Source organism: Cytobacillus horneckiae (assembly GCF_002835735.1).
Taxonomy (GTDB): domain Bacteria; phylum Bacillota; class Bacilli; order Bacillales; family Cytobacillaceae; genus Cytobacillus; species Cytobacillus horneckiae.
Genome location: NZ_PISD01000006.1, coordinates 1 through 57,671 on the forward strand (window position 1 = coordinate 1; position 57,671 = coordinate 57,671).

Sequence of the window (57,671 nt, forward strand, 5' to 3'; positions counted from 1 at the left end):
CGGAGAAATCAAAAAAACGGTCACAGAGTGTAAAACTGTGACCAAAAATGGCGGAGAAATCAAAAAAACGGTCACAGAGTGTAAAACTGTGACCAAAAATGGCGGGGAAATCAAAAAAACGGTCACAGAGTATGGAGCTGTGACAAAATGCCGGATATCGAAGAAACCGCTCATAGAGTATGGAACTGAAACAAAGTTTTTTATTTATAGAAAACTTCTTTTCACTTTTTCCCAGAAGGAATTGTCTTTTAGTTTAACAGTCTTAATAACTTTTTCACTTAATTTAATATCTATTCTTTCAACATGCTGGATGCTTAAAGCCTCATTATCCATACCCATTGTCGGATGGTCATTGCCCTCTTGGACAATTTTTAAAGTAAGCCTTCTATTTTCCCCAAGAATAAAGGAAGATCCTAATGTCCGGTATTTATTATTATTTAGGGATGCTAATTCACTCACCTGCATGCATGGCAAGGTAGGGTCGACAACTGCGCCATTTACTGATTTATTATAGGCTGTACTGCCTGTAGGGGTGGCGACAATCATTCCATCGCCGCGGAATGTTTCAAACAAAAGATCATCAATATAAACTTCCATTACGAGTGTTTTTATAATTGCGGAGCGGATGGAAAATTCATTTAAGCAGTAGAACGAAGTTTCTCCATCAACAGTTGCTTCAATTGTAGGGTATTTTCTTACTTCGATATTTTCATTAAGAGCTGCTTCCAGCATTTTAGCTTTATTATTTAGCTGGAAATCGCAATATAGGCTTAATGGGCCTGAGGTGGAGATGCCGGCATATAGGCAATCATCTCTGAAACCTGTTTTGCGGACAGCTTGCAAAAATGCCCCGTCTTCGCCGATGCTGACGATAATATTTGCAGCCTTCGCATCATTAATGACTTTAAATCCATGTTCCTCTGCTAAGGTCTTTAAAGTTTGGACAATATTTAATGTTTCAATATCTTGTTTATGGTGAAAATACAATTGACGGCGGGTAATCATAATTGTTTCCTCCTTTTGAACTTCTGGTGACAGTCATATTCATAAGTAAGTTTAATAAGATGAAATGTAAGGTTACGATTTCTAAATAATTCATATTTTGTTATCATAAGGATGATTGACCTTAGTCTACCTGTTTTTATTTAATTTTAAAAGCATAATCATTTACTTAAAAGGGAGGAATAATTGAATGACAGCAAAGCGTTGGGCTGCATTAGGGATAGCTGCATGTATTTTATTTGTATCAATTTTTATTAACGCACTATCATCTTTCGCATTTAGCAATTTTGAGGGGGCATTTTCTGATATTTTAGCCGCAGGTGATGCGAGCTTTTTAGAAGAAGTGGTCGAAGAAGGAGATCCATCAAACAAGATTGCGATATTAAATGTAAATGGTGCGATTCAGGATACTGGCGAAGCAAGCTCGTTATTTGCAACTACTACATATAATCATAGTAGTTTTATGAAAAATTTAAATCATGTGAAAGATGATCCAACAGTGAAAGGAATCATCCTCCGTGTCAATTCGCCTGGTGGCGGTGTAGTTGAAAGTGCGGAGATTCATGATAAAATTGTTCAAATTCAAGAGGAAACGGAGAAGCCTGTATACATATCTATGGGATCAATGGCTGCATCGGGAGGATATTATATCTCTGCGCCAGCTGATAAAATCTTTGCAAGTGCCGATACGATGACGGGTTCATTGGGTGTCATTATGCAAGGAATAAATATATCAGAGCTGGCTGAAAAATATGGTGTAGACTTTATGACAATAAAAAGTGGCGAATATAAGGATATTATGAGCCAAACGCGAGAAATGACCGAAGAAGAGCAGAAAATAATGCAAGATATGATTGATAATGCCTATGGTGGTTTTGTTGATGTCATCGCCCAAGGCAGGGAAATGTCAGAGGAACAAGTACACAAGATTGCGGACGGCAGAATATATGATGGACGTCAGGCGCTTGAGTTAGATTTAATTGATGGCTTTGGGTATTTAGAGGATGTTATCGCCCAATTAAAAGAAGACGAGAAGCTTGATGACGCTCAAGTTGTAAAATATACAGAAAATGCCGGATTTGGATCCTTAGTAGGTATGGGAGCAAGCAAGTTAATGGGCAATGATGTAGAGATGGCAGGTTTAATGAAATTATTAACTCAGCCAAATTCCCCTCGCCTAATGTACTTGTATGCTGAATAGGGGGCGCTGTGATGAGTGTGAATGATCAGGAAGAGATGAAGGAAAAAGACGCAGAGCTCCATTTGGAAAAAAATGTGGATGAAACCGAAGAACTGCCATCTGAACATATAATCTTGCAAAATCAAACGTCGACAATTAGGTTTGCTGGTTTTTGGATGAGATTTTGGGCGTATTTAATAGACATTATCGTGATTGGCAGTATTGATCGAATCATCATTAAGCCTATTTTCAGAGCATTGGATATTTCGCTTCATGAAATTGCGCCAATCGCACCGATTACGGTTGCAACGGCAATAACTTTTTATTTGTACTTCGTCTTAATGACAAAATACTTTGGCCAAACGATAGGAAAAATGGTATTTGGCTTAAGGGTCGTTGATGTAAATGGCGGCAAATTATCGTGGAGTACGGTTATTTTTAGAGAGTGGATTGGCCGGTTTATATCGGGTGCATTTTTTATGCTTGTTTATATTGTCGTTGCCTTTCATCCAAAAAAGCAAGGCGTTCATGATATTTTTGCAGATACAACAGTTGCACATGAAAAGTAAAAATAAACCTGTCAGCATAGGCTGGCAGGTTTATTTTTTTCTATTATGAGCATACTAACAGTTTGAAAGGCTGTGGGAAAAATGAAATGGCTGTTCATTATATTGATCTTATTATTACTTATATTATTGATATTACTCATTTTTATAGCGTTTTCTAAATTACATGTAACTCTTCATTATTTTCACCAAGCAAAACAGCATCATTTGCAACTTCAGTTTAAGCTGTGGAAATTTATAAAATATAAAGTAGATATCCCTTTGATTGAATTAAGTGAGGAGAAACCAGCAGTAAAGTTTACGGAGAAAAACTCCTCAATTGGAGGGATGTCTGATGAGAAGACTGAGGAATTTACAGCCGATGATTTACTGAATAGTATTAAAAACATGAATGAAGTGATCACACATGTTGCTTCTTTTTATCATATCGTTAGACATTTTTTGAGCAAAATTACGATTAAGCAATTAAGGTGGCACACGATTGTCGGTGTGGGGGATGCAGCGGTGACAGGAATGCTGACAGGTGCTTTTTGGGCGGTAAAAGGTAGCATTCTCGGAGTCATCAGTCATTATATGAAATTAAGGACACGCCCGGATATTGTAATAGCACCCCAGTTTCAATTTGCTGTTACACAAACATCTTTTATATGTATTTTTCATTTTCGTATCGGGCATGCTATGTTAGCAGGAATTAAACTGATTAAATTTTGGAAAGGCGGAAAAGCTCACTTTAAATCGATGCATCTTTCCGTTTTATCTAATGATAAGTCCAAAACATACTAGTTGAGGAGGAGCTAAAAATGTCTGATCATCCAATACAAGGTCTGATGACAACTGCAATGGAAAATTTGAAAGAAATGGTAGATGTAAATACTATCATAGGAGATCCGGTTGAAACACCAGATGGCAGTGTAATAATTACAGTTTCGAAAGTAGGCTTTGGGTTTGCAGCAGGCGGATCCGAGTTTATGATGGATAGTGGCAAGAATAACAGCAGTGTCGCAAGCAGTGGTGGAAGCGGAAGTGAATCTAAAGGCCATCCATTTGGCGGCGGTAGCGGTGGCGGAGTTTCTATCACGCCAATTGCTTTCTTAATAGTAAATTCCTTAGGAGTTAAGATGGTGCATTTAGATGAAAGCACCCACTTATATGAAAAAATTCTTGATCTTGCTCCTCAAGCTGTAGATAAAATTCAACATATGTTTAACAAAAAAGAAAATAGTAAAGATGGACACGATCATCACATGGATGATGAGGAAAATCGAAAACAAGATATCGAGTTGTAATATACTTAAAGTTAACTTCTCCTTTTTCGGAAGTTAACTTTTTTCCTTTAACACAATAAACATATCAATTGCAAAAAAGATTCTGAAAAGATATGATTTAAACTGTACATATATTGAAAAGGAGGAAGAATAAAATGGCATCAGTTACATTCAAAGGAAATCCTGTTACTTTATTAGGGCAAGAAGTAAAAGTTGGTGATTCTGCACCTAATTTCACCGTTTTAGCTAACGATATGTCAGAGGTAAATCTCTCTTCTTCAAAAGGAAAAGTCAGATTAATTAGCGTTATTCCATCGATTGATACTGGTGTTTGCGATGCACAAACTCGCAAATTTAATGAGGAAGCAGCAAAATTAGATAATGTAGAAGTGCTAACAGTAAGTGTTGATTTACCTTTTGCACAAAAACGCTGGTGTGCAGCAGCAGGCATCGAAAATGTCCAAACTGTTTCTGATCACCGTGACCTCTCTTTCGGAGAAGCTTATGGTGTTATCATGCAGGAGCTCCGTCTTCTAGCACGTTCTGTTTTTGTTGTGGATTCTAACGATAAAGTGACTTACGTTGAATACGTAAGTGAAGGTACAGACCACCCAAACTATGAAGCGGCAATTGCAGCAGTAAAAGCAGCAAACTAATTCACGATCAATTATCTATCTTATTAAACAAAAGCCCCGGCCAACCCCGGGGCTTTTGTTTGTCGAAAGATGTCGGTGAACGGCACCGACATCTTTCGACATTTATTTGAATATTACTAAATACTGCACAAAGCTTGTGAATGAAGATAAAGGCCGTTACAATAGGAAAATAGAATAAAGGACGGGGGAGATTGTTGATGAAAATAACTCCGGTTGAGGAATTATTTACGCTGCTGAATGAAACGGCAGATATTTTACGGGAAGAATTAGATTGCACCTATCTTGAAGCGCTTGCAGAAACGGGAGAAAACATCTTTCAGGAAAGTATTTTACAAGAGGAATTGAGTGAGCTGACAATAAAGCGGCTGAAGAAGAGCTATGAGTCACTTCATTTGGACAAGTTCACGAATGAGGATTTACGCAAATCATTCCAGCTTGCCATCTTAAAAGGAATGAAAGAAAGTGTGCAGCCTAACCATCAAATGACACCTGACTCCATTGGTATGCTCGTTGGCTATTTGGTTGATAAGTTTGTACAGAAGGATGCCTTTTCTTTACTAGATCCGGCTGTAGGAACTGGGAATTTACTTACTACTGTTATGAATCACCAAAACGGTAAGACTGTTGATGCAATTGGCAGTGAAGTGGATGATCTACTCATTAAGCTTGCTTATATTAATGCTAATATGCAAAAACACCCGATTCGCTTCTTTAATCAAGATAGTCTGGAACCCTTATTTATTAATGAAGTAGATGCGGTGATTAGCGATTTGCCAGTAGGCTATTATCCAAATGATATTCGAGCAGCGGATTATGAGCTGAAGGCTGATGAAGGCCACTCATATGCACATCACTTATTTATAGAGCAAAGTTTAAGGCATGTTAAGCCAAGCGGTTATTTATTTTTCATTGTTCCGAATGGTTTATTTGAAAGTGAGCAATCGCCAAAACTTCATGAATACCTTAAAAATCATGCAATCATTCAAGGGCTATTGCATTTACCGCTTTCTCTTTTCAAAAATGAGCAAGCTGCGAAAAGCATTTTTATCATTCAGAAAAAAGGCAAAGAGGTTAAGCCGCCAAAACAAGCATTGCTCGTTAATCTTCCAAGCTTATCAAAAGCAAATGAAGTTGATAAAATATTAAAGCAAGTAAGCGGATGGATTAAAGAAAATAAAGGGTAATAGTAGGTTGAGGAAACCTTTCCTCAACCTTTCTTGTGTCAGAAAATAATTACTTTATTAAGAAGTGAAGAATAGGTTGAAAAGTCAATAGGAGCATGGTTAAATGATAGACTAGGACGATATTACCGTTCTATTATCATAAAAAACACCACAAATGTTGACTATATAGAGTAGCGTGGATGATATAAAGGAGAGATTGCTATATGACAAAAATAATAGCAATAAACGCTGGTAGTTCATCTTTAAAGTTTCAGTTATTTGAAATGCCTGGCGAAGAGGTTATTACAAAAGGCATCATAGAGAGAATCGGGCTGCCTGATTCAATATTTAACATTTCCGTTGCAGGTGAAAAGATCATTGAAACATTGGAAATTGCGAATCATGAAGTTGCCGTCGAGCTGTTACTTGAAAAGCTAACAGCAAAAGGCATTATCGAAAGCTTAGATGAAATTGTTGGAGTGGGCCATCGTGTTGTACATGGCGGTGAGGACTTCTCAGAATCAGTGTTGATTACGGATGAAGTGCTGAAAAAAATCCATGCATTATCAGAGCTGGCACCATTGCATAATCCGGCAAATATTACCGGCATTGAGGCTTTCAAGAGAGTGTTGCCAAATGTTCCAGCCGTGGCTGTATTTGACACAGCCTTCCATCAATCAATGCCAGAGAGTTCATTTTTATATAGCTTACCATATCATTACTATACAGATTATGGCATTCGAAAATATGGCTTTCATGGTACATCACATAAGTATGTGTCAGAAAGAGCAGCAGAAATGCTAGGCAGACCATTGGAACAGTTGCGTTTAATCTCCTGCCACCTTGGCAATGGCGCAAGTATCGCTGCCATTGAGGGTGGTAAATCAATTGACACTTCAATGGGCTTTACACCTTTAGCAGGTGTAACAATGGGCACCCGTTCAGGTGATATTGATCCGGCGCTCATCCCTTTTATTATGGAAAAGACAGAGAAAACGGCTGACGAAGTATTGGATGTGCTTAATAAAAAGAGTGGGATGCTTGGCGTATCTGGTTTCTCAAGTGATTTAAGAGATATCGAAACCGAGGCAGATGATGGCAATGACAGAGCAGAACTTGCCTTAGAGGTTTTTGCTAATCATATTCATAAATACATCGGCTCTTATGCAGCAAGGATGTATGGTGTTGATGCGATTATCTTCACAGCCGGCATCGGTGAAAACAGTGATGTCATCCGCGAACGGGTATTAAGAGGATTAGAGTTTATGGGCGTTTATTGGGACCCTGCATTAAACAAAGTGCGCGGAAAAGAAGCCTTTATTAACTACCCTCATTCACCGGTAAAAGTAATGATTATCCCGACAAATGAGGAAGTAATGATTGCACGTGATGTTGTTAAAATGGTGTCAAATCAACGTTCTTAAACATACGTTCGTATAAATTTGACGACTTACTAACCATGACCTAAATTTTCAAGCAATCTTTTTCATGTTATTAATTTTAATGTGAAGGAGATTGTTTTTTTATGACTAAAAATCCTAAATATCGGAAAACAAAAAGGTACACAAATCAATTAGCAACAAAAATTTTCACAATTGATGATGCAAGGAATATTGTTATTAAAGTGAAAAAACTGGAAGGATTATCTACTAACACAATAGACAATTATGAAAAGTTATTTAATGACTTTGATCGTTTCTTTGGTGAAAAAAATGATGTTGCTTCATTAACAAGGGATGACGCAAGAGAATTTATTTATTGGCAACTGAATGATAAGATTCAATTCCTGAATCACAAGTACAGAAAAGTTAAGCCGAAGGGTGTTTCAGTTAGCACTGTAAATACCTATATCAATTATGCTAAAGCGACTTTTACTGTCTTGGTTAATGAGGAAATTGTAGAGGAAAATATATTTGAAAATGTAAATAACATTAAGGAGAAAGAAAAGAAAATTGAAACTCTTTCAGTAGAGGACATAAAGAAGTTTTTACGCTCACTCAATAAAGGTTGGTATTCAGAGTTTAGAATGTTTGTGTTAGTTCATACCCTTTTAGACAGTTTTGGAAGGATAAATGAGGTCTTATCTGTTCGTAAAGAAGATATTGACTTTGAGAAACATGCAATCACCTTTCATAATACTAAAAATGGCAAATTACGCATTGTTCCAATATCGAAGAAAACAATTAAGTTACTTGAAGAATTGATTGAGGAAACAGAGGACTTTGAAAGCGAGTATTTGTTTCTAACACATCATGGTAATCCTATGTCGCCTGACACAGCAAGAAAGCACCTTAGAGACTTATCTATACGCGTAGGGTTAGAACATATCAAAGGGTTTCACATATTCAGGCATACAGCCAGTGAAATGTTCCTTAGACAAAATGGTTCAATAAGAGTTTTACAAAAAATTCTCGGACATGCTGAAATTTCAACAACCTCTATTTACGCTCATGTATTAGATCAGACAATTAAACAGCAACATGAGCAGTTTTCACCTTTAAATTTGATCAATGATAAAGAACGGAGAAAAACGAGGACAGGGAGGATAAAGAAATGAAACTGAAATATGCCCGTATAGCTTAATTAATCGAATTGAACTACAGTAAACAAAGCAAGCAAATTGAAGTGTCAAACACGGGATAACTAGGCTGCCGGTATTACGAGTACCAGCAGCCTTTTTCTAGTCAAGGCAATTACATAACAGAATGACTTATAAAATGCCTTTACCAGAGGGAAGAGTTAGGATTAAGTCCTGTTTGATAAACTAGACAACGCTTATTTTATTTCAGTTTCTTCTAGCCGTTCGTATAAATCATCCACCTTTACTTTTAGTAAGTCAGCTAATACGTAAGCTTTATCAATCGGAATCAAGCTGTGACCACTTTCATAGTTTCTCAATTGTTTGACACTGACCCCTAGCTTTTCCGCAATAAAACTTTTCTTATATCCACTTTGATCTGTAAGTTTTCTTATATTACTCATTATTTTCATTATTATCACCTTGCTTATTTATTCTACAAAGATAAGTTTTACTCCTTTGAGAAAAATAATTGGCTTGTTTTTGTAAATTTAATTGGCATTATGGACAAACCAACTCTAATACCATTAATTATAGCCATTGGAATGACGAAGTTAGCCTTACCATTGGAACTCTTTCATAACAGTTGTATCAATGGAATCCGCACTAAATTCAACTTCCAATTTGGAGGGATACTTACTACGTAAGTTTAAAAGAGGTGGCGTTAGAGAGGAGGAGGTAAATAGTATGATTTTTGAAGTTGTATCGACAACAATATTTGGAGCAATTTCTTTGAAGGCTTATCTATCAAAAAATTGGGAAGGTAACGACTCTAAAAAAATCAATAAAATATTTGCTTTGTCGGGATTGAACGTTAAGGATGGAAAACAAACTTTAACTACTCAACAACTTAGAAAGAAAGATTATGATTGGGGAACAGAATATTGTTATCGAATTCCGTTAGGTAGGAGTTTTGAAGACTATTTAGAAAAGCAAAGTGCGCTCGAAGCTGGACTTAATACTCGTTCCATCAAACTTCAATTTAAAGACCTCAAATCATTGAAATTAGACCGAGACATCATTAGTAATATAAAAGGGTTAAGGTCAAAGAAGCTCACTGGTAATAAAGAAATAGAGATGTCATATGACGGCTTATTAAAGATAAAAGTATACAACGAACCGTTATCAAAAAAAATTCTTTGGAATAAGGAATTTTTAAAAGTTGATACATGGAAGGTACTTATAGGATTTAATCGGACTGAATGTATTTATCATGATTTTGATAAAAGAAAACATCTAATCATTGCTGGTGCAACAGGATATGGAAAATCAGTCATCATGAAGTGTATTATTATTTCTCTTATACTCTCCAAACCTGACGATGTAACCTTTTCTTTAATTGATTTGAAAGGCGGATCAGCATTTGCAAGGTTTAAGAATGCTAAACAAGTCATAAACTTTGGGATTGAAAATTATGAAGCTTTAGAAATTCTTAAAGATATCCAAAAGAAAATGAAAGAGGATTATAAAAAAATTGTGGATAATGGTTTTGAAGATGTTGTAGAAGCCGGAATAAGTAAACGTCACTTTGTTGTAATCGATGAAGCAGCAGACTTAGTTGACAGTAAAGAATGTATGGAAATATTAACTGATATTGTTCGTAAAGGTAGGGGGGCTGGCTATTATGTCATTTATGCGACTCAATATCCATCAGCAGAGGCAATAAGTATGCAAATAAAAAGAAATATACCTGCTCGCTTATGTTTTGTATTAGACAGTTCTACAGCATCTAAAACTGTGCTTGATCAAGGTGGAGCTGAAAAACTTCCAGAAATTGAAGGAAGAGGCATTTATAAAAATGTAAGCCAATCAATCATTCAAACTCCTTTAATAAAAAATGATGATATTGATTCTCTAATAAAGCCTTACATTGTTGACAAAAAGGAGGCTTTAAATAGTGAAACCGTTAAGCGACAGACAGGAAAAGATACTGTTATCTTTGAAAAAACAAGATTTTCTTAATCGTGATCAACTAACCAGTATACACCGTCTTGGCAGTGTAAGAAATGCAAATCGTATTTTAAAGGAATTGTCACCTTACTTAACAAGTTTCAGAGAAAATGATCAGCCTACTGTTTATTGTTTGAATAAAGAAGGTAGGGAGTATGTTAACTCAGATAAAGTAAGGAGAAAAAATAAATTTGTAAATCACTATTTGATAAGAAATGATTTCTACATTTTTATTGGCTTTCCTCATGAATGGGAAAATGAACTGAAAGTATCGGATGGTACTTATACAGTAATTTGTGATTCCTACTTTAAAAGGGATGGAAAGTATCAATTTCTTGAGGTGGATTCTACTCAAAAGATGAGCGTTAACAAAAAGAAAATTGAACAGTATAAAGGTCTAATGAGGAATGGGGAACTATTTAAACATTTAGGGTACTTCCCAAAACTAATATGGCTTACGACAACTGAATTGAGAAGGAAGCAATTAGCCCTATTGTGCAAAGGGTTGCCTTATAGTGTGTACACAGTTAATGACATCAAATAAGGAGTGATACATCATGAAGACGATTGCTTTTAATGATTTTGTGAGTGGGGATTACAAATTAAAAGATAAAGCAAAAAGGATGAAGGCTATTAGAAAAACTACTAAATTAGCCAGTGCAGCAGTTCTTCCGTTGGCTACTGGCGGGGCTGTAGGTACGTTAGGATTTACAATGCAAGCTTTTGCAGCAACTACTAATACCACAATGACTCCTATTGCTGTTGAAGTGACTGCTAAGGAATGGATGGGAGAGCAGACGTTATCTACATTAGCACATGTACTTGATCCTGTAGTCGATATACTTGTAGCGTTAAGTTTTCCTATTGCTTCAGTTGTAATCGTGGGAGCTTGCTTTCTATTTATGTTCGGTAATTCAGAAAAGGCTTGGACGGCAATACAAAACGCTGGATTAGGTTATGTGCTAATTCAGGTATCGCCATTAATATTAGATGTGTTAAAGCAAGTGGGGAATGCTGTATAAAATAAGTTGAACTTAAAATAGTCCTTTCTCAAATTAAGAAGGGACTATATAAACTTTATTAAATAATATTAATCTTGTATAGTAACAAGTATCCCATCTTCAAAGTAAAGGTACTTGTAATTTGGGTATACCCATTGCTCGCTAACTTGGGTTGCTGTCGTTGTTCTATTTATATCTATTGGCTTACCCCATTGTGAATATATAACTTCTTCTGCTGTCATGCCAATTGACGGTAAGGGAAGGTTGCTGATGTTTACATTAGTCTTGGTTGGCTCTTCTTCTAAAAGTAAAGTTGTATATTTCTGTTCAGTTAGTTTTTTTGTTCTATCGATTTCCTCTGCTATCTCTTCAGGAGGATTGGTAACTTTTTCAAAATTCGTTTTTATGGATTTAAAAGTACTAATATGCCAAGACGATAATTTGACACCTTCAACTTTTTCTAGTTCTTTATACGCTAAAACAATATTAAAGAAATTCTCTTGTAGTTCAGTTTCTTGTTTAACTACTTTGTCCATTATTTCATCGTATCTTTTCTCTTTAAATAGCTGAACTAATTCATTCTTTAGTTTTTCTTCTGTGTTTATCGACTCCGGATTTGAATTTAATTCATTAGATGAGCAAGCTATAAGGAAAAACGAACAAATAAATCCTAAAAGTAGAGACCTCAATGAATAACTTACCTCCCTATTATATTATGGTTAAATTTTACCATATAAACAGGTGTTAAGAACTAATAATATTTGAAATTTTTAAATCAAAAAAACCACCAGCAGATTATTGTTGGTGGTTTTGTTCTGTATCATCAATCAATACTAATAATTCATTAATATCTATCTTTAAAATTTCACATACTCTTCCAATCGTATCTCTTTGGTATTGTTTTGTGTCATCGTTATAAAGCCTTCTTAAGGTTTCGAATTTTAATCCTGTCATATCAGCGAATTGCCTTATTGATATCTTTCTATCATCTAAAATAGTCTTTAAATTTGATTTAACACGCATCTGTATCCCCCCTGTATCTATAATTATTATACGACGACTAAAGAAAGTAGTCAAAATATATTGACAACGAATTGTAGTTGGTTTAAAATTAACTCGCAGACAACGTATCGTAGTCATTGATAAATTATAGGGGGATGGATATGGAACAGTTGAAATTTGAATCCGATGTTGAATTAGCTGAAAGAATTACAGAAATGATCGAAGGTGAAACATCCGAGGTATTAGAAGAAATAATAACGCTTTTGAATTATCACACTGGATATAAAGCAGGACTATTTAATGGCAATGATTCTTTTGAAAAGATTATTTCTGAATGATATTGGTGAAATTAATATTATAACACGTTCATTAGTAACTTCTTATGCTTTCGTCTTTTTCTGGTAAAGGCTAACACAAAATTGATTTGGTTTAGTCATGCCCTTGCCAAAGAAAAATGTTTGAAATGATTTTGATAAGGGGGTTGTTCGTAATGAAAAGAAGAAAACATATCGACTATGTTGTAGAATTCATCAATGATGATCTGCCAAAAGAAAACCTAGAGGATATTCTACTTAGAGAATTCGTTAGATTCGCAAATGAAAAAAAGGGGTTTACATTCTTAACTCTTAATAAAAATGTAAAGTAAAAAAAGGGAAGAGGGAATCAGACCTCTTCCTTTTAATATAAGCTTTTTGTCTCACGACTCACCTCGCCCTTCCTCTTCTTCCATTAGACCTTTCAATAACATCGCAAACTCACGAAGTTCAGATTCCGAAGCAATCGCTACTCCGGTATTAATGACGTAAGTTACATTTCGCTCTGCTCCCCCAACTTGGTACGTCTTGGTGTCGTTGTTGTTCGTTGTCTCATTATTTTGGGTATATGTCGGGGTAGCATATTGCATTTTATCGAACATAGGAACTCGTTTATCAGCAGGAACAATCTGATTGACTGTAGCGACCAAACGATTCAATATTTCAATTACAGTATTGAATACTCCGACGGTTAAATTCTGCATTGCTGTTGAAACAAGACTTGGCAATTCTGACATAATCTTGCCGATTACTTCAGGGAACTTAAACATAAGATTTTCAAAAAGAGGAGCGAGTCCTTCCATTGAAATAGCCATGTTTTTAGTCCACTTCTTCATAGTATCCTGCCAGTTTGTGCCTGTGAACATATTAACCATTGAGCCAGACATATAAGATAATGCTTCATCCCAAGTCGGCTTGATAGTATCGATAGCTCCGTTGATCCCGTTAGCGATGCCAGAATAATCACTCTTTCCTCCGAACAACTCTGAAAGGTCAGGCAATTCGGCAGTGAGGATATTCGAAATCATTTCTTCAACCGTTTTATCGATGTTTTCGTAAATGTTTGATGTGATATCTTGGATAGCTTTCTGAACATCGAGTACAGAACGGATAGTACCTTCAATGTCGCGAACGACATTTCCAAATTCATCGGTTTTTTCAGTGAAAAGAGAATTCGAATTCCAGTTGAACAATGATGTAATTTTCTCTTTAATCATATCCAACATTTCTGTTTTCTTAGTTGTTTCCTCTAACTCCTTCTGCAACTTTTGATACTCTGAACCAAGCTTATTGATAGTGGTTTCGTTAGCTTTTAATATGTTGTTGTTCGTGGTAGTTGCATCAGCTAATTCCTTTTCGGCTGCATTTAATTCGGCTAACTTATCTTTCAACGGGCCAAGAACGTCAGAGTATTGAGCAGCAGTTAGTCCTCTTTTCTTAGCATCGGCAGTAACGGAATTAATTTTATCCTGAATCGTTTTTTGTTCTTTGTCTAATTGCGCTTTACGTTTTGCGAATTCGGCAGGGTTGTTTTGGTAATTAATTTCAGCATTGTCAGTTAGAAGAGATTCAGTTTGCTGCCTTATCTGATCCATTCTTTCTTGAATAGCTTCAGCACCGCTTTTCTTTTCGATCATACCGTACTTTTCCATTCCGGTATTTACGTAATTATCAACAAATGCCTCTTTCTTTAAAGCGGCCTGTTTATCACGCATTTGATCCGCAAGGGACAACCAATCTGTTACCTTTTGGTTAGCTTCGCTTAGTCCATCGTTGAAAGTGTTCAACCAAGCCGAAGTTGATTGACTTAGTTTTTCAACAGCGTTTGCTACTACGTCTTCCTGTATGCCTTTCCAGACAGAAGCCTTCTGGTCTTTACTTAGACCATACCAGCCCGCTTGATTAAATGCCGTTTTGGCTGAAGAAACAGAGTCGTACTCACTCAACGCTTGAGCATATTGCTTATTATAATCTTGCTTAGTGGCTGTGCTTGCGTAAGGCATATAATCTTTGATGCTTCTTAACTTCCAAGTCTTGTATGTTGCCGAATCATACCCATGAGCATTCATCCCTTGCATATAGCTGACATAATCATTTGTTGATTGAAACTTTGAGTCAGCTTGGGCCTTAGTGTAACTTTTCTTGGCCGGAGTTGGATTTGGTTTAGAAGTAGAGCTGCTTTGTTTAATTGTCAGGTATTGTCCGGCATAAATTTTGTTCGCGTTCTTAATCTGTTTGTTCATGTCCATTAGGTTTTTCACTGTTGTCTTGAAACGAACAGCAAGCTCGCTTAATGTATCGCCGTACTTGATTTTATACTTGCCGCCAACTATGCCGCCATTAGCGTAAGCTCGAACCCCCAAGGCTTTACCTGTTTGTTCGTATAAATCTAAAGCTCGTGAACGTCTATTCGCAGATAATGGAATGATCGCTTCAGGGCCAGCTTCACCCACAAGTCCCATATGAGGCTTGTTGATTATTCCGCCGTTTGCATATGGTTTATATCCTCCGCCATTTTTCATAGACTTGAATGCTGGATGGCCCCCAATTCCGCCGTATCTGCTAATCATATATCTAATTGCTGCAACAGCGTTATGAAGAGGATTCCAAATGTCATTCATTCCAGCCAACTTATGTGTATTAAACGTTGGATCAATAGTCTGGAACATCCCTTTAGACGGGATTCCTCTTTTTGCATTAATGTCCCATAAGTTTATCGCGCGAGGATTAAAGCCTGATTCTCTCTTTGCGACGGTCATTAAGAATGGCATCCAAGACATTGACTGACCAGTAATTTTCAATGCCGCTGCAATAGCTTTTTGAGCCATATCAGAGCCAGCTCCGGCGAAGTCGCCGAACGATCCGATGGCAGAGTCTAACATATCCTTTACCTTATTAACAGCAAGGCTTGTGATGTATTTCGTAGGACTTCCAGAATGATTCACAAACCACTTAGGTATTAATTTGTCAGACAATCCGAATTTACTGGTTGCAGATTCCCAAACAGCTTTTGGGCCTTTAGTGATGGCATCAAAGAAATTACCGACCCCTCCGGCATAAGCAGGGAATCCATAAGATTTCAGGACTCTTTCTGTATGCTTATTTGGAAGTACAGAAGTACCTTTCGGAAGATTAAGTAGTTCAGGGCCAGATTTACCAACAACTGTTGTTCCAAGATTAGGGATATGAGCTAATTCAGGGCCTTCTTCTCCGACGATAGCAGGGCCTCCACCGTGTCCTGATGCTGAAGTTCCTTTAGCATAGCGATCAATGCCATTACCTTTCAAGCTACCTGAAGTTTTTTTGCTGCTGGTTTTGATACCGAACAACCCTTTAATCCAGTCCATAATCTTCGAAACGGTCTTCCACATTGTATCCCATCCAGAAGACACACTTCCAGTCTCATCTTTGCTTAAACGCTTATGTTCCTTGTTTTGAGTACCGGCGTGTTTTATTACATTATCCTTCTTATTCTTCGCTGCATTACTGACTTTCGTAGCTGAATCTTGATGTCCTTTAGCGGTTGTACCAGCTTGTTTCCGCTCGCTTTCGAGGTTCTTTTTAATATTATCCCCTGATTTAAACTGATTTTTTTGACGCGTTTCGTTTGCTGTATTTTGCAATTGTTTTAGTTTGTCATAAGCTGTTTGAGTTGAAACGGTTTGCTTATTCTCACCCTTCATTGCAGCAATACTCTTATCAGCGGATTTTTTATTGAAATCTCCTCGAAGTGTTGCGTTTGAAACCTCTTCGGCTGTCATACCGAGGTTAAGGGCTTGGTTTAACGCCATGTTTCTACGGAATTCTTCAAACGCTTTACTTTTGCGTTTAACTTCATCTTCGGCAGCCTTGGCTTTTTCTTCAGCAGCTTTCTTTTCAGCAGCTATTTGTTCATCGGCAGCTTCCTTAGTTTTCTGCTTTGTTATATCTACTGCCAATTGCTTTTGTTCTTCATTATTGAGGATTTTTTGAGTTGCTTCTCCCCATTTATCCTTCATTTTAAGTTGCCAATCAATATTCTCTTTCATGGCATCAGGATTTTTCATGATTTCTTGGCGAGTTAATCCTAGTCGAGCTTCCCAAAGTTTGTAAGACTGTTCTAACATTTCAGTTTGATTTGCATCCTTGTTTTTGATCTTTGTTAAAACCATGATATGGTTATATGCCCCGATCATCTGTTGAACCATTTGATCGTTTACTCCGAAAAATGTCTGCATTAAGTCCATTGTTTCCTGAACTTCTTCACCAACTTCTTCGAACGCATCAGCATGGAATGCTAATTTCTTTTCTGCTTCTTCAAGAACGGCATTACCAGCGTTGACAGCATCAGAATATTCGCCTTGACGTTTCTTGACAGCAGCCATTAACTCTTCGATAGATTTATACTTATCGTATTTGATGCCGATATCAGCAAGTTCTTCTTTCGTATTCTTAGAAAGAGTATCTTGCCAATTAGTATGAGTTTGAATAGAACTAGAACTTATTGCGTAAGCGTGATTCAGGCTATCATAGGCACTTTTAGCGTCTTCTTGCGCTTTCTTCGCTTTGTTTTGGGCTTTTTCGAGACGTTCTAAAGCTTTACCGGCAACGTCAGTCTTAGATGCAAAAACATCGATGCTCGTTTGTGAAACATCGCCCGATTCAACTTCCTTCTTGAAATCCTTGAATGCCTTTGTATTATCTTCAGCTTTCTTATAAAGAGCTTCTTGTTCAGCTTTTAAACGCTTAAAATGACCTATTAACATTGGAATAGCAGTTAGAGCAACAGCAATCCAAGTTAAGGGGTTTGTTAATAAAGCAGTTGTCAAACCGATTGCAGCAGTCCTTAGAGTGGCGAAAGCACCGGATAGAATTGTTGATGTGGTTACGGTTGTCGACATCATAAGTGCTTGACGCGACATAGCTGTATTCATGCCGGCCATTGCCATCTGGAAGGTGAGCATTTCATTTCGAGTTCGTTGCATTTGAGCAATGAAAATTCCAACAGCCGCAGCAACAATAGGAATAGCAAAAGACCATTTACCCATAACTTCTATAATTTTTGTGAATCCTTGGGTAAGATTATTTAAAGATTCCAGAATAACCAGTATCGTCTTGCCTAATCCGGCTTCTCTCAGTGCGATTGAAAGTTGAGAGAATGATGACTTAAGAAGGTTAATTCTTGCTTGAATAGATTTCATGTATTTTTCATTTTCTTCTACAGCAGAATTATAAGAATTTTGAGCTGTCGCCGTTGCATCAAGGCCCATTTGATAATTATTCATCATTGCTAGGAATCGTGATAACTGATAAGTACCGGCCACATTTATTGCTGTATTTTGTTTTTGTGCATTGTTAAGTTCAGGCCACTTTTTAGCGATATCGTTCATAATATCTGCAACGTCTCTGTTATCTCCATTTGGTAACGTCATAGAAATACCTAATGCTTCGATAGCGTTGCGGGCTTTATCGAGAGTATTCACACGAGAATAAATTGTCTTCAAGGAATTCCCGATAATCTGCCCTGACTCCCGCGTCGCAACACCTATCGCTGTTGTATGTCCCAATAGCTCATTCAAACTCACTCCAAAACTTGCTGCTGTACCGCCGGCACGAGTTATGGATTTTGCGAGTTGTTGAGTAGAAATCGCGTAATCATTATCAACTTCGTTTAGTTTATTGACAACTTGGATTGCATCACGAGCCTCAACGTTGAACAAAGTAATGGCCGAAGTGATTGTCTCTGAAGCATCGAACATATCGATATCAGATACGTTAGCCATTAAGGTAGCTGCTTCGGATAAGAACCGAGTATCAACATTGTTGAAACCAGAACGGGCGAAAGTAATTAGTGCTTCATTAATATCAGTTAAAGTCCGGCCTAACTGTGTACTTAGTCGGATTGAATCTTTCATCATTTCATTGAAGTTGGTTTCTTCAGGTAATACTCTGAATAATTGAGTCATTTGTGTATCAATCTCGATTATTGTTGATATTAAATTCTGGAATCCTCGTTGAAGGCCAAATATTGCAGTTCCTGCAACGCTCCATTGCAACATTCGAGTTCCTGCTATTTCAATTGCATCGGCCCAAGTTAAGGTATATTTGTTTAACCCTTGCATCGAGCGTTCAAGATTTGATAAATGCCTTGATTGGTTTTGGATCGCTGATGATGCTCTTCTCGTTGCTGTTTCTGATCTGGAAACAGACTCACTATATTGGATTAACTTCTTATTTGTTCTGTCATAATATCCGGAAATAGTCCGTAATTCTCCATTTTGCATCCGAAGGGTTTGTGTCCATTTTCCGTTTCGATCCATAGATGCACGAACAATCTCTCCGTTAGCTTTCACAGCATGATTCATTACATTAAACGCAGCGCCATTCATTCTGACTACGCGTGAAATATCAGTGCCACGAGTTAATTCTTGATATCTCTTTTTTTGTTCGTCAAGCCCTTTGTTAACTTTTAATGCAGCCGCATGGAGACGATCCATTTCTTGAACAGCTTTTCTATCAGCTTCGGCTTTCTTCTTAACTTCCATAGAAGCTGTCGAAAGTTGAGTCTTCATGTTTTTAATGCTATTTGAAGACCTATCATAAGTACCTGTCATTGATACAAGATTACCTTCAGCGTTCTTAAAAGAAGCAGAAAGCTTTCCTGTCTCATCAACAGAAACTTTAACGTCACGACCATATTGTTTTAATTTTTGAGTTAATTTTGCTTGCGACGCTTCATAACTTTGCATCATACTTTGATTAGTCTTTAACCGAGAAGACCAAGCATTCATTGCACGATCCAAGTTTATGAATTCGTCCTTCTGGTTCTTTGCGCTTTTGGCATTGTTATTCATTGATCCAGTTAAAGCACCTAAAGAATTAACAACTTCAGAAGACTTTTTATTGAATCTATCGAGGATGTTTATAGCTTTTGTAAACTCTTGCAAATCTGAACTATCGACATCAAACGCAATTCCAATGCGATTGTTACTATCTGCCAACTTACTCACTTCCTTAAATTTTCATATAATAAAAGGAGTCTCATGGACTCCTTGAAGTGTTAACTATTTTTCCTTTTTGGATGTTCAAGATCAATAAGCGTCAAGAAACCATGCTTTAGTTCAGCGCGAACATTAAATTCATTGAAATAAGCCAAAAATCGTTCTGCGCGATCTTCAGTTTTAAAAATTTCATAAAAACGGCGGGGCTTAATTTCTGCTGTTTGAAAGAAATCCGACCGGGACAATTCTCTTCCATGAACATTAATTCCGTTCCATTTACCGTCATATTTGTAATACTGCCGCAAGTAACGGACCATTCCTTTTGCGATTATCTCATCCGTTAGTTCTCTATCATGAGTGCTTGCGGAAAAACCATACCGTGTATACTCAATTCCTAGAAATTTATTTAATGGCATTTGCAACTTCCTCCAATTCTTCGATTGATATATCTGGAAAAGTTTCTTTAAAAGCTTTAAGTATTTTCATTTCTGGTTGGGTTAATTGAATTTTATTTGCTTGTTTCTTTATAATTTCCATAATATTTTGTTGTTTAAAACTTTCGATAAATTGTTTTCGATGATTTACCATTGACACTTCTAACAGTTCAATTCCTTCAAGGAAGTTAGGTGTCTCCTCATTCTGGGCAGTTAACCAGCTCAAATCATCGCTTTCGTTGTTTTTACTTGCAAATTCATGTTCATTGTCTAATTCTAAAATCCCGTCGAGCCAGTGTTTTTCGTTGTTAGGCATGTACTTTTCCTCCTGTGCTTCCTATAATTTTTTTGCTTGATAAACAAATGACTTGAGATTATTGACATCTGTTAAGTGAATATCACTTTTATTTAAAGCCTCAATGATTTGTTTATCACGTGATCTAACATAGATATTAGTTTCAGTGCATCGCATCAATGAAGCGAGTTTTTTTAAAGATAAAGGGGATTGGTTTATATGCCATTCGCCGATAACATTTCGTCGCACACGATCTATAAAATCCTGTTTACCTAATCTTTCTGCCACGTTTTTCACCTTCAATCTATTAGTGCTTCTATAATCCATTAATACTGAAAGAGTGTACTTTTTCTCGCTAAAATGAGGAAAACTAGAATTAATTTATAAATAAGTAAATAGTAATAAACCCTTTAATATCAAGGGTAATGACCGTGTTTTTATTTAAGTTAGAGTTACAATTTAAATAAGATGAGTTAAATTAGAGAGGTAGGGTAAAGAATAAAACGAACGGTACATAAAGAAAGCCGGCCACAAGTTCATGGCCGACAGTTTTAGGACATTTATTATCTTTAACACGGATTAGCCCTAACCAGAGAGAAGGGAAGGGAAAGGGGTTAATAGGACTATTTCATCCACTAACACGTAACCCTTTGTTCCTTCTGGCTAAGGCACTCATTCATTCACAATAACTTGAACGTTATCTTCTTCGGTATCTAAGTAGAAATGATTCTTACCGTTAATTAGTTTCACCTTAATACCAGCATGTTCTAACGGCTTCATAACATTTTCATCTAGTTTTCTTAACCGTAAAGCATTCGTTGATATATTTAAATAAGCTGCAACTTCAGCAAAGGAAACTGGTAAACCATTATAAGCATACTTTCCAAGTGTTATTATTGTAACGTTACGGACGAAATCTTCCCGTGAATAGTAAGAGCCATTTTTAAGTTTCATTATTCTTAACCTCCAATATTATTAAAATTTCCTTTAAACTTATCGACGTAGGAGATGGGCCGACCGCCGAGGTCGTATAAATGTTTAATACGTATTACTCTGCGATGCTAGGTAAACCTTAAAGTTCAAAAGTTTCCCATTCATCAAAACCGTTATAATACTTAAGATCAATATATCTGAACCTTTTAACTTACCGGTACTAGTAGCAGCAGAAAGTTCAAGTACAAGATATAAGATTCAATATCTAAGGGAAGTGGTTCAATACCTTGTAACTCTAAGGATGAATCCACTTTTTAAGAGGTTACCTTTTTCCCAAGTATCTAGGCTGTTGGGGTTACGTTTCTCCCAAGTATTTTTTATGGATGATATGGGGAAGAAGCGAACATCGATTCAAGTGTTTTATCTGGATAGCCTTTTTTTCTGAAAAATAGATAAGGATTAACATAATATTTTCTTTCTCTTCGATCCATTGTCGAACCTTCGAATAAAATTCCATTTTTGTGGCATTTTCTAAGAAATTTATTAGCATCTGTATTATCTATTCCTAATATTTCAATTATAGCTTTCTGATTTAAATACTCTATTTTTTCCGTTTCTTCCTCGTGAGGATTGATGCAAATTAGATTCGTTTCATAATGAACAAACGGCAATAACTTGTATAGATACCCTAATTGAGCTGGCTGCAAATCATTCGAAAGTTTTTTGAGAGTTGTACTGAATAATTTAATTAATTCCTTACCGTTTACCGCACCTTTGATATGAAGATCAGGATTTAACTTGTATCCTTTTTCATCCAATTTTAGAGCTGAAACATTTGAAAGAGAATCGATAATTTGATTTCTAGAGCTAACCTTTTTTACTCCCAAACCTTTACCCAAGTCAGTTTTTGTAGCCATTACCTTCCCATCCTCCCTTAATAAATATCCAGTCCCGTATTCCATAAAAGGTATTAACTTTAAGATATAACCGCACTTCTTAGTATCTAATTTTAAAGATACATCTTTGATCCGTTCCATTTTACCGAAAGAAAAATGACGTTTATCTCTATTGTATAAAGTAAATCTTTTTCGTCTTTCTTTTTCTTCCTTCGAAATAATTGTATCTCCTTGTTTCAAGTCGCTTATTTCACCTGTGGTTTTGTTTAATAAAGCAAATTCGTCATCATGTTTATTAATCATTTAAATAAGCCCTTTCCAAGAAGGTCATGAAAAGCCTTTATCTTTTTGTCAGTGTAAATACTTAGTATTTTAAATTGATGGCGGTACTTGTCTTCGTCGATTATCAGAGTTTTGCGTTCATATTGCTTTATCATCTTATTTGCAAATGACTTTAATTCGCGTGGTAATTGCAAGTGATACGTTACAATAAGCTTTTCTTTATATAACTCGACGGATATTTTGGAAAATTCAATACCTTGTACGGTTGTTAATATAGCAGCTTTATTAATATCAGTTGTTGAGTAAGTTTTCATTGACTGATCCATTCCTTTCTTTGTGCAATTTGTATTTTTTAAGTTTCCTTTCGAAGTCCATTAATACGAAAACAATGTTCTTGCGTCTCTATAAAATGATAAAAGTGCAAGAATTTTATTTTTGTGGTACTTGTTACTCGGGAATAGTGCTTCGAGGTCTTTTTGAGTATCGACATCGATATTAATTTGATTGGTCTATACTGATATGGAGTGGTTGCTTAAAAAGAAGAGAAATAAATTCTTGCGGTAAAATAAAAAAGACAGGTTAAATTCTGAAGAGTGTTGTAGGAAGCCGTGTTATTGGCCCTTCAGAAAATAACCTGTATAAGAAAGGAAAAAAATCGGACATTTGAAGAAAACAATTAAGGTAGGTGTTGCTTTCTTCATATTTACATTAATACGAAAAAGTTAGGTGGAAAACGCGATATTCTTGCACTTTGTAAAAATAAATTTTGAAATAATGTTAGGGGAAGTTATCGAGAGAACACCCGACTAAGTGCCGTTCTGTTAAAGGTTAATTATCGAGCATGAATATATATAAGGGTTAAGGAAGGGGAAACGTTATAATTTACATGCCAGAACCAGTTATTCAAACATGTTTTTAATCAATCCTTACTCTTGTTTTAATAACAAAAACAAATAATTATTTACCTTCCTTAAAATCTCAAGCATTAATACGTCATCATCAACAATTACTTCAGTGCAATATTCCGGATCATAGCCTTCTCTATATAGTTGTGAAGCCATTTTACCTCTGATGATGTCCAATAGTTCAACTGCTTCGTCATTTAATAGGAATTCATGTTTACGTTTAACGTTGTGTTTCATCGCTTTGGCTCCTTCGTTCTTTTTTGCTTAGTTTTACACATGATAAGTGATTTAACTCAAATAAAAAAAGAACTACCATTAAGGCAGCTCTCATTAAATACTAAATGTATCAAGTATATTATCTTTCTCTTCTTTGTTTATTCCGATGTAAGTTAATGTAATCCGTGGTGTACTATGGTTCAATATGTCTTGTAGCATTGCAACGTCTTTAGTCTGTTTATAAAACCAATATCCAAACGTCTTACGCATGGTATGTGTACCAATTGAATCAATACCAGCAAAGTTGCCAGCCTTTTGTAGCTGCCGGTATGCCTGAATCTTACTTATTGGCTTATCACCTTTGCGGCTTGGAAACAACCAAATACTCTCAACAGTTTCAGCATAAGCAAGAATCTCGTTGTAAATAGATGTAATGTTTATCATTCGTTCCTTCTTAGTCTTTCCTTCACGCACAAGAAACTCTTTCCTTGTCTTCTTCTTTATCTTCTTAATGTGATCTGTTTCAAGCTTTAGCAGATCAGAAACTCGAAGGCCAGTATTAATGCCAATAAGAAATAGTATGTAGTCACGTTCGTTGCAATGTCTTTTCAAAGCCCATTTCATATCTGAAAGTTGTTGTTTGTTTCTGATCGGTTGAACGTCAATCAAATGTTCTTTGGGCATTCTTCTTCATCCTCCATCAATACGAATAAAATCAATCATTTGAATGTATACTTTTTTCGATTAAATCAATATTATCATTGGATAATACTTAAAGTCAATAATATAGGTGATATGAAAGTAAACTTTTGATTATTAGTTTACATTTGAACCCTTGCTTATTCCTTGGCCAAGGCATCATAGTGTTGATGAAAGTACAAGTCAATATGAATACGTTCTGAAGGCATTAGAGTGTTGCCTGATCCAGATAGAAAGGCAGAAGGAGGACGTTGAATAAGATTAGGAGAAGGTAAGGCTTCGGGCCGCGTTTACGTTTCTTTTTGCCGAAAATTGAAATTCGAAGCAGCACTCCCTACTAAACATTTTTGAGTATTTCCAAAGAACAGGGGGAGATGTAAAAGTGAACAAAACAAAAACCTCCTGTAATGAAGGCTTTTGAAAAAAAATTTTAAGATTCATCTTTATCGTTTGTTAGCTTGTACATCGCGAATCCTAAGTAAACGAATAATGCAACTAGTTGACTGAAGAATAACCCAAGAAGGAACCATTTAGTTAATACATCATCGTATGTATCTGTAGAATACGGCAGCAAAGTTGAAGGGTAAACAATCCCGACACCGCAAGAATATATCAGCACAAACATTCCGCTCCATACCCATTTAGGTTTACCGTAATCATTAAGAATCTTTAGTTGTTCCGCTAACTGAAGTTCCAACACTCTTATATCATCATTTAACCGATCCTGTTCTTTTCTTGTATCTTTATAATCGGTGTTTATATTGGGAACAGCAGGTCGAAATTTAAAGCCACCTAAAGGAAAATTCGATTCTGGTTGAGCCATATCGTCCATTACTTTAAATACCTTTTCATACCAATTCATGCGATCGGGGTATTTAAAGTCTTTGAATGCTTCTTTAAACTTGCTGAACTTATCGTAATATTCATCCGTGGAATTTTGAAGTTCTGCTATTTCTAATGCAATTTGCTTTACTTGCTTATAATAAGGCTCTACTTCTTCTTCAGTTAAAAGATCATACTCATCTTCTTCTATAACTTCTTCAAGTGTTCTTCCAAGTATTATTAGTTTGATGTTATCATTTGAAACGAAGTCATTTAAATCATCTTCGAATAAAAATCTTTCGGCATTTTCCAACATTTCTCGTTTAGCATCTAAATCTTTTTTTATTTCTCTAATCCTTCGTTTTATACCATTCTGATCACTAGCCAGGGATATTACTCTACTTACTAAGAAACCACCGATAATTGCAACAAGTGCTGCAGTAGAAGTTGTAATTGTTGATATGAGTCCGTTTAAGTCCATATTCACCTCCTTTTTACTAATTAATTTAATTATAAAGCTGAGGAATAAAAGAAGTCGATATTTTATGAAGGGGAATTTATCCTTTTGTCGAAATAAGTATGTGAAAAGGAGTGGGTAATATGGATCAAGAGTTAAAACTAGCTTTAGGTAAATTATTTGGTGAGGTTTACCGTATCCAAAAACAACAAGGAATTTGCCAAATAAGTGATAGCAGAATCTTCGGATTGCTTAACGGTGTAGAGGAAGAGTTAGAAGGCGAATTAGGTAATTTGGGTTTTATTAATCGAGAACAAGTTTCTATTGTGTGCGACCAATTGGATCCTTTTTACAAACAAGAAAAGTCATTAAAAGAAATGCCATCTTTCCTAGAATTTAGAATGGAATTAGAAAAACATGGGATATCACATAGTCGTTTAATTGATATTTTAAAGTATCTAAAGTCTTCAGGTAGTTATACTACTGAAATAGATAAGTTAGGTAACTTTAAATTATCTGATTATGATATTTAATTGAAGCATCCTTCGGGGTGCTTTTTTATTGGAATAAAATAGCTTTTTAATAAGAAAGGGTTGAGGACTTTAGATATTGCGAAAGGAAAGATAGAAGTCTTCCTCTTAAATTTGTAATATTCGGTTATAACAATTCAGGGGGAGACGCTAAGAATGGAAATTTGGCAGGATATTGCGGGCTATGAAGGCTTGTACCAAGTAAGCAATAAAGGAAGGGTTAAAAGTTTATTGAGAAAAAATATTGGATCAGATGGCCGTAATCGAACCTTTAAAGAAAAGATATTAAAGCCTATTTCCGATCGCAAAGGATATTTTCAAGTAGGGTTATGCAAAAACGGAAAGGCAAAAATGTTTCTAATTCATAGGCTGGTGTCTGTAGCATTCATCCCAAATCCTAATAATAAACCTGAAGTTAATCATAAAGACGGAGATAAAATCAATAATTATGCATCTAATTTAGAATGGAATACCAGCAGAGAAAACATAAAACATGCATTTGATACAGGATTAATGAAGGCAACAGTATTTATCGGTGAAGAAAATCCAAGTTCCAAACTAAAAGTAAAAGAAGTTCGATATATCAGGGAAAATTATATCCCTAGAGATAAAGAATTCGGAACAGAAGCATTAAGAAAAAAATTCGGAGTTAGTCAACAGAATATCTCGAAAATAGTTAATTTTAAAGTATGGAAGGATATAATTTAGCCTTTATTCGAATAAGAAAAGAAGTTGCTTATTTTACTGTACTAACCATTACCTAAATGATACAATCGAATCAAATAACATTGAAAAAGATTGATAAATCAAGGTTTTGGTCGTTAAAATTTCACCGGTAAAAGTAATGATTATCCCGACAAATGAGGAAGTAATGATTGCACGTGATGTTGTTAGTTTAATTTAGATGAAGCCAGTTGTCTCGTTTCAGAGTGAAGACAGCATTATAGAGATTGCTGCTCAACTCCTGCCGGAGAAGTGATAAAGTTGAGACACTAGAGGCGCGCAGCGACAAAGCAGCTCGACGCTCGAACTGCTAAAAAAGCGATGTTAATTCTCCTGCTCTCACTTTATTTTGATAGGAGTTTCTCTACAGCCTGACGAAGACGATGTCTTCGTCTTTTTTAATGTGATCAAACCATTTTTATTCCTTACTCCACTGCAGCCATATCCTCCTCATACACATAATCCTCACCCATTATGCTATACTGATTACAAAAGACGAGTTTTGAAATGGAGGAAGAAGACGATGCCATTAACAGACCGTGAACAAGCTGTACTGCAAGAAATTCGTGAATGGGAGAACAAGCTTTATACATATGAACCAAATGATTTTGAACGCTCATATGAAAAATATTTGGAACAATCTTTAGCGCTGTTGCCTCAAGAGGTTCAACAACAGCTTTTCTCGCTATTAGATAGCTGGTTATTCCATCTGCACGCATTAATTCAAGGCTCACATTTGCAAGTTGACGCAAAAGAGCGGATTTTAACTGCAGGCAGAATCTTTCATCCTGATATTCAATCGCTTGAGGATATGAACGCGCTGCAAATTGATCAGCTGCAATATATAGCAAAACAACAAATTGCCAGACATAGAATGTATTCGCTTGCTCAAGGCGGTGCTGCCGGTACAGGCGGTGCAATCATGATCGGCAGTGATATTCCTGCAATGACTGTCATAAATTTAAGGTCAGTTCAACTGATTGCCATGACGTATGGTGTCGAAGTAAATACGCCATTTGAAATGATGAGCTCCTTTAAAGTATTTCATGCGGCGACACTGCCTCTTCGTTTACAAGGAAGAGCGTGGGAGGATTTAATGGAAGACCTCGACCGTCATGAAGATTTATATTTTTATGAAGGAAAAGAAGACTTAACAGATGGTACATGGCTTGAACAACCGATTAAACAGCTCTTGAAAGCAGTTGCCATCATTATGCTCCGAAAAAAATCAATACAGGGCATGCCATTAATTAGCATGGCAATTGGAGCAGGGTCAAACTATCAGTTAACAAGAAGGGTTACGGACTTTGCCCACAAGTATTACCAATTTAGATATTTGGCAAATAAGGGTGAGGAATATTGAGCGTCGTCGAGCATAAAAAAACGGCAATGCAAGTTAAATGCAAAGTCATTACAGTGAGTGATACTAGAGACAAAGAAACAGATAAAAGCGGTAAACTGATGATGAGGCTGATAGAGAACTCAGGGCATATTGTTTCAGATTATGAAATAGTTAAAGATGATAAAGGTGCTATCCGTTCTAGCGTCATTTCCGGTTATGAGAATGATGAAGTTGATGTGATATTAACAAACGGAGGAACTGGAATCGCTTTAAGAGATGTCACAATCGAGACTGTTCAATCGCTATTTCATAAAGAAATTGATGGTTTTGGAGAATTGTTTCGCATGTTAAGCTATACCGAAGACATCGGTTCAGCAGCAATCCTTTCCAGAGCAGCAGCCGGAGTCATTGAAAACAAAGCTGTTTTTTGTACGCCCGGATCTTCCGGTGCTGTAAAGCTGGCAATGACTAAACTAATTTTGCCTGAGCTGGGACATGTAGTAAAAGAATTGAATAAAGATTTATAAAAAAGGCAGAAGCTGAACAATCTCTTAGAGGGTGTTCAGCTTCTGCTTTTGTTTAAGAAAAAACTTATACATGTTTTTTCACAGACAAGTCTTGACCCGTTCGAAACCATAGCCACAATTCATTTATTTGTGAAGCAAGCTCTGCTATTTCGCTATTTAATTCACATGACTTAATAAAGTCGCTTTCATCTGATAACGCATCCTGCTTTTTATTAATGACTTGCTCAAGTTCTGCAATCCGATCAGGGATTCCACCTCGTATTTTTTCCCAGTAAAGTAATATTCCTTGCTGAACTTCATCATCAAAATCATCCCACTCTTTGCTTAATGAAGGGATAAGGATGCCCAACCTATTATTATAAGAAAAATAATCCTTCATTAATAAATCTCCCTTAATTGTTTTGTCTTTATCATACATGATTTCTTTTATTTCTCCATGTCATTTGCTTCATGCATGTCGCAGTTGAAAATAGGTAATCTATTATAAGTGAATGTCGTAAATCTAGACCTTTTTGGCTGATTTATCTTATTCCGTTTACATGTCCGAAAGAATATATTAACATAGATTGAAATATTTTAATATTCTATATTTTTAAAAGGAGTGAAGCTATTCTGAAAAAGCCAGTCGTCGTCATTTTAATTATTTTACTTTTTTTGGGCCCTTTCAGCGGGAGTGCAGGTGCAAACACATCCATTGAAAAAGAAACTTTCTTCACTCAAGGTAAAAAACATCAATATTCAACATTAAAAAAGGCAAAAAGGCCAGAGGATGCAGGCTTTTCCTCTAGCGGTTTGAAAAAGGTAGATAAGCTCATACAATCAGAAATTGATGCAGGGTTTCCAGGTGCAGCCATAGTCGTAATTAAGGATGGAAAAATTGTAATGGATGAAGCTTATGGCTATGCACAAATATATGACAAGCATACTCCGTTAAAGAAGCCGCAAAAGATGAAAACAACGACAATATTTGATCTCGCATCAAATACGAAAATGTATGCAACGAATTATGCTCTGCAGCACCTCGTCAGTATAGGAGCTTTGAATGTGGATGAAAAGGTGCAACATTATTTACCTGACTTTAAGGATAGTCCTAACGATAAGATTAAGGGGAAAGGTGATATTTTAGTAAGGGATCTTCTCGAGCATACAGCAGGTTTTCCTTCGAGTATTCATTACCATAATCCTGAACGTGCAGGCGAATTATATTCACAGGATCGAGATAAGACAAAAGAAATGCTTCTAAAAACTCCGCTGCAAAATGAAACAGGCACTGCGCAAATTTACAGTGATATTGACTATATGCTGCTTGGCATGATTGTTGAAGAAATTACAGGACAGCGCTTGGATATGTATGTGGAGAATAACATTTATAAACCGCTCGGCTTGAAAAAAACAAAATTTAATCCTTTAGATAAGAAAGAGAAGCAAAAGCATATTGCAGCTACAGAATTGCTAGGCAATACGCGTGACGGAGCAATCTCTTTTCCGAACATAAGAAACTATACACTGCAAGGAGAAGTACATGATGAAAAGGCATATTATTCAATGGGCGGGATTTCTGGACATGCCGGTTTATTTTCAACGACTAATGACTTAGCTGTACTCCTGCAGGTTATGTTAAATGGAGGAGGCTATGGAAAGACAAAGCTGTTTGATGAGGAGACGATCGAATTATTCACATCGCCTTCAGATTACAGCCCGACATATGGACTCGGGTGGAGAATTAATGGCAATGAAAGTATGGAATGGATGTTTAGTGAATATGCAAATGAAGAGGTAATTGGCCATACTGGCTGGACAGGGACAGTGACAATGATAGATAAGGAAAATAATTTAGGCATTGTCCTTTTGACAAATAAGAAGCATTCTAAAGTAATGAATCCTGCAACTGAACCGAACAGATTTTATGGAGATACGTATGGAATCAGTGAATATGGTAATGTTGTGCAGGCAGTATATCAAGCAATGATACGCTAAAGCTAAAAGTAAGAATCCAAACTGGATTTTTACTTTTTTTTTTATGGATAAATATGTGCATTAATTAATTCGTGGATATTTTATAAAAAATCGGATGAAACTATTGCAATTTTAAGGAAAGGTTGTTAAAGTAATATCATAATAAGTTGAATAAAAATATATATTGTTGAATATTTATACGTTTATACTTCAAGGAGGAAATAATATTATGTCAAATCCAAAAGTTGTTCTTGCCTACTCAGGCGGTTTAGATACTTCAGTTGCAATTAAATGGTTAGGAGATCAAGGATATTCAGTCGTAGCTTGCTGCTTAGATGTAGGTGAAGGAAAGGACCTTGACTTTATTAAAGAAAAAGCGTTGCAGGTTGGTGCGGTGTCGTCGTACGTCATTGATGCAAAAGAAGAATTCGCACAGGAATTTGCATTAGTTGCGCTTCAAGCACATGCGCTTTACGAAAACAAATATCCGCTTGTATCTGCATTATCCCGTCCGTTAATCGCGAAAAAGCTAGTAGAAGTTGCTGAACAAGAAGGCGCTGTAGCGGTTGCACACGGCTGTACTGGAAAAGGAAATGACCAAGTTCGTTTCGAAGTGGCGATTCAAGGATTAAATCCTGAGCTGCAAGTATTAGCACCAGTTCGTGACTGGAAATGGTCTCGTGAAGAAGAAATTGAATATGCAAAACAAAACAACATTCCTGTTCCCATTAAACTAGATTCACCATATTCGATTGACCAAAATCTATGGGGCCGAAGCAATGAGTGCGGTATTCTTGAAGATCCATGGGCTGCACCGCCTGAAGATGCTTATGAATTGACTGCAAGCCTTGAAACAACTCCGGATACGCCAGATATTATTGAAATCGGATTTGAACAAGGGGTTCCAGTAACTTTAAATGGTAAAGAGTACCCGCTTTCAAAATTAATCTTAGAATTAAACTTTATTGCCGGAAAGCATGGTGTTGGCCGTATTGACCATGTGGAAAACCGCCTTGTAGGAATTAAATCCCGAGAAGTATATGAATGCCCTGGGGCAATGACATTAATTAAAGCACACAAAGAATTAGAAGATCTTACACTTGTAAAAGAATTAGCTCACTTTAAACCAGTAATTGAAAAGCAAATTTCTGAGTTAATTTATGAAGGTCTTTGGTTCTCACAATTAAGAAATGCATTACAAGCTTTCTTAAAAGAAACTCAAACCTTTGTAACTGGTACAGTAAGAGTGAAGCTTTTCAAAGGACATGCAATTATTGAAGGAAGAAAATCTCCATATTCACTATATGATGAAAAATTAGCAACATACACATCTGATGATGAGTTTGATCATAATGCAGCAGTAGGCTTCATCAAACTTTGGGGTCTGCCGACAAAAGTACAAAGCATTGTGCAAACCAACAAGAAGGTGACAGTGTGAAGAAATTATGGGGAGGCAGATTTACAAAGTCTGCTGAGGAATGGGTCGACGAATTTGGCGCATCAATCGAATTCGACCAGGAGCTTGTAAATGAAGACCTTGAAGGGAGCATCGCGCATGTGACGATGCTTTCTGCAAATGGGATAATTAGTGAAGAAGATGCAGAAAAAATAAAAGATGGATTAATGCAGCTCCAAGAAAAAGCTGCTAAGGACGAGCTGTCATACTCAGTTAAGCTAGAGGATATCCATTTGAACTTAGAAAGCGCATTAACAGATATTGTAGGGCCGGTTGGCGGCAAGCTTCATACGGCAAGAAGCCGTAATGATCAGGTTGCTACTGATATGCATTTATATTTGAAGAAGCAAGTAGCTGTCATTGCTCAATTAATTAAAGAAATGCAGGAAGCTTTGGTCGAACAAGCGGAAGCGAATGTTGAAACAGTCATGCCTGGATATACACATCTTCAAAGAGCGCAGCCGATTTCTTTTGCCCATCATTTAATGGCGTATTTTTGGATGCTAGAACGGGATAAAGAGCGCTTCGAAGAAAGCATGAAACGCATCAATCTATCTCCGCTTGGCGCCGGCGCGCTGGCTGGGACTACGTTCCCGATTGATCGCTATCAAACAGCTGGTTTTTTAGGGTTTGATGGGATATATGAAAACAGCCTTGACGCAGTAAGCGACCGTGACTTCATTCTTGAGTTTTTATCTTCAAGCTCTATCTTAATGATGCATTTATCGCGACTAAGTGAAGAATTCATACTTTGGTCAAGCCAAGAATTCCAGTTCATCGAGTTAGATGACAGCTTTGCAACCGGAAGCAGCATCATGCCGCAAAAGAAAAACCCGGATATGGCTGAGCTGATTCGCGGCAAAACCGGTCGAGTTTATGGAAATTTGATGGGGTTGCTGACAGTTCTTAAAGGATTGCCTCTTGCTTATAACAAAGATATGCAAGAAGATAAAGAAGGTATGTTCGATACAGTCAAAACGGTGATTGGCTCTTTAAAAATCTTTGCTGGCATGATTAAATCAATGAAGGTGAAGAAGCAGCAAATGGAAAAAGCAACAAAGAATGATTTTTCTAATGCAACAGAGCTGGCAGACTATTTATCAGGCAAGGGTGTGCCTTTCCGTGAAGCACACGAAATCGTTGGAAAGCTTGTCCTTACATGTGTTCAAAAGGGCTGTTTCTTAGGAGACCTACCTTTAGAGGAATATAAAGATGTAAATCCATTATTTGAAGACGATATTTATACAGTTCTTGATCCATACACCGCTGTCGAAAGAAGAAACAGTGCTGGCGGAACTGGATTTGCACAAGTAAAACTTGCGATTGAAAAGGCAAAGACGTTATTAAAAGAAGAAGAGCACGCTGTTTAATACAGTATGCTCTTTTTTATCGAAAGAAAGCTCTAGACCAAGCCTAGACAGCTTCTATCCCCTCGTTCAACTGAGTAAAGCATTAAATGGTCGAAAAGGCTTCTTTTCAACCATCCTATGGAAAGTTAACCCCACCCTTGATAACGGGTGGGGTTGACATATGTTAATAATCTATTTAAGAAGATTTATTAAACGAGTTGGTCTAACTAATCATCATGATTCATTGTTTTACTAGGTCTAACGACTAATACGTCACATGGCGCATGGCGAGTAATTTGTTCAGATACACTGCCAATGAGGAATCGCTCAACCGCATTTAATCCAGTCGCGCCGCAAATGATTAAGTCAACATTATATTTTTTAGCAATATCCTTAGGGATTTTTACTTTAGGAGAACCATATTCAATTTCATACTCCACATGTGTAATACCAGCTTCAAAGCATTCATTCTTGTATTTTTCCATTAACTCTTTTGCGAATGTATTGGCACGCTCTGCGCTAGTACGGTCATAAGCCTCCACAGCTGTGTAAGTTCGAGTATCAATAACATGAGTCAATATGAGATTGGCTCCATTCAACTTTGCCATTTCCATCGCCTTTTTAAAACCGTATTCTGCCTCTGTTGAACCATCTACAGCAACCAAAATGTTTTCATAATGTATACTCATTTTTTATCTCCTCCTTTACCTATATTATACATACCCTTTTTATGAATAAATGTAGCAATAAATCAAACAATAATTGTGAATTATTTTGACAAAGGAGTGAACTCACTTGAAAAAAAATGAAGAAAATGCACCTCAAAGCTTCTTTAATGAAGGGGAAGCGGAGCAGTCAATCAGCGATTCAATCATGGAAGCCTATAATGGCGGAACAGTGGATCGTGAAGTCATTACAAACGAATTGATTGATGATGAGCAAAATAAATAAGCGATTAAAAAACGATGAGATCAATAGAAATCTCATCGTTTTTTAGATGTTTTATTCATTCGAACCACGAAAACAAAACATCTCCCGAGCAAAAATAACTAAAGTTTGTCCCTATTGCTTTTAATTTATATTAAAATAGAGGGTGCAATGGGGATAAAGATTGGTTAACTACAGAGAGGGTAGGTGCGGGTAATGCGCAATATGAAGAACTATCAAATCGATCCCAGATATAAAGTATCTAACCGCGAAGCACTCATTGGCATTGGCTTGGCTATTATTAATTTTGTCTGGTGGTATGGTTTTGCCTATGGATTAGGAGGTCAACCAGTAGAGGAATATCAATTCATATTTGGATTGCCGGCATGGTTTTTTTACAGTTGTGTTTTAGGATTTTTAGTGATGTCAGCAGTCGTATTTGTAGTTGTTCGCCTGTTTTTTACAGAAGTTCCTTTCGAGAGTGAAGGGATGGAGGAAGATCAATGAATTTAGGAGTAACCATTCCATTATTAATTTTTCTTGGAGCATTATTCTTGTTTGGCTTTTATGCGACTAAGTTTCTTAAACAAGGTCCGAATTTCTTGCAAGAATATTTCCTTGGCGGGAGAAATCTTGGCGGGTTAGTACTAGCAATGACGATGGTTGCAACCTATGGAAGTGCTTCTAGCTTTATAGGCGGGCCTGGAATTGCTTATAATATGGGACTTGGATGGGTTTTATTGTCAATGGCTCAAGTAGTAACCGGCTATTTTACATTATCTGTTTTAGGAAAAAAGTTTGCGATAACAGCGAGGAAAATAAACGCAGTTACTTTGAATGATTTCTTGCGAGAGCGCTATAAGAGCAAATGGGTCGTTATTCTGTCATCATTATGTATTGTAATCTTTTTATTTGCCTCAATGACCGCTCAGTGGATTGGCGGTGGACGTTTGCTGGAGTCATTTATGGGCGTATCGTATCAGACAGCTTTATTTATCTTTACGATTTCAGTTCTTGCTTTCGTAGTAATGGGCGGATTCCGGGCTGTGGCTATAACAGATACCATTCTTGGCTTCATTATGTTAATGGGGACGATCATTATTTTAGTGGGAACCATTATCGCTGGCGGAGGCGTCACGAATATAGTAAATGATTTAGCTGCTGAAAACCCAAATTTAATTACGCCATTTGGTGCAGATGGGTCGCTTACCGCATTATATGTATCCAGCTTTTGGATTATAGTAGGTGTAGGTGTTGTTGGGTTGCCGCAAATTGCTGTAAGAGCGATGTCATATAAAAACTCTAAAGCCATGCACACAGCAATGATTATAGGGACATTTGTAACTGGAGCCATTATGCTGGGCATGCATTTGACGGGTGTCTTTGCACGAGCTGTTCTTCCAGGAATAGAGGTAGGAGACACGGTTATGCCGCAATTAACCTTGACCATTCTGCCTTCATGGCTGGCTGGAATCGTTTTGGCAGCGCCGATTGCTGCTGTTATATCTACGGTGAATTCGCTGCTGTTATTGATTAGCTCCTCTCTCGTAAAAGATATTTATATTAATTACATAAACAATGAAGCATCAGAAAGATTTGTAAAGAACATAAGCCTTAGCGTTACCGCATTAATTGGTATTTTAGTATATTTAGCTTCTATTCATCCACCTGACTTGCTTATATGGCTAAACCTATTTGCTTTCGGTGGACTTGAGGCTGCCTTCATATGGCCGATTGTCCTAGGGCTCTATTGGAGAAGAGGAAATGCTTATGGGGCGCTCGGTTCAATGATTGTTGGCGTGGGGTCCTATATCCTTCTCGATAGATTTCATCCAGATTTATGGGGGATGCATACGGTAGTTGTTCCAGTATTCTTATCACTTATCGTTTATGTTGCTGTAAGTTTATTAACCTCGAAAAAGAACATAATACAGCAAGAGCAAATCATTAAAAAGTTTTGGTATGTGTGAAATAAAAAAGAACGCTTGGGATTTTTCCCTGGCGTTCTTTTTTATTTCCTCCATCATGTTACTTAATAATCTGCAGTTCTTTAGGAAACTTAGTTAGCGTTTCCGCACCCTTCGCTGTTAAAACGAGGTCATCCTCAATTCGAACGCCAGCAACATTCGGTACATAAATACCAGGTTCAATTGTGTACACCATACCTTCTTCAAGAAGCAAATCATTTGTTTCTGTTAATGAAGGGTACTCATGTACACTCACACCTAAGCCATGTCCTAAACGGTGTGGGAAAAAGTCTCCATAACCAGCATCTGCAATGATTTTTCTTGCAGTTAAATCAACCTCTGACGCTTTTACACCTGGCTTACTTGCTTCAACTGCGGCCAGCTGGGCTTTTAAAACAGTATCATAGATTTCCTTTTGTTTATCATTGATATCGCCGAAGGCAACAGTTCTTGTAATATCAGAGCAATAGCCCTTCCAAACTACACCTAAGTCAAATAGAACTAAATCCCCTTTTTGAATTTTTGTGCTGCCTGGTGTACCATGCGGCGAAGCACCATTTTTCCCTGTTAATACCATTGTGGAGAAGGACATTTCATTAACGCCCTTTTTCTTTAATTCATATTCGATAGCTGCAAGAACTTCCAATTCAGATTTGCCTTCTGCAATCTCGGCACAGCCTGTTTCAATTGCAAAATCCGCTAAAGCACATGCTTCTTTAATGAAAGCCAATTCCTCTGCACTCTTCACCATTCTTAACTTGCGAAGCTTTTCTTCAGCAGAAGCAAAGGCAGCGTTCGGAAATAATTTTGTAAGTGCTTCATAGCGCTCGACATTCATATGCTCTTTTTCGATAGCTACTTTTTTTACGTTAGTGATTCTTTTGCTAATTGCATTATGTACGAGCTCCCAAGGGTTCTCGATATCGCTGTATCCAACGATTTCACCAGTCCAGCCGGCATTTTTTGCATCTTCTATTTCCATTTTTGGACATACAAGAAACGGCGCTTCCTCTTGGAAAATCGCTAATCCTAATAAGCGCTCATGAGGATCGCTGAAAAACGAGCTTATATAGAAGACATTCTCAGATGATGTTAAAAAAGATACGTCAATATCGTGATCCTTCATCCAAGTAGCTACTTGATTTAATTTTTGATTCATGATAAAAACCCCCTCATATAAAGTTATATATTGAGCGTATCAACTAAATGTGAAAATGTAAACTTTAAGAACTGTTTAAATATAAAGAATAGAGGGTAATAAAAAGGGATAGCGGCACTTTATGTTGAAATAACAATACATACAATCAATAGGAAGGGGATTCAGGATGAAAGTATCATTTCATGGACATTCAATTGTTAAGGTTCAAACAGAGGATAAAACGATTCTTTTTGACCCATTTATTACTGGTAATGAATTGACAGATTTAAAGGTAGAGGAAGAAAAGCCCGATGTGATTATTGTGACTCATGGCCATGGTGATCATTTAGGCGATACGATTGAACTTGCAAAGAAAAATAATTCTCTCGTTATTGGGAATGCAGAGCTTGCTTCCTATCTTGGCTTTCACGGCATAAATGCGCATGGCATGAGCATCGGCGGAGCCTATCAATTTGATTTTGGAAAGGTTAAGCTGACGCAAGCTTTCCATGGCACAGGGCTTGTAACAGATAATAATGAAATCATCTATCTTGGCATGCCTGCAGGCGTCCTACTCACGACCGGCGGCAAAACGATTTACCATGCAGGTGATACGGGATTATTCTCAGACATGAAATTAATTGGTGATCGACACTCAATTGATTTAGCTTTCATTCCAATTGGCGACAACTTCACAATGGGGCCAGAGGATGCAGCTTATGCAGTTCAGTTGCTTGGAGCGAAGCAAGTAGTCCCGATTCACTATAACACCTTTCCGCAAATCAAGCAGGACCATAATAAATTTGTAGAAATGGTCGAGGGTGATAACGTTAAAGTGCTTGAAGCAGGCGGCGTTATAGAATTATAAAAATATGAGTGCAGCTTAGAGAGGTTTTCTTCTAGCTGCTTTTTTGTGTCAAATTGCATAAGTGGTGTGAGATTTTCGCAAACAGCGCCCATAGGCAGAAAAAACGGTTCAAGAGGGGACTGCTTTCGCCAAGCAATGCCAATAAGGAAAAAAGCCAGCCCGCCATTGAACTACTTTCCTAAAACAATCTATTTAAAGCAGGAATGCAGGCATTCTTAACTGCCTGTCTGCATAAATATGATAGAAATGCTTTCGAGGAGGGATGGTTTGATGACAAGAAAAAATCGTTATATGCTATGTTTGCTGTTAGCGGGGGTGCTTTTGTATTATGCAGTCCCACGGCTGAATTTATATAGCGGGGGTGCTGAAGGGATTTTTACGATATCGTGGCTCCTGTTTGCTCTGGTTGTCATTGCGGGCAATTTAACTGCGATGCTGTATGCTCCGCACCAAAGAGCGCGGAAATCAAAGCGAATCGCCCAGCGTTCGTTAAAAAAACGGGTGCGTTCTTACGACTAAATAATGCCGTTAATTGAACATCGCTAATTTTCATCTTATAATAAGAATAAGGATGAAAAATAGAGGGTGATGGTCTTGGCTACAAAACATGAACAAATATTACATTATATTGATGAACTGCCTGTCGGTGAAAAGATTTCAGTCAGACAAATTGCCAAGGCATTATCGGTAAGCGAAGGAACTGCTTATCGAGCAATAAAGGATGCTGAAAATAAAGGATACGTAAGTACGATTGAACGGGTAGGCACGATTCGAATAGAAAGAAAAAAGAAAGAAAACATTGAGAAGCTGACATTTGCAGAAGTGGTCAACATTGTTGATGGACAGGTTTTAGGAGGCCGTACGGGACTTCATAAAACATTGAATAAGTTTGTTATTGGTGCAATGAAGCTTGAGGCAATGATGAGATATACAGGTGCAGGCAATCTCTTGATTGTCGGGAATCGGACAAACGCACATGAGCTTGCATTAAAGGCGGGCGCAGCGGTACTTATTACAGGCGGATTTGACACTGAAGATGATGTAAAGCGGATTGCTGATGAGTTGGAGCTTCCAATTATATCAACAAGTTATGATACATTTACAGTAGCGACGATGATAAACCGCGCGATTTACGATCAGCTGATAAAAAAGGAAATTGTGCTGGTTGAAGATATATTGACACCCTTCGAAGAGACGACCCGATTGCAGACAACGGATAAGATTTCAGATTGGTTAAGGTATAACCGTGAAACAACTCATAGCCGTTTTCCGGTTGTAGATCATAATATGAAGGTTCAAGGCATGGTTACCTCTAAAGACATTATGGGACATGACCCTGAAACGCCTATCGAAAAGGTGATGACGAAAAATCCTATGACAGTTGGCGGAAAAACGAGTGTTGCATCATCTTCGCATATGATGGTATGGGAAGGAATTGAGCTATTGCCTGTCGTCGATGATACAAATAAGCTTGATGGAATTATTAGCCGCCAGGATGTTTTAAAAGCGCTGCAGGTGATTCAACGTCAGCCTCAAGTTGGTGAAACGATTGATGATATCGTCACAAATCAGCTTGTATTAACAACAGGGAAAGCGAAAGGGGATCCTGTTTATCGCTGTGAGGTTACACCGCAAATGACCAATCATATTGGGACGATTTCGTATGGGGTCTTCACAACCATCGTTGCTGAAGCTGCAAATCGTGTATTAAGAACATATAAAAAAGGAGATTTAGTGGTTGAAAATATGACGATTTATTTTCTAAAGCCTGTGCAAATAGAAAGCATGCTTGATATTTTCCCTAGAGTGCTTGAAGTCGGCCGAAAGTTCGGTAAAGTGGATGTTGAAGTGTATAATGAAGGGGTGCTGGTTGGAAAAGCCATGATGATGTGCCAGCTAATTGAAAGATAAATAATAATACGATAGAAGTGCAACGCCAATATTGACTGAATACTGCTAAGCTTTTAACAAAACAACCGTCTCTTTTGAAGAGACGGTTTTCAAAAATGTTCTATTGCTGATTGGCTTTTAGCCACTGAGCTTCCTCAGCCGCAAGGGGAAGGAAATATTTATAAGCTTTAATACCTGTCCAAATACTTAATCCGCCGATAACGATAAATACTGCTGCAACAATATAGGTTGTTGTTGTTGAATATAAGAAAAGCTGATTGATGCCGAAAAAAGCAACAAATATGCCAAGGGCAATTCTTGATTTTGCAGAAATCCATTGTTTTTCTGCAGGGCGTTTAGATCTGACATATTTCACTTTATAGAACACGTAAAACGCAAACGATAAGACAATAAATATGACTAATACTGGCATAGCTGTACCTCCAATATCGATATGCTCTTTTTATTTTAACTGGTACGGATCGAAAATTCCACAGTAGAGCGAATATTAATTGAATTCTATCGTACGAAGGGAGATACATATGAAAGCACAAATTCTCGCGGAAATTCAAAAATATGAAACGATTATTATTCACAGGCATGTTCGTCCTGACCCTGATGCATACGGTTCACAAGGTGGATTGGCAGAAATCTTGAAGACCTCTTTTCCAAATAAACATATTTATACTGTAGGTAAGGAAGAGGAGACGCTTCATTATATGCGGCGTCTCGATTATATATCTGATGAGACTTATAAAGGAGCCTTAGTCATTATTTGCGATACTGCAAATATAGAGCGCATATGCGATAACCGTTATCGTCTTGGTGAAAAAATCATTAAGATTGATCATCACCCGAATGCTGATCCATATGGAGACATTATGTGGGTTGATACAACAGCAAGCTCCGTTAGTGAAATGATTTATGAGTTTTATTTATTTGGCAAAGAGAATGGGCTAAAGATGTCAAATGAAGCGGCACGATTAATATTTGCCGGAATTGTAGGAGATACAGGTAGGTTTATTTACCCGAGCACGACAAATAAAACATTTGCCTATGCAGGTGAATTAATAAAATATAATTTTTCCCGCACAGAATTGTTCGATAAAATGTATGAAATGAAGCCGAATATTGTTAAGCTGCATGGGTATGTCCTGCAAAATTTTGAGATGCGGCAATATGGAGCAGCGGTTATGCTATTAACGAAAGAGCTACTTGCAAAATACGATGCCAAGCCGGCAGAAGCATCGCTGTTAGTAAGTGAACTTGGGAATGTTTCAGGTATTAAAGCCTGGGTCTTCTTTATAGAAGAAGAGGATCAAATTAGGGTGCGCTTTCGTTCAAAAGGGATTGTCATTAACGAGCTAGCTAGAAAATATCACGGTGGCGGCCATCCGCTGGCAGCAGGTGCTTCCATATATAGCTGGGAAGAAGCTAAAGGTGTTATTGCTGATTTAGAACAGCTTTGTAAAGAGTAAGTAAATAAAGAGCTTTGGCATGAAGATTAGCGACCAAAGCTCCTTTTTAAAATGTAGAAGGATTGAAGTTAATCCAGCATCAGCTCTACTTTAATTGTGATAGTAGTGAAAATAATCATCTCCGTTATTTTAACACGGTATCGCTTCCCGTTAAGCGTGTGTGTTTTATTGCTTATAATACGCTTAGTGAGCTCAGTGCTTTTGGCTACTGTATCAATATCCTTTCCCATCAGCATATTTATATCTTCTTTAATCTTATCTTCTGTTTCGTAAAGGCTGTATAGATCCAGCTTATATTTATCAACTGCGGCGTCATCTATTTTTACGATAATCTCCTGTACTGTCAGCAGCTCTTCATTTTCTTGATTAAGCTTTTTAAATTCCTCCTGCCAGATTTCCTTCTCCTTCGTTAATTCTGTTATCGTAGCTTTTTGCGTTCGGATTTCCAAACTGTACCTTTCCTGCCATTCACCAAAGATGTAGACAAAAATACACCAGCTGATGACAGCGCCTATGGCCATACCGGCAAAAAAACGTTGCCATGAAGGCCTGCGATAATAAGGAGCCACTCTCATCGGGAAATATGCTCCTGTGTAAGCCAAATAATCAGCTGCGCTCCTGATTGTGCCCCGCCAAAAGCAGCAAGGATTAAGAGGCATTGCTTTACAATATCTTTTGTTTGGCCGTGCAGCACGCCGCGCTCAAAGCTGTACACTGCATCGAATGTACCGCCAATTGCAGCAATAATGGCCCAGATTCTTATCGAATTAGACAGGTTAAATATTTCAGTAAGCGGCGGCTTTCCAGTAATGAATGCTGCAATGCCGCCAATAATTGACCCGCCGATTAATACGCCTAACGCAATAAAATAACTTTCAATTAATGAAGAAAAGAAGGGCTGTTCGTTCATAATGAAAACCATCCTTACAACAGATTTTATATACTGCTCTGTGAAGAAAAAGATCCTTACTCAATCATATGGACAATCCTTTTTATTTATGTTTAAACCGCACGAATTTCTTAAATGATTGACTGCAAATAAATCATCTGTTTTATTTTTGAAAACAAACGTTCTATAATGAAAATAGAAGAATAGTTAGGGTGTGAACAAAATTGTCATTTATTCACTTGCAGGTTTATAGTGCGTACAGCTTATTAACAAGCACTGCCAAGGCTGATCAGCTCGTTGCTTCAGCTAAGCAGAAGGGCTTCAAAAGTATTGCGATGACGGATCGGAATGTAATGTACGGTGCGGCTCACTTCTATAAAGAATGTAGAAAGCAGGGAATCAAGCCGATTCTTGGCCTAACTGCGGATGTCCTTAGTGATCATGATCAAACAGCTTATCCAATCGTCCTATTAGCAAAAAATCATCAAGGCTTTCAAAACTTATTAAAAATCTCAAGCAGTATTCAGACAATCGCTGAAGACGGCTTGCCTATTAAATGGCTAAAGGCTTATTCAAGAGGGCTATATTGCTTAAGCCCAGGTATAGAAGGTGAAATCGAACGTCATTTAGTAAATGATGATTTCGAACAGGCGAAAAAGACAGCATTGTGCTATAAAAATATCTTTGAACAGAATCATTTTTATTTTTCTTTGCAAAATCACGGAACGGCAGATGAAAAAAATATTTATCAGAAGCTGAAAAAATTATCTGGAGACACCGGAATTCCAATGGCTGCTACTAATGCAGTCTATTATATTGAGAAACAGGATGCTTTTGCCCAGGAATGTCTGTTAGCGATACGAAATGGCGAAAAGCTTGAGGAAGAGGGCAGAGAGCGATTAGAAGGTGCGGAGTATTATATGAAAACCGCCAGTGAAATGGCGAATCTTTTTGCAGATGATCCTGATGCGCTTCTTCATACGATACAAATTGCAAATGACTGTAATGTAACGATAGAGTTTGGAATAAAGAATTTACCTAAGTATCCAATTGATGCGGACCAATCTGCAGATGAACTGCTGGAAGTGCTTTGTAGGAAAGGCTTAGAAGAAAGATATGAAAATGTTACTGACAAGGAAAGAAGCCGGTTGGAGTATGAGCTATCTGTCATACAAAAAATGAATTTCAGTGATTATTTTCTAATCGTAGCTGATTTTATGAAATACTGCAGAGAAAACCGGATTTTGACAGGACCTGGAAGGGGGTCAGCAGCGGGATCTATTGTTGCATATGTCCTTTTTATTACAGATGTGGATCCAATCGGATATGGTCTTTTATTCGAACGGTTTTTAAACCCTGATAGGATCTCTATGCCTGATATAGATATTGATTTTCCGGACCATAGAAGAGATGAAGTCATTCAATATGTTGCCAAAAAGTATGGCAAGCAGCATGTAGCCCAAATTATTACCTTTGGAACAATGGCTGCTAAGGCGGTGCTGCGAGATGTCGGACGTGCTTTTGGCTTAAATCCCAAGGAACTTGATCAGCTTTCAAAAACGATACCTAATAGGCTCGGCGTAACGCTAAACGATGCAATGAAGGAATCAACGCCGCTAAGAGAGTTTATGAATCAATCGGAGATTAATCGAAAGCTATGTGAAACGGCTCTTAAATTAGAAGGCTTGCCGAGACACTCTTCTACTCACGCTGCAGGGGTTGTCATAAGCGAGCAGCCTCTCGTACAGGTCATTCCTGTTCTAGAAGGTCACGAGGATGTTTATTTAACACAATATACAATGGAGCATTTGGAGGATGTCGGCCTGCTGAAAATGGATTTCTTAGGATTGAGAAACCTTTCCTTAATCGAAAATATCCTTCTTTCTATTAAAAAAAGCACCGGGAAAGAACTGGATATAAAACGTATACCTTTAAATGATGCTAAAGTGTTTAAGGTGCTTAGCAGCGGTGAAACAACAGGTATTTTCCAGCTGGAATCAAGCGGGATGCGAAGCGTTCTAAAAAGGCTTCAGCCGACAAACTTTGAAGATATCGTGGCGGTTAATGCCTTATATCGACCAGGTCCAATGGAAAATATTCCGCTGTACATTGATAGAAAGCATGGGAAACAAGAACTTGAATTTCCGCACCCTGATCTGGAGCCAATATTGAAATCGACGCATGGAGTCATCGTCTACCAAGAGCAGATTATGCAAATCGCGGCAAAGATGGCAGGCTTTACTTTAGGTGAAGCTGATTTATTAAGAAGAGCAGTAAGTAAAAAACAGAAGGAAATACTAGATAGAGAGCGTGCACACTTTGTCCAAGGAGCAAAGGGGAAGGGGTATACGGGACAAACAGCAAATGACATTTATGATTATATTGTCAAATTTGCCAACTATGGCTTTAACCGGAGCCATGCGGTTGCGTACAGTTTAATTTCATACCAGCTCGCTTACTTAAAAACACATTACCCACTGCATTTTATGGCTGCATTATTAACCTCTGTTATCGGAAATGAGAGCAGAATTGCACAATATGTTAATGAATCTAAGCAAATGGATATTACCGTATTGGCACCTTCCATAAATAAAAGTGTATTTCCATTTACTGTGGAGAAAGATGCAATTAGATATAGTATTGCTGCTGTAAAAGGGGTAGGCGCTAATGCGTTGAAGGAAATCTTCCGTGCGCGTAGAAATAAGTATTTTACAGATTTATTTGATTTTTGTGTTCAAGTATCGCCTAAAATTATCAATCGCAAATTATTAGAGATGCTCGTTCATTCAGGCTGCTTCGATGAATTTGGTGAAGACCGGGCAACATTGCTGGCGAGTCTTGATGTTGCAATTGAACATGCGGATCTTGTTCATCCGGGAGATGATCAATTTGATATGTTTACTGATGATGATTTCTTCCCAAAGCCTAAATATACAGAAGTAGATCCGATTCGGACAGAAGACAAGCTGTTCTTTGAAAAAGAAGCGTTAGGATTATATTTATCTGCTCATCCGGTATCAATATATGAAGCTGCATTTCCAGCACTTGGAGCAGTGACATTAAGGAGTTTAACAGGCAAGAGAGAAAATACGCAAATATCGAGTGTCGTGTATCTTACGGAAGTAAAGAAAATAAGAACGAAAAAAGGAGAGGCGATGGCATTTCTTTCAATCAGCGATCAAACAGGCGATATGGAAGCTGTTGTTTTTCCGAAAGTATTTAATCGCAGCAGTCATCTATTATCTCAAGGAAGGGTTCTTTTCCTTCACGGCAATACCGAAGAAAGAAATGGAAAAATCCAATTCATTGTGCGCAGTGCTGATGAAATTGATAGGATAATTGAAAAAATCAACAATCGGCCGCCGACTCTTTATTTGAAGTTAATGGAGGAAAAGGAAACGAAGGAAAATCTTTATTCTCTAAAAGAGTTAATTTCGCAAAATAAAGGGGACACGCCTGTGGTGCTTTATTATGAAAGCACTAAGAAAACAATCAGATTAGGAGAGAATGATTACATTCATCCGTCAAAAATAATCATCGAACGACTAAAGAATACATTTGGCAAGGATAATGTAATTTTGAGAGGTTAGTCTTTACAACTATATCATTTATGTTATATTGTAAACAGAAACTGGTCTGACCACTGTGTTGAATTTGGATAAGCACATATATATTATTCATAATTAATCATATGTTATTATCAAATCATCATTCTTAAAATTGCAACCTATTCATTCCTACATAACGGAATGACTTTATTTTTAAAAGAAAAAATAAATAATTAAATTCATAAATGGGGCTATAAGGGGTGGTTATTAATGACTCTTAGAGATGAAGCATTAAATATGCATAGAGTTCATAAAGGTAAATTAGAATCAAAATCAAAGGTACAGGTACGCAACGCAAAGGACTTAAGCTTAGCTTATTCACCAGGTGTAGCTGAACCATGTAAAGAAATTTATGATAAGCCTGAAACAGTATACGAATACACAATGAAGGGAAATATGGTAGCAGTTGTTTCTGATGGAACAGCGGTTTTAGGGCTGGGTAATATTGGACCTGAAGCTGCGCTGCCTGTTATGGAAGGAAAAGCTGTATTATTCAAGAGCTTTGCTGGCGTAGATGCCTTTCCAATCTGTTTAAATACAAATAAAATTGATAAGATTGTAGAAACAGTAAAATTATTAGAGCCGACATTTGGCGGTGTCAACCTAGAGGATATTGCTGCACCGAATTGTTTCTATATTGAAGAGCGACTAAAAAAAGAAGCAAATATTCCTGTATTTCATGATGATCAGCACGGCACAGCAATTGTGACGGTTGCGGGTCTTGTGAATGCATTAAAGCTGGCAGGCAAGAAAATGAATGAAATTAAAGTGGTGGCAAATGGTGCCGGAGCTGCTGGAATTGCTATTATCAAACTGCTATATAGATATGGTGTAAGGGATATTATCATGTGCGATACGAAGGGCGCGATTTATGAAGGCCGTCCAAATGGCATGAATGATATTAAAAGTGAAGTTGCTAGATTTACAAACAGAAATGGTGAAAAAGGCAGCCTTGCTGATGTAATTAAAGGTGCTGACGTATTTATTGGCGTCTCAGTTGCCGGTGCTTTAACAGCAGAAATGGTAGAATCAATGAAAGAGAATCCTATTATTTTTGCAATGGCAAATCCAACGCCTGAAATCATGCCAAGTGAAGCAAAAGCGGCAGGAGCATTGGTTGTGGGGACAGGTCGTTCTGATTTCCCTAACCAGGTGAATAACGTATTAGCCTTCCCTGGAATATTCAGAGGCGCCTTAGATGTTAGGGCAACACATATTAATGAACAAATGAAAGTGGCTGCTGTAGAAGCGATTGCTAGCTTAATTTCAAAGGATGAACTGAATGCGGATTATGTGATTCCTGCTCCATTTGACTCACGTGTGGCACCAGCTGTTGCAGCTGCTGTAGCAAAGGCTGCAATGGAAACAGGTGTGGCGAGGCTGAAGGTTGATCCTGAAGAAATTAAGAGAAAAACGGAACAATTAGCGGTCATAGGAAAAAGTGAGTGATCAATAATAGTGAGTGCACCGGAAAGCTCTACAAAGGTTTATATTGAAATTGTTAAACAATTACGTAATATGATACAAGTAGAAGGTTATCAAGCTGGTGATAAACTTCCTTCTGAACGGGAATTGTCTGAACGCCTAAGTGTTGGGCGTTCTTCCGTTCGTGAGGCTTTTAGAGCACTCGAGCTTTTAGGGCTGATTGAAACGAGAAGAGGAGAAGGGACATTTATTAGAGATTTTCGGGGCCATAATCTCGTACAGCTTCTCAGTACCTTCATCCTTCAAGATGACCGGGCAAGAACTGATATTAAAGAAACGAAATATCTTATTGAATGGGACTGTTTATGGCTAGCCGCAAAAAAGGTCAGTGAAGAAGAGCTTCAATCTTTTAGAAACTGGGCTGAATCAACAGTTTACACTGATGATGAATTTTTTTATCACATCATTCTTCTAGCAGATAATCATCTATTTATGAGAATGTGGACGATTTTAAAGGATTATTATAATTCTCTTAAATTTGATCAAGAACCAGTGGCGAAAGCTGATTATATAAAATTAGTTGATTCCTTGCTGAGCTATAATGAGCAATTAATAAAAGATCAATATTGTAAAATAAGAAATTTGTCGAGTATTTAACGACAATTTTTTGCACTTTTTTCATCCTTTTTACTGTATAGTGAAAGGACAAGCAGTCATTGGAGATTGTTTTAGCTGAATGGAAAATTTAGTGTTCAAAAGCGAGTGCTCCTAAATGACTAGTAGAACATTGTAAAAGAAAAACTAGGCATTCGCCAGCGGTGAACGTCAAGTTCTTCTAAACCTAAGTGGTCTGGCCACTTAGGTATTTGGTAATGATTGTTAGAGGGATAGAAAAAAGTTGCAATCATATTCTTTTTTTTACTGTTAATGATGAAAGGTGTACATTTTTCAAGTGAGAAAAATATCTAGCTCAAGCGTCTGCCCTCCTCCATGGTTTAAGCTATCCCCCCTGAAAGGTAAACTGCATCTTTCTTTTGTGAGGCTAACTGATATCCAAACGGATGAGCATGTCGCTAGTGCTTTTCTAAGCTAGTAAGGAAGTTAACTTAATTATCTTGCTAAAGTAAAATACACTTTAGCATTGTTGGATTCAAGTTAAAATATCGCATTAGAAAAACTGAGGCATTCGCCGAAAAACTTGGCGAACGCCAAGTTTTTCTAATAACAGGGAGGTTTCACCTTGCTTATTAAAGAGATCTTTACAAAATCTAAAAAGAAAAAATATGCAACGATTCCATCGGAAGCAGCAAAACAAGATGTTCCAGAAGGTATCATGACAAAATGTCCGGAATGTAAAAAAATAATGTATACAAAAGAAATTATGAAAAACGTAAAAGTATGCATAAATTGCGGCTATCATCATCCAATGAATGCAAAAGAGCGTTTTGACAGCTTCTTAGATGAGGGAACATTTGAAGAATTAAATGCAGAGATGATATCCGAAAACCCATTGAATTTTCCTGATTATCTAGAGAAAGTAGAGAAAGACAGGAAGAAAACGAATATTAATGAAGCGGTCGTCACTGGAATCGGACATGTAGAGGGGAATAAAATCGTGATGGCAGTGATGGACTCTACTTTCCGTATGGGCAGTATGGGATCTGTAGTGGGAGAAAAAATCACGCGTGCCATTGAGAAAGCTGATGAACTGAATGTACCTTTCATCATCTTTACTGCATCCGGAGGAGCCAGAATGCAGGAGGGTGTATTAAGCTTAATGCAGATGGCAAAAACAAGTGTAGCACTAAAAAGATTTAGCGATAATGGCGGATTAATCATTTCAATTATGACTCACCCGACAACTGGTGGAGTTTCAGCAAGCTTTGCATCACTTGGAGACTTTAATTTTGCCGAGCCAGGTGCCTTAATCGGATTTGCTGGACGTAGAATCATTGAGCAAACGATTAGAGAAGAATTGCCTGAGGATTTTCAAACAGCCGAATTTCTTTTAAAGCATGGTCAATTAGATGCAGTAATAAATAGAATTGAATTAAAAGAACAGATTGCCAATATTCTTTCCATACATCAACCAGGAGGTGAGCTCAAATGGTAGGGGAACTAGAATTTGAACGTCCGATAATTGAATTAAGAAAAAGAATTACAGAGCTGCGAGAGTTCACTAAAACAGCAGATGTAGATCTTACATCAGAAATTGAGAAACTGGAAGCAAGATTAGAAAAACTCGAAAAAGATATTTATGATAATATTCAGCCGTGGGATCGAGTTCAAATTGCCCGCCACCCTAATCGCCCCACTACGCTGGATTATATTGAGCGTCTTTTTGAAGGGTTTTTCGAATGCCACGGAGATCGCACCTTTGGTGATGACGAAGCAATTGTAGGCGGGATTGCAAAATTTCAAGGACATCCAGTTACAATTATCGGTCATCAACGTGGAAAGGACACGAAAGAAAATATACGAAGAAATTTTGGGATGCCTCATCCGGAAGGATATCGGAAGGCGCTTCGCCTAATGAAGCAAGCCGAAAAATTTCGCCGACCAATTATCTGCTTTATTGATACAAAAGGAGCCTATCCCGGCAAGGCAGCAGAAGAAAGAGGGCAAAGTGAAGCGATTGCCAAAAATTTATTTGAAATGGCCAGCCTAAAAGTGCCTGTTGTCTGCATCGTAATTGGAGAGGGCGGTAGCGGAGGTGCCTTAGCATTAGGGATTGGCAACCATATTCATATGCTTGAAAACTCAACTTATTCCGTCATCTCTCCTGAAGGAGCAGCCTCCATTCTTTGGAAGGATGCAGGACAAGCTAAGAAAGCTGCAGAATCTATGAGAATAACAGCACCAGATTTAAAGGAACTAGGTATAATAGAAGAAATCATTCCAGAAATCAAAGGTGGCGCTCATAAAGACGTTGATAAGCAAGCAGCTGAAATCGAAGCCATTCTTTATGAGTCGTTAAGAGAGCTTTCTCAATACAGCGAAGAACAATTGGTTGATCATCGCTATGAAAAATATAAGTCAATTGGTAAATTTTCGTTTTTAAGAGAATATATTGGGGTAAAATAAAAACGTGCTTTCGAAAGTGAAAATAAGAAATTTTAGTTGGATTTGGAGAGGTGTCCACTCGACTCCTGCGGGAGAGTAGCGCGACAGTCAAGACACTATAAAGGCGCATAGCGCCAAAGCGGCTCGACGCACGTCCTGCTAAAAGCGAGTGGTAGGCCTCCGTGAATCCAAACCTTTCATTTTTATAATTGAAATGAGTTTCTCTACAGTCTGAACGTGCTTTCTGCACGTTTTTTCTCATAAGAAAAGCAAAAATGGCAGGAGCACAGCATCCTATCATTTACCAAACTTCAGGCGACTTGTTATTTATCTCTGGCGAAGCCCTTCTAAGTTTGTAAGGCTATCAGGGAAATATTCAGCATTTACTGAAAGAGTGGGTGAGCGGACTTCAAATTAAATGCCTATACCTTAAATCAGCCTCCTTTACATATGCTTTGAACAATATTTACATCTAGATAGTTGAGTTAATCAGGACTTCCGTGCTATTTTAAAGTATAGAGCTCCCCAACCAAAACAACGATCCATTATAAATGTGATATCATACTTTCTTTATTAATCCCCGATTAAATAATGAAGCTATAATGCATTTTCATTTATTTTTCATAGAGGTGATGTAATTGAAAAAAATTGGTGTTTTAACAAGCGGCGGAGATTCACCAGGAATGAATGCTGCTGTTCGTGCAGTAGTAAGGAAGGCAATTTATCATAACATTGAAGTTTATGGAATATTTGGCGGTTATACCGGCATGATTCATGGTAATATAAAAAAGCTTGAATTAGGTTCGGTCGGAGATATTATCCACCGCGGAGGCACAATGCTCTATTCCGCAAGGTGTGAGGAGTTTAAAACGCCAGCAGGTCAACAGCAAGGAATAGAACAGCTAAACAAGCATGGAATTGAAGGATTGGTTGTTATTGGCGGAGACGGCTCATATAGAGGGGCTGAAGCCTTGACTGAACAAGGCTATGCATGTGTAGGTGTACCTGGAACGATTGACAATGATATCGCAGGTACACAGTATACAATAGGGTTTGATACAGCTTTAAATACTGTAATAGATGCGATTGATAAAATTAGGGATACAGCTAGTTCTCATGAGCGCACTTTTATTATTGAAGTGATGGGCAGAGACGCTGGCGACATTGCCTTGTGGGCTGGACTTGCAGGGGGAGCAGAGACAATTCTCATTCCAGAGGTTGGCTATAATATAAATGAAATCGGAACTCGTTTGAAAAAGGGGTTAGAAAGAGGTAAGCGCCACAGTATTATAATTGTCGCTGAAGGTGTATCCAGCGGGGCTGAATTTGCACGCGAAGTGGAAAAGGCCACAAATTTTGAAACGAGAGTATCAGTGCTTGGCCATATCCAAAGAGGAGGAAGCCCTACTGCATTTGATAGAGTGCTTGCAAGCCGCTTAGGATCAAGGGCAGTAGAATTACTGATTGATAAAAAAGGCGGTCGTGCAGTCGGTATTCAAAATAACCAAGTCGTTGACTATTCTTTTGAAGAGATTTTTTCTAAGGAGAAAAGCATCGATTTTAGCATGTACCATCTATCACAGGAGTTATCTATTTAATCATGCCAATTGTATCGATTGGTATATAAACCAAGGAAATTTGTTCTGAAAAGAGTTATCATTAATATAAGCCGCATTAAGGAGGCAAATGCGCTCCGAGGGCTTGGCGAATGGCCAAGTTTTTTTAAAACAATAAGGAGGTTTATAAAATGCGTAAAACAAAAATAGTTTGTACGATTGGTCCAGCAAGCGAAAGCGTTGAAACACTTATTCAACTAATTAATGCGGGAATGAATGTAGCACGCCTGAATTTTTCTCACGGGAATTATGAGGAACATGGTGAGCGCATTAAAAATATTAGAGAAGCAGCAAAACAGACTGGAAAAACGATTGCTATTTTATTAGATACGAAAGGTCCTGAAATTCGTACGAACAATATGAAGGACGGGGCAGTAGAGCTGAAAGCCGGCAATGAGATTGTAATCAGTATGCAAGAATTGGAAGGCACAGAAGCCGCATTCTCTGTTACATATACAGGACTTATTGATGATGTTCATGTTGGATCCAGTATCTTATTAGATGACGGATTAATCGCGTTAGAAGTTAAATCGATTGATAAAGAAAAGGGAGAAATCCTCACAAAAATATTAAACAGCGGGACATTAAAAAATAAAAAAGGCGTGAATGTGCCGGGTGTATCTGTCAACCTGCCGGGCATTACTGAGAAAGATGCGAATGATATTTTATTCGGCATTCAGCAGGAAGTTGATTTTATTGCGGCTTCCTTTGTCAGAAGACCATCAGATGTATTGGAAATCAGGCAGCTGCTGGAGGAAAATAAGGCACAATATATCAATATTATTCCAAAGATCGAGAATCAAGAAGGTGTAGATAATATTGAAGAGATTCTCGAGGTTTCTGATGGGCTCATGGTAGCTCGCGGTGATTTAGGCGTGGAAATACCGGCTGAAGAAGTTCCACTCGTTCAAAAGCAATTGATTAAGAAATGTAATGAGCTCGGGAAGCCAGTTATTACAGCAACGCAAATGCTGGATTCGATGCAGCGTAACCCAAGGCCGACAAGAGCAGAGGCAAGCGATGTAGCGAACGCCATTTTCGATGGAACAGATGCGATTATGCTTTCAGGTGAAACAGCTGCCGGGTCCTATCCGGTTGAAGCGGTGCAAACGATGCATAATATAGCTTCAAGAGCAGAAACGGCTTTAAACCACCGAGAGATATTATCTAATAGAAGCGAGAAGAACAAACATAATGTGACAGATGCGATAGGGCAGTCTGTTGCGCATACGGCATTGAATCTTGGAGTAAGTGCAATCATTACACCTACTGAGAGCGGACATACGGCAAGGATGATTTCCAAATACAGACCGGTAAATCCGATTGTAGCTGTAACTTCTAACGATTATGTATCTAGAAGGCTGTCGTTAGTTTGGGGTGTATATTCTCAAATTGGGCAAAAGGCGCGAACAACAGATGACATGCTTGATATTGCTGTTGAAGAAAGCTTAAATAGCGGGATCGTTTCCTCGGGTGATTTAGTTGTCATTACTGCCGGTGTCCCAGTTGGTGAAGCAGGAACGACAAATTTAATGAAAATCCACGTCGTTGGAGATATTCTTGCAAAAGCGCAAGGAATTGGCCGAAAATCTGCTTTTGGCAAAGCTGTTATTGCCAGAAATGCGGCTGAAGCATTGGAAAAAGTAACAGACGGTTCAATTCTCGTTACAATAGGATCTGATCGCGAAATGGTGCCAGCTATTGAAAAATGCAGCGCATTAATTACCGAAGAAGGCGGGTTAACAAGTCATGCAGCCGTTGTCGGCCTAAATTTAGGTCTGCCTGTCATTGTAGGACTCGATAATGCAACAAAAATAATTAAAGATGGCCAGGATATTACTGTCGATTCTCAACGCGGCATTATTTATAATGGACATGCAAGTGTACTTTAAAAGTAGAGACACCCCTTCCTTAGGGTGTTGAGAACGCGTTGCGTTATTAATAAAATTGTGTTGGATTTCGGAGAGTGCCCGCTCTCCTCCTGCGGGAGTGTAGCGAGACAGTCGAGATACTAAAGGCGCGCCGCTAAAAAGCAAGCGGTAACCCTCAAGAAATCACAAACCCTGCATTTTTTATTTTTGAAATAGGTTATTCGCCAGATTGAGAAGGGATTTCCCTTCTTTTTATTTTTTTGCAACTTTTTTACATAATAGAATTGAAAAAGCTTCTATATTAGTATAACATTATTTTTAATAGTATAACACTATTAAAATGAAAGGGTTTTCAATTACATGTGTGAATGAAAGGAGAGGCATAATGGGTTATTTACAAAGTTTTTGGGGAGAAATGTGGAAATGGCATGAAGATATTAAAAAGTTTCTTCTGCTTTTTTCTGCAAAAAATGATTCAACAGAACAAGATAATAACAACAGCGAGACTGCTTCTAAGGTTGTGAAACAAAATAATGAGAATAATAGTTTTAAGCAAAAGAGGTCAAAGAAACAAAATATAGGTTTATTGCTAGGGCCATTGTTATTTTTAATTACATTGTTATTTATTTCTCCGCCGGGTATGTCAGGCGAGGCTTTAGCTGTGCTAGCGAGTACTTTATGGATTGCTACATGGTGGATAACAGAGGCAATACCTATTCCGGCAACTGCACTATTGCCAATCGTTTTATTTCCTTTAACTGGTGCAGTCACAGAGGGAGTAACAAGCGCTTACGCAGATAATACAATCTTTTTATTTCTTGGCGGGTTTATCATCGCTATTGCAATGGAAAAGTGGAATCTTCACTTAAGAATAGCACTAAGCATCATCTCGGTTGTAGGAACGAGCACGACCAAACTTGTACTCGGATTTATGATTGCCACGGGCTTTCTATCAATGTGGATATCTAATACTGCAACAGCTATGATGATGATGCCAATTGCAATAGCCGTGATTGCGCATGTAAATGAATCAATAAAAGAAGATAAGGAGTCAGGGAGCCGATTTGGAAAATCACTGATGCTAGGGATAGCTTATGCTGCTTCTATAGGCGGTTTAGGCACATTAATCGGGACACCTCCTAATATGATTTTTGCCGGTGTTGTCAAAGAGATTTACGGTGTCGATATTTCCTTTGCTACTTGGATGCTTTTTGGTGTACCTTTTGCAGCGGTTTTATTAGCTGTTGCATGGTTTTATTTAGTTAAAATTGCTTTTCCAATTACTATTAAAGAATTGCCAGGCGGGAAAGAGATCATCAAATCAGAAAGAAAAAGGCTAGGGAGCATTTCCTTTGAAGAAAAACTTGTGCTAGCTGTATTTACTATTACTGCATTAGCATGGATTACGAGAACATTTATTCCATTTGAATTCATGAATCGTATAGATGATACAGTGATAGCCATTGCTGCTGCGGTAGTGCTATTTATATTGCCGTCTAAAAGTTCAAGTGATGGTCAGCTATTAAATTGGAAAGACGGTGTAAATATACCGTGGGGAATTCTTTTATTGTTCGGCGGAGGGTTGGCGATAGCAAAAGGGTTTAAAGATTCAGGACTGGCACAATGGATAGGTGAGCAGCTCACCATATTGCAAGGTGTGCATCTAATTATTGTCATCCTATGTGTTACAGCATTAGTTACTTTCTTGACTGAAATTACTTCCAATACAGCGACTGCCACGATGATGTTTCCGATTATGGCTTCCTTGGGGCTTGCATTGAATATTCATCCATATGCCTTAATGGTAGCAGCCGGCATTGCCGCTTCGTGCGCTTTTATGCTGCCGGTTGCAACACCGCCAAATGCAATTGTTTTTGGCTCGGGATATCTAAAAATAATTGACATGGTTAAGTCTGGCTTCTGGCTGAGTATCTTTACTATTCTCTTTGTGCCTGTCATGATTTACTTTTATATGCCAATCGCCTGGGGAATAGACATTACTAACTTTCCTGATATGTTTAAATAGTTGTGGTAGGAGCAACATCTGAGCTTTTAACCGTATGATGTTATCATAAATAAATGCCTGTAAAAGTGTAATAGAATGAATCATTTTGGTCATAAAAGATTTTCTGTTAAAATAAATGTATAAAACTAAATTGAGGTGGCCAAACATGCGCTACATTCTTTTGCTTTTGTTAACTGTCCCGGCGCTGGAGATTATCGTTCTGCTATTATCGGGCAATGCTTTTGGGGTTGGTCCTACGTTTATAGCGATTCTCTTAACCGCTATAATAGGTATTTATGTTGCTAAACGTCAAGGAATAGAGACGATGAAAAGAGTGCAAACACAGCTTCAGTATGGCGAAATGCCAGGTGATACGCTATTGGATGGTGTATGCATCTTTATCGCAGGGGTTTTATTAATTATTCCTGGTTTCATTACAGATACAGTTGGAATCATATTATTGATACCGTTTGTAAGGAATAGTATTAAAGCGCTGCTATATAGATTTATAAAAAAGCGGATGAATCACGGTACAATCAAAATTATTAGATGATGAGATTTGGAAAGTAGCCAAGTTTGATCACATATAATCATAAAAAAACGTCACTTCCATGGTTGGAGTGGCGTTTTTAATATCAAACTCTTTTATGCAGCTTTGCCTTCCTTTATATAAGTCCATACATCATGGAATACATTGGCTTTATGCATTGTCGTCAAAATAACGAGGAAGACTGGTCCAACAATGAGTCCAAGAAAGCCGATAAGCTTAAATCCGACGAATAACGAAATTAACGTGGCGAGCGGATCAAGTCCGATATTTGATGATAATATTTTCGGCTCCATCACTTGCCTTTGTACAATTACAATTGTATAAAGCACACCGAGCCCAATGGCGCGGCTCATTTCTCCAGCAACTGCTTCAAAAATAATCCAAGGCACAAATATGAGGCCTGTCCCTAAATAAGGAATGATTTCTACGAGTCCGGCAATGAGAGCAATTGTAATAGCGTAATCGACACGTAAAATTAATAATCCGATTAGAATAATAATTGTTGAAATTGAAATTAACGTGGCCTGTGCTTTTAGGAATCCGACTAAAGCCTTTTTTAAATCGGCTACAACTGTTAAGCTGCTTTTTTTTGCCCGATTTGGCATAAGTCTGTTAAATATTCTAGATAGCCTATACCAATCCTTACTAATAAAAAAAGTGGCTAATAAAGAAAAGATAATCACTGTTGCTGCATTTGGAAACCAGGAAATGATTGTTGGGATATTTTCAAAGAAAGATTGAATAAACACGCCTAATGTATTGCCGATATTTTTGCCAACGCTCTCGATATTAGCAAGAATCGTATCTTGTTGACCTGTGCCGAGATTGTTGAAAAGACTAGTTAATTGATTATAAATAGGGATGATTTGTCCAGCGAAGAATTGTTCAATATGCGTA

General features: G+C 37.6%; 57 protein-coding genes (1 of these 57 running past the window's edge). 36 read left to right on the forward strand and 21 right to left on the reverse strand.

Translation table 11 applies throughout. The features are described 5' to 3' along the window. Nucleotides 1–204: 204 nt before the first annotated feature. Nucleotides 205–1,005: an NAD kinase gene (locus CWS20_RS01780; protein ID WP_066191284.1), complete on the reverse strand. Its 801-nt coding sequence runs from the start codon at nt 1,003–1,005 to the stop codon at nt 205–207. A gap of 187 nt (nt 1,006–1,192) precedes the next feature. Between CWS20_RS01780 and sppA the strand changes: the two genes are divergently transcribed. The 8 genes from sppA to CWS20_RS01820 all read left to right on the forward strand — a co-directional run bounded on the left by sppA (nt 1,193) and on the right by CWS20_RS01820 (nt 8,389). Next, on the forward strand, nt 1,193–2,203 hold the full coding sequence (sppA, locus tag CWS20_RS01785; RefSeq protein WP_066191288.1) for a signal peptide peptidase SppA: 1,011 nt from the start codon (nt 1,193–1,195) through the stop codon (nt 2,201–2,203). Nucleotides 2,204–2,214: 11 nt separating this feature from the next. Beyond that, on the forward strand, nt 2,215–2,751 hold the full coding sequence (locus tag CWS20_RS01790; protein ID WP_241198790.1) for an RDD family protein: 537 nt from the start codon (nt 2,215–2,217) through the stop codon (nt 2,749–2,751). A 258-nt stretch (nt 2,752–3,009) separates the two neighbouring features. Beyond that, a complete protein-coding gene (locus CWS20_RS01795) occupies nt 3,010–3,531 on the forward strand; it encodes a DUF2953 domain-containing protein (protein WP_241504126.1) in 522 nt (173 codons plus the stop codon). A gap of 17 nt (nt 3,532–3,548) precedes the next feature. After that, nucleotides 3,549–4,034, forward strand: a complete 486-nt coding sequence (ytfJ, locus tag CWS20_RS01800; protein WP_066191293.1) for a GerW family sporulation protein — start codon at nt 3,549–3,551, stop codon at nt 4,032–4,034. Between the two features lie 134 nt (nt 4,035–4,168). Beyond that, entirely contained in the window at nt 4,169–4,669 is a 501-nt protein-coding gene (gene tpx / locus CWS20_RS01805) for a thiol peroxidase (RefSeq protein ID WP_066191295.1), read from the forward strand. A 197-nt stretch (nt 4,670–4,866) separates the two neighbouring features. After that, complete coding sequence (locus CWS20_RS01810; RefSeq protein ID WP_066191297.1) at nt 4,867–5,853, forward strand: class I SAM-dependent methyltransferase; 987 nt, start codon at nt 4,867–4,869, stop codon at nt 5,851–5,853. A 203-nt stretch (nt 5,854–6,056) separates the two neighbouring features. Further along, entirely contained in the window at nt 6,057–7,256 is a 1,200-nt protein-coding gene (locus tag CWS20_RS01815) for an acetate kinase (protein WP_066191300.1), read from the forward strand. 101 nt (nt 7,257–7,357) lie between these two features. Then, on the forward strand, nt 7,358–8,389 hold the full coding sequence (locus CWS20_RS01820) for a tyrosine-type recombinase/integrase (RefSeq protein ID WP_066191302.1): 1,032 nt from the start codon (nt 7,358–7,360) through the stop codon (nt 8,387–8,389). A 218-nt stretch (nt 8,390–8,607) separates the two neighbouring features. On the opposite strand, the gene CWS20_RS01825 is transcribed toward CWS20_RS01820, so the two are convergent. Beyond that, entirely contained in the window at nt 8,608–8,823 is a 216-nt protein-coding gene (locus tag CWS20_RS01825) for a helix-turn-helix domain-containing protein (RefSeq protein WP_066191304.1), read from the reverse strand. Nucleotides 8,824–9,097: 274 nt separating this feature from the next. Between CWS20_RS01825 and CWS20_RS01830 the strand changes: the two genes are divergently transcribed. From CWS20_RS01830 to CWS20_RS01840, 3 genes are read left to right on the forward strand one after another with little or no spacing between them, the layout of a single operon-like run. Then, the gene (locus tag CWS20_RS01830) at nt 9,098–10,372 is read left to right on the forward strand and encodes an FtsK/SpoIIIE domain-containing protein (RefSeq protein WP_066191306.1); all 1,275 of its coding nucleotides are present in this window, start codon (nt 9,098–9,100) and stop codon (nt 10,370–10,372) included. Further along, nucleotides 10,308–10,904, forward strand: a complete 597-nt coding sequence (locus tag CWS20_RS01835) for a replication-relaxation family protein (protein WP_241504127.1) — start codon at nt 10,308–10,310, stop codon at nt 10,902–10,904. The genes CWS20_RS01830 and CWS20_RS01835 overlap by 65 nt, the downstream gene beginning before the upstream one ends. A gap of 13 nt (nt 10,905–10,917) precedes the next feature. Next, nucleotides 10,918–11,382 (forward strand): hypothetical protein, encoded by a 465-nt coding sequence (locus CWS20_RS01840; RefSeq protein ID WP_066191308.1) that lies wholly within the window; start codon nt 10,918–10,920, stop codon nt 11,380–11,382. A 68-nt stretch (nt 11,383–11,450) separates the two neighbouring features. On the opposite strand, the gene CWS20_RS01845 is transcribed toward CWS20_RS01840, so the two are convergent. Both CWS20_RS01845 and CWS20_RS01850 read right to left on the reverse strand, forming a co-directional pair. Further along, on the reverse strand, nt 11,451–12,050 hold the full coding sequence (locus tag CWS20_RS01845) for a hypothetical protein (protein ID WP_066191311.1): 600 nt from the start codon (nt 12,048–12,050) through the stop codon (nt 11,451–11,453). 106 nt (nt 12,051–12,156) lie between these two features. Then, nucleotides 12,157–12,384, reverse strand: a complete 228-nt coding sequence (locus CWS20_RS01850) for a helix-turn-helix domain-containing protein (protein ID WP_066191313.1) — start codon at nt 12,382–12,384, stop codon at nt 12,157–12,159. 140 nt (nt 12,385–12,524) lie between these two features. Here CWS20_RS01850 and CWS20_RS27865 point away from each other — a divergent pair, with 140 nt between their 5' ends. Further along, nucleotides 12,525–12,701 (forward strand): hypothetical protein, encoded by a 177-nt coding sequence (locus tag CWS20_RS27865; protein WP_157090486.1) that lies wholly within the window; start codon nt 12,525–12,527, stop codon nt 12,699–12,701. Between the two features lie 152 nt (nt 12,702–12,853). Next, a complete protein-coding gene (locus tag CWS20_RS27870; protein ID WP_157090487.1) occupies nt 12,854–13,009 on the forward strand; it encodes a hypothetical protein in 156 nt (51 codons plus the stop codon). Between the two features lie 51 nt (nt 13,010–13,060). Here the strand turns inward: CWS20_RS27870 and CWS20_RS01855 are convergent, their stop codons facing one another. The 10 genes from CWS20_RS01855 to CWS20_RS01900 all read right to left on the reverse strand — a co-directional run bounded on the left by CWS20_RS01855 (nt 13,061) and on the right by CWS20_RS01900 (nt 25,620). Then, a complete protein-coding gene (locus tag CWS20_RS01855) occupies nt 13,061–19,657 on the reverse strand; it encodes a phage tail tape measure protein (protein WP_066191315.1) in 6,597 nt (2,198 codons plus the stop codon). Between the two features lie 59 nt (nt 19,658–19,716). Further along, entirely contained in the window at nt 19,717–20,073 is a 357-nt protein-coding gene (locus tag CWS20_RS01860; protein ID WP_066191317.1) for a hypothetical protein, read from the reverse strand. After that, a complete protein-coding gene (locus tag CWS20_RS01865) occupies nt 20,060–20,407 on the reverse strand; it encodes a hypothetical protein (protein WP_066191320.1) in 348 nt (115 codons plus the stop codon). The genes CWS20_RS01860 and CWS20_RS01865 overlap by 14 nt, the downstream gene beginning before the upstream one ends. 21 nt (nt 20,408–20,428) lie before the next feature. Further along, nucleotides 20,429–20,674, reverse strand: a complete 246-nt coding sequence (locus CWS20_RS01870; protein WP_066191322.1) for a hypothetical protein — start codon at nt 20,672–20,674, stop codon at nt 20,429–20,431. A 384-nt stretch (nt 20,675–21,058) separates the two neighbouring features. After that, the gene (locus tag CWS20_RS01875) at nt 21,059–21,340 is read right to left on the reverse strand and encodes a hypothetical protein (RefSeq protein WP_066191325.1); all 282 of its coding nucleotides are present in this window, start codon (nt 21,338–21,340) and stop codon (nt 21,059–21,061) included. A 356-nt stretch (nt 21,341–21,696) separates the two neighbouring features. After that, nucleotides 21,697–22,518, reverse strand: a complete 822-nt coding sequence (locus CWS20_RS01880; protein WP_066191328.1) for a hypothetical protein — start codon at nt 22,516–22,518, stop codon at nt 21,697–21,699. Beyond that, nucleotides 22,515–22,811 (reverse strand): hypothetical protein, encoded by a 297-nt coding sequence (locus tag CWS20_RS01885; RefSeq protein WP_066191331.1) that lies wholly within the window; start codon nt 22,809–22,811, stop codon nt 22,515–22,517. The genes CWS20_RS01880 and CWS20_RS01885 overlap by 4 nt, the downstream gene beginning before the upstream one ends. A 612-nt stretch (nt 22,812–23,423) precedes the next feature. Further along, complete coding sequence (locus CWS20_RS01890; RefSeq protein ID WP_066191334.1) at nt 23,424–23,639, reverse strand: hypothetical protein; 216 nt, start codon at nt 23,637–23,639, stop codon at nt 23,424–23,426. Between the two features lie 93 nt (nt 23,640–23,732). After that, nucleotides 23,733–24,302 carry a tyrosine-type recombinase/integrase gene (locus CWS20_RS01895; protein WP_066191337.1) on the reverse strand — a complete coding sequence of 190 codons (570 nt, stop codon included), beginning with the start codon at nt 24,300–24,302 and terminating at the stop codon, nt 23,733–23,735. Nucleotides 24,303–24,747: 445 nt separating this feature from the next. Then, a complete protein-coding gene (locus CWS20_RS01900; RefSeq protein ID WP_066191340.1) occupies nt 24,748–25,620 on the reverse strand; it encodes a hypothetical protein in 873 nt (290 codons plus the stop codon). A 119-nt stretch (nt 25,621–25,739) separates the two neighbouring features. On the opposite strand from CWS20_RS01900, the gene CWS20_RS01905 reads away from it, so the two are divergent. The 4 genes from CWS20_RS01905 to CWS20_RS01920 all read left to right on the forward strand — a co-directional run bounded on the left by CWS20_RS01905 (nt 25,740) and on the right by CWS20_RS01920 (nt 28,718). Further along, the gene (locus CWS20_RS01905) at nt 25,740–26,129 is read left to right on the forward strand and encodes a hypothetical protein (RefSeq protein ID WP_066191344.1); all 390 of its coding nucleotides are present in this window, start codon (nt 25,740–25,742) and stop codon (nt 26,127–26,129) included. A gap of 153 nt (nt 26,130–26,282) precedes the next feature. After that, entirely contained in the window at nt 26,283–26,834 is a 552-nt protein-coding gene (locus tag CWS20_RS01910; protein WP_066191347.1) for an NUMOD4 domain-containing protein, read from the forward strand. Nucleotides 26,835–27,372: 538 nt separating this feature from the next. Further along, on the forward strand, nt 27,373–28,212 hold the full coding sequence (locus CWS20_RS01915; protein WP_066191350.1) for an EcsC family protein: 840 nt from the start codon (nt 27,373–27,375) through the stop codon (nt 28,210–28,212). Continuing rightward, a complete protein-coding gene (locus tag CWS20_RS01920; RefSeq protein ID WP_066191353.1) occupies nt 28,209–28,718 on the forward strand; it encodes a MogA/MoaB family molybdenum cofactor biosynthesis protein in 510 nt (169 codons plus the stop codon). Before CWS20_RS01915 ends, CWS20_RS01920 begins: the two co-directional genes overlap by 4 nt. 64 nt (nt 28,719–28,782) lie before the next feature. On the opposite strand, the gene CWS20_RS01925 is transcribed toward CWS20_RS01920, so the two are convergent. Then, a complete protein-coding gene (locus CWS20_RS01925) occupies nt 28,783–29,097 on the reverse strand; it encodes an ABC transporter C-terminal domain-containing protein (protein ID WP_066192062.1) in 315 nt (104 codons plus the stop codon). A gap of 314 nt (nt 29,098–29,411) precedes the next feature. Here CWS20_RS01925 and pbp4b point away from each other — a divergent pair, with 314 nt between their 5' ends. The 3 genes from pbp4b (at nt 29,412) to argH (ending at nt 33,500) form a co-directional block, all read left to right on the forward strand. Further along, nucleotides 29,412–30,695, forward strand: coding sequence for a penicillin binding protein PBP4B (gene pbp4b / locus CWS20_RS01930; protein WP_241504128.1), 1,284 nt, complete (start codon nt 29,412–29,414; stop codon nt 30,693–30,695). A gap of 208 nt (nt 30,696–30,903) precedes the next feature. After that, nucleotides 30,904–32,112: an argininosuccinate synthase gene (locus CWS20_RS01935; protein ID WP_066191357.1), complete on the forward strand. Its 1,209-nt coding sequence runs from the start codon at nt 30,904–30,906 to the stop codon at nt 32,110–32,112. Next, a complete protein-coding gene (argH, locus tag CWS20_RS01940; RefSeq protein WP_066191360.1) occupies nt 32,109–33,500 on the forward strand; it encodes an argininosuccinate lyase in 1,392 nt (463 codons plus the stop codon). Before CWS20_RS01935 ends, argH begins: the two co-directional genes overlap by 4 nt. A gap of 206 nt (nt 33,501–33,706) precedes the next feature. Here the strand turns inward: argH and CWS20_RS01945 are convergent, their stop codons facing one another. Next, on the reverse strand, nt 33,707–34,168 hold the full coding sequence (locus tag CWS20_RS01945; RefSeq protein ID WP_066191363.1) for a universal stress protein: 462 nt from the start codon (nt 34,166–34,168) through the stop codon (nt 33,707–33,709). Nucleotides 34,169–34,274: 106 nt separating this feature from the next. Here CWS20_RS01945 and CWS20_RS27875 point away from each other — a divergent pair, with 106 nt between their 5' ends. The 3 genes from CWS20_RS27875 (at nt 34,275) to panF (ending at nt 36,376) form a co-directional block, all read left to right on the forward strand. Beyond that, nucleotides 34,275–34,430, forward strand: coding sequence for a hypothetical protein (locus tag CWS20_RS27875; protein ID WP_157090488.1), 156 nt, complete (start codon nt 34,275–34,277; stop codon nt 34,428–34,430). A gap of 201 nt (nt 34,431–34,631) precedes the next feature. Beyond that, on the forward strand, nt 34,632–34,913 hold the full coding sequence (locus CWS20_RS01950; RefSeq protein WP_066192063.1) for a YhdT family protein: 282 nt from the start codon (nt 34,632–34,634) through the stop codon (nt 34,911–34,913). Then, nucleotides 34,910–36,376 (forward strand): sodium/pantothenate symporter, encoded by a 1,467-nt coding sequence (panF, locus tag CWS20_RS01955; RefSeq protein WP_066191366.1) that lies wholly within the window; start codon nt 34,910–34,912, stop codon nt 36,374–36,376. Before CWS20_RS01950 ends, panF begins: the two co-directional genes overlap by 4 nt. A 58-nt stretch (nt 36,377–36,434) precedes the next feature. On the opposite strand, the gene CWS20_RS01960 is transcribed toward panF, so the two are convergent. Beyond that, nucleotides 36,435–37,532: a M24 family metallopeptidase gene (locus CWS20_RS01960; protein WP_066191369.1), complete on the reverse strand. Its 1,098-nt coding sequence runs from the start codon at nt 37,530–37,532 to the stop codon at nt 36,435–36,437. 166 nt (nt 37,533–37,698) lie between these two features. On the opposite strand from CWS20_RS01960, the gene CWS20_RS01965 reads away from it, so the two are divergent. The 3 genes from CWS20_RS01965 (at nt 37,699) to CWS20_RS01975 (ending at nt 40,290) form a co-directional block, all read left to right on the forward strand. Beyond that, the gene (locus tag CWS20_RS01965) at nt 37,699–38,379 is read left to right on the forward strand and encodes a metal-dependent hydrolase (protein WP_066191372.1); all 681 of its coding nucleotides are present in this window, start codon (nt 37,699–37,701) and stop codon (nt 38,377–38,379) included. Nucleotides 38,380–38,649: 270 nt separating this feature from the next. Further along, nucleotides 38,650–38,898 (forward strand): hypothetical protein, encoded by a 249-nt coding sequence (locus tag CWS20_RS01970; RefSeq protein WP_066191375.1) that lies wholly within the window; start codon nt 38,650–38,652, stop codon nt 38,896–38,898. A gap of 75 nt (nt 38,899–38,973) precedes the next feature. Then, complete coding sequence (locus CWS20_RS01975) at nt 38,974–40,290, forward strand: CBS domain-containing protein (protein ID WP_066191377.1); 1,317 nt, start codon at nt 38,974–38,976, stop codon at nt 40,288–40,290. Between the two features lie 100 nt (nt 40,291–40,390). Here the strand turns inward: CWS20_RS01975 and CWS20_RS01980 are convergent, their stop codons facing one another. Further along, nucleotides 40,391–40,702: a YtpI family protein gene (locus tag CWS20_RS01980; protein ID WP_066191379.1), complete on the reverse strand. Its 312-nt coding sequence runs from the start codon at nt 40,700–40,702 to the stop codon at nt 40,391–40,393. A 109-nt stretch (nt 40,703–40,811) separates the two neighbouring features. On the opposite strand from CWS20_RS01980, the gene CWS20_RS01985 reads away from it, so the two are divergent. After that, a complete protein-coding gene (locus tag CWS20_RS01985) occupies nt 40,812–41,747 on the forward strand; it encodes a DHH family phosphoesterase (protein ID WP_066191382.1) in 936 nt (311 codons plus the stop codon). 68 nt (nt 41,748–41,815) lie between these two features. Here CWS20_RS01985 and ytrI read toward each other — a convergent pair whose 3' ends face one another. Together ytrI and ytrH are read right to left on the reverse strand one after the other, a co-directional pair. Further along, a complete protein-coding gene (ytrI, locus tag CWS20_RS01990; RefSeq protein ID WP_066191387.1) occupies nt 41,816–42,322 on the reverse strand; it encodes a sporulation membrane protein YtrI in 507 nt (168 codons plus the stop codon). Continuing rightward, on the reverse strand, nt 42,319–42,657 hold the full coding sequence (gene ytrH / locus CWS20_RS01995) for a sporulation membrane protein YtrH (RefSeq protein WP_066191390.1): 339 nt from the start codon (nt 42,655–42,657) through the stop codon (nt 42,319–42,321). The genes ytrI and ytrH overlap by 4 nt, the downstream gene beginning before the upstream one ends. Before the next feature lie 203 nt (nt 42,658–42,860). Between ytrH and dnaE the strand changes: the two genes are divergently transcribed. The 9 genes from dnaE to CWS20_RS02040 all read left to right on the forward strand — a co-directional run bounded on the left by dnaE (nt 42,861) and on the right by CWS20_RS02040 (nt 56,777). Then, nucleotides 42,861–46,226, forward strand: coding sequence for a DNA polymerase III subunit alpha (gene dnaE, locus CWS20_RS02000; RefSeq protein WP_066191392.1), 3,366 nt, complete (start codon nt 42,861–42,863; stop codon nt 46,224–46,226). Between the two features lie 228 nt (nt 46,227–46,454). Further along, a complete protein-coding gene (gene ystJ / locus CWS20_RS02005) occupies nt 46,455–47,693 on the forward strand; it encodes an NADP-dependent malic enzyme (protein WP_066191395.1) in 1,239 nt (412 codons plus the stop codon). Nucleotides 47,694–47,702: 9 nt separating this feature from the next. Then, a complete protein-coding gene (locus CWS20_RS02010; protein ID WP_083957181.1) occupies nt 47,703–48,326 on the forward strand; it encodes a FadR/GntR family transcriptional regulator in 624 nt (207 codons plus the stop codon). Between the two features lie 583 nt (nt 48,327–48,909). After that, nucleotides 48,910–49,782: an acetyl-CoA carboxylase, carboxyltransferase subunit beta gene (gene accD / locus CWS20_RS02015; protein WP_066191398.1), complete on the forward strand. Its 873-nt coding sequence runs from the start codon at nt 48,910–48,912 to the stop codon at nt 49,780–49,782. Beyond that, the gene (gene accA, locus CWS20_RS02020; protein WP_066191401.1) at nt 49,776–50,753 is read left to right on the forward strand and encodes an acetyl-CoA carboxylase carboxyl transferase subunit alpha; all 978 of its coding nucleotides are present in this window, start codon (nt 49,776–49,778) and stop codon (nt 50,751–50,753) included. Before accD ends, accA begins: the two co-directional genes overlap by 7 nt. Nucleotides 50,754–51,370: 617 nt before the next feature. Next, nucleotides 51,371–52,330: a 6-phosphofructokinase gene (pfkA, locus tag CWS20_RS02025; protein WP_066191404.1), complete on the forward strand. Its 960-nt coding sequence runs from the start codon at nt 51,371–51,373 to the stop codon at nt 52,328–52,330. 149 nt (nt 52,331–52,479) lie between these two features. Then, nucleotides 52,480–54,240, forward strand: a complete 1,761-nt coding sequence (gene pyk, locus CWS20_RS02030) for a pyruvate kinase (protein ID WP_066191407.1) — start codon at nt 52,480–52,482, stop codon at nt 54,238–54,240. A gap of 364 nt (nt 54,241–54,604) precedes the next feature. After that, nucleotides 54,605–56,245, forward strand: coding sequence for an SLC13 family permease (locus CWS20_RS02035; RefSeq protein WP_066191411.1), 1,641 nt, complete (start codon nt 54,605–54,607; stop codon nt 56,243–56,245). Nucleotides 56,246–56,390: 145 nt separating this feature from the next. Then, nucleotides 56,391–56,777 carry an FxsA family protein gene (locus CWS20_RS02040; protein WP_066191413.1) on the forward strand — a complete coding sequence of 129 codons (387 nt, stop codon included), beginning with the start codon at nt 56,391–56,393 and terminating at the stop codon, nt 56,775–56,777. 92 nt (nt 56,778–56,869) lie between these two features. On the opposite strand, the gene ytvI is transcribed toward CWS20_RS02040, so the two are convergent. After that, nucleotides 56,870–57,671, reverse strand: the 3' portion of a protein-coding gene (gene ytvI, locus CWS20_RS02045; RefSeq protein WP_066191417.1) for a sporulation integral membrane protein YtvI. The gene runs 320 nt beyond the window's last position; only the last 802 of its 1,122 coding nucleotides appear in the window; its start codon lies off the right edge, out of view — the gene reads right to left on this strand; its stop codon occupies nt 56,870–56,872.

What these genes read in the sequence shown, in the direction of transcription:
- CWS20_RS01780 (WP_066191284.1), bottom strand. Translation starts at nt 1,005, where the DNA reads ATGATTACCCGCCGTCAATTGTATTTTCACCATAAACAAGATATTGAA.
- sppA (WP_066191288.1), top strand. Translation starts at nt 1,193, where the DNA reads ATGACAGCAAAGCGTTGGGCTGCATTAGGGATAGCTGCATGTATTTTA.
- CWS20_RS01790 (WP_241198790.1), top strand. Translation starts at nt 2,215, where the DNA reads ATGAGTGTGAATGATCAGGAAGAGATGAAGGAAAAAGACGCAGAGCTC.
- ytfJ (WP_066191293.1), top strand. Translation starts at nt 3,549, where the DNA reads ATGTCTGATCATCCAATACAAGGTCTGATGACAACTGCAATGGAAAAT.
- tpx (WP_066191295.1), top strand. Translation starts at nt 4,169, where the DNA reads ATGGCATCAGTTACATTCAAAGGAAATCCTGTTACTTTATTAGGGCAA.
- CWS20_RS01810 (WP_066191297.1), top strand. Translation starts at nt 4,867, where the DNA reads ATGAAAATAACTCCGGTTGAGGAATTATTTACGCTGCTGAATGAAACG.
- CWS20_RS01815 (WP_066191300.1), top strand. Translation starts at nt 6,057, where the DNA reads ATGACAAAAATAATAGCAATAAACGCTGGTAGTTCATCTTTAAAGTTT.
- CWS20_RS01820 (WP_066191302.1), top strand. Translation starts at nt 7,358, where the DNA reads ATGACTAAAAATCCTAAATATCGGAAAACAAAAAGGTACACAAATCAA.
- CWS20_RS01825 (WP_066191304.1), bottom strand. Translation starts at nt 8,823, where the DNA reads ATGAAAATAATGAGTAATATAAGAAAACTTACAGATCAAAGTGGATAT.
- CWS20_RS01830 (WP_066191306.1), top strand. Translation starts at nt 9,098, where the DNA reads ATGATTTTTGAAGTTGTATCGACAACAATATTTGGAGCAATTTCTTTG.
- CWS20_RS01840 (WP_066191308.1), top strand. Translation starts at nt 10,918, where the DNA reads ATGAAGACGATTGCTTTTAATGATTTTGTGAGTGGGGATTACAAATTA.
- CWS20_RS01850 (WP_066191313.1), bottom strand. Translation starts at nt 12,384, where the DNA reads ATGCGTGTTAAATCAAATTTAAAGACTATTTTAGATGATAGAAAGATA.
- CWS20_RS27865 (WP_157090486.1), top strand. Translation starts at nt 12,525, where the DNA reads ATGGAACAGTTGAAATTTGAATCCGATGTTGAATTAGCTGAAAGAATT.
- CWS20_RS27870 (WP_157090487.1), top strand. Translation starts at nt 12,854, where the DNA reads ATGAAAAGAAGAAAACATATCGACTATGTTGTAGAATTCATCAATGAT.
- CWS20_RS01860 (WP_066191317.1), bottom strand. Translation starts at nt 20,073, where the DNA reads ATGCCATTAAATAAATTTCTAGGAATTGAGTATACACGGTATGGTTTT.
- CWS20_RS01865 (WP_066191320.1), bottom strand. Translation starts at nt 20,407, where the DNA reads ATGCCTAACAACGAAAAACACTGGCTCGACGGGATTTTAGAATTAGAC.
- CWS20_RS01875 (WP_066191325.1), bottom strand. Translation starts at nt 21,340, where the DNA reads ATGAAACTTAAAAATGGCTCTTACTATTCACGGGAAGATTTCGTCCGT.
- CWS20_RS01880 (WP_066191328.1), bottom strand. Translation starts at nt 22,518, where the DNA reads ATGATTAATAAACATGATGACGAATTTGCTTTATTAAACAAAACCACA.
- CWS20_RS01885 (WP_066191331.1), bottom strand. Translation starts at nt 22,811, where the DNA reads ATGAAAACTTACTCAACAACTGATATTAATAAAGCTGCTATATTAACA.
- CWS20_RS01890 (WP_066191334.1), bottom strand. Translation starts at nt 23,639, where the DNA reads ATGAAACACAACGTTAAACGTAAACATGAATTCCTATTAAATGACGAA.
- CWS20_RS01895 (WP_066191337.1), bottom strand. Translation starts at nt 24,302, where the DNA reads ATGCCCAAAGAACATTTGATTGACGTTCAACCGATCAGAAACAAACAA.
- CWS20_RS01900 (WP_066191340.1), bottom strand. Translation starts at nt 25,620, where the DNA reads ATGGACTTAAACGGACTCATATCAACAATTACAACTTCTACTGCAGCA.
- CWS20_RS01905 (WP_066191344.1), top strand. Translation starts at nt 25,740, where the DNA reads ATGGATCAAGAGTTAAAACTAGCTTTAGGTAAATTATTTGGTGAGGTT.
- CWS20_RS01910 (WP_066191347.1), top strand. Translation starts at nt 26,283, where the DNA reads ATGGAAATTTGGCAGGATATTGCGGGCTATGAAGGCTTGTACCAAGTA.
- CWS20_RS01915 (WP_066191350.1), top strand. Translation starts at nt 27,373, where the DNA reads ATGCCATTAACAGACCGTGAACAAGCTGTACTGCAAGAAATTCGTGAA.
- CWS20_RS01925 (WP_066192062.1), bottom strand. Translation starts at nt 29,097, where the DNA reads ATGAAGGATTATTTTTCTTATAATAATAGGTTGGGCATCCTTATCCCT.
- CWS20_RS01935 (WP_066191357.1), top strand. Translation starts at nt 30,904, where the DNA reads ATGTCAAATCCAAAAGTTGTTCTTGCCTACTCAGGCGGTTTAGATACT.
- CWS20_RS01945 (WP_066191363.1), bottom strand. Translation starts at nt 34,168, where the DNA reads ATGAGTATACATTATGAAAACATTTTGGTTGCTGTAGATGGTTCAACA.
- CWS20_RS01950 (WP_066192063.1), top strand. Translation starts at nt 34,632, where the DNA reads ATGAAGAACTATCAAATCGATCCCAGATATAAAGTATCTAACCGCGAA.
- panF (WP_066191366.1), top strand. Translation starts at nt 34,910, where the DNA reads ATGAATTTAGGAGTAACCATTCCATTATTAATTTTTCTTGGAGCATTA.
- CWS20_RS01960 (WP_066191369.1), bottom strand. Translation starts at nt 37,532, where the DNA reads ATGAATCAAAAATTAAATCAAGTAGCTACTTGGATGAAGGATCACGAT.
- CWS20_RS01965 (WP_066191372.1), top strand. Translation starts at nt 37,699, where the DNA reads ATGAAAGTATCATTTCATGGACATTCAATTGTTAAGGTTCAAACAGAG.
- CWS20_RS01970 (WP_066191375.1), top strand. Translation starts at nt 38,650, where the DNA reads ATGACAAGAAAAAATCGTTATATGCTATGTTTGCTGTTAGCGGGGGTG.
- CWS20_RS01980 (WP_066191379.1), bottom strand. Translation starts at nt 40,702, where the DNA reads ATGCCAGTATTAGTCATATTTATTGTCTTATCGTTTGCGTTTTACGTG.
- CWS20_RS01985 (WP_066191382.1), top strand. Translation starts at nt 40,812, where the DNA reads ATGAAAGCACAAATTCTCGCGGAAATTCAAAAATATGAAACGATTATT.
- ytrI (WP_066191387.1), bottom strand. Translation starts at nt 42,322, where the DNA reads ATGAGAGTGGCTCCTTATTATCGCAGGCCTTCATGGCAACGTTTTTTT.
- ytrH (WP_066191390.1), bottom strand. Translation starts at nt 42,657, where the DNA reads ATGAACGAACAGCCCTTCTTTTCTTCATTAATTGAAAGTTATTTTATT.
- ystJ (WP_066191395.1), top strand. Translation starts at nt 46,455, where the DNA reads ATGACTCTTAGAGATGAAGCATTAAATATGCATAGAGTTCATAAAGGT.
- accA (WP_066191401.1), top strand. Translation starts at nt 49,776, where the DNA reads ATGGTAGGGGAACTAGAATTTGAACGTCCGATAATTGAATTAAGAAAA.
- pyk (WP_066191407.1), top strand. Translation starts at nt 52,480, where the DNA reads ATGCGTAAAACAAAAATAGTTTGTACGATTGGTCCAGCAAGCGAAAGC.
- CWS20_RS02035 (WP_066191411.1), top strand. Translation starts at nt 54,605, where the DNA reads ATGGGTTATTTACAAAGTTTTTGGGGAGAAATGTGGAAATGGCATGAA.
- CWS20_RS02040 (WP_066191413.1), top strand. Translation starts at nt 56,391, where the DNA reads ATGCGCTACATTCTTTTGCTTTTGTTAACTGTCCCGGCGCTGGAGATT.